The following is a 47,141-nucleotide window of genomic DNA, read 5'->3' as shown; positions in this document are numbered from 1 at the left end:
CTCACAAGAAGATACGCTGTACTGTTTCGGTCACAGTCACTGGAGGTGAAGTCTAAACGGTCTTGCGACGCGACCAATCGGTTGAAGCAATCGTCCGCGAGTACGCACCGCCCGGCGAACCGTGGCCAACGCTCCCAGCCTTTCACTCTGAGTCAGACTGGGAGTTCAGCACCGTCCACCGCCGGACCCAGCCGGGACGCGAGGGCGAGACACAGATCTGTCCGGCGACCGGCGAGGCAATCCCACTCTCGGAACCCCACATCTGCGTTACGGCCCGCCGCGACGAGTGGCCCGACGCACCGAGTTCGACCGCGGAGTTCAAGCAGTTCGTCTTTCGGACGCGAGACGAGCTTAGGCAGTGGTTTGAGGAGGATCAGGAAACATGACTTCCACAGACGAGATCCCGCATCGAGAGGACTGGGAAGAGCACTACCCGACCGAGACGGCCCACGGGAGGACGTACCCCGCTCCCGCAGATTGGGTGTTCAGCGACTTCACGCAGGGCGGACTGTCCCTTTCGTGGAGACGCTACGAAGACATCGGCCACGACCACACCGACTATCACGACGTGGTCGAGGCACACGGGTTCAGCAAAGACGCCGGCACGCCTGACGAGAAAGCCATTCTCATGCCCGCTCTGAAGTACGAGTACGTCGAAACCGACAGCGGAATCGAGCGCCATCCGGTCGCCGATCCACCCGACCGAAAGCTGGCGATCGGCAGTGAGACGGTCTTGGAAGTGTACCAGCCGTTCGAGGAGCACGAACTTCTTGCAGCGGTTGCAGCAATCCTCGCACGGCATTCGAACGACGAGGGCTACGACGAGATCATTCGGACGATGGAGCTGGTCGATCCGGAGAACGACCAGACGCTCGAGAGTGGCTCTGAGTATAGTGTTTAGCAGAAGCCCTCATACTTCCACCAGACAATCTCCCCGCCAGCTGCCAGAAGTACCGTGCAAGATTCAGAGGGTGCATTCAGAGGCACTGAGCAGCTGAGTTTGGATTATTCCCTACATTTAAGCGAGCAGCGAGTCCACATTTCGGGTATCAACGTTTGAAAGGTGACCATGAAATGGTAAACAAGGATATGGCGCTCACTTTTTCTGTCCGGAATAATCCAGGGGTCTACGCTTTACTGGTTGGCTCAGGGGTCTCCCGAGGAGCAGAAATCCCAACTGGTTGGGAAGTCATTCAGGACTTGATACGGAAAGTAGCTGAGGCTGATGGGGGAGATCCAGGACCGGAGCCAGTGGAGTGGTACAGGGAAGAGTATGATGAAGAACCCAGATACGATGACCTTTTAGAGCAGTTGGCACCATCGAAGGAGGATCGGCAATCTCTGCTGAAGTCGTACTTTGAGCCGACGGATGAGGAGCGTGAGAAAGGAATCAAGACGCCGTCACAGGCTCACGAGAGTATTGCATGGCTGGTCAAGCAGGGGTATATCCAGGTTATTGTGACCACGAACTTTGACCGGTTGCTGGAGCAGGCTCTCAAGGAGAAAGGAGTCACGCCTACCGTGATAGCGAAACCGAGTGATGCTGAAGGTGCAGCGCCACTGGCTCACGATGAGGCTGCGATTCTGAAGGTTAACGGCGACTACAAAGCGAGTACACTGAAGAACACCGCTGACGAGTTAGATAGCTACGATCCAGAGATAGAACGGTTGATCAAGCAGGTACTGGATGAATATGGAATGATCGTCTGCGGATGGTCCGGTGGCTGGGACTCTGCGTTGCGTGACCTGATCCTGTCGGTAGTGAATCGCCGGTACTCAATGTACTGGGCAGCCTATAGCGAACTGGGCGAGGCGGCAGAAGAACTGGTTGAGCACCGAGATGGAAACGTTATCTCGATTGACGGAGGTGACAATTTCTTCCATAGTCTCAAGGAAAGGGTTCAGGCCTTGGAAGATGCTGGGCCAGGCGCTCCGTTATCAAAGGAGGTGGCCCGGGAGCGGACGAAGCGCTATTTGGCACGAGAAGAGCGGAAAATCGACTTAGCAGACCTCATTGGAGAAGAAACAGAGCATCTACGAGACCGATTGATTGACCCAGATCGCTTCGACCTACACGTAGAAACCGAAGATGAACCTGTCCAAGAGAGGCTGAATAAGTACGAGAAGGAGGTTGAGACGCTTGCTTCAATCTTCTGTACGTGTGCGTATTGGGGGCCGGAGGTTCCGAACACCGGGAAAGAGAGGATGATGAAGAGTTTACACCGGATAGCTTCCGCTCAGCCAGATGTTAGTCCTCGCTATAAGATTTGGAAGAGGCTGGCGGGATATCCTACTACGTTGTTAATGTATTCTTTGGGTATCGCAGCTGTGGAAGCAGATAACTGGAACTTGCTATATGATATCCTGATCGAGACGGAGGCTAATCCCTATTCCTCAAATCCAAAGATGATGATTATGTTTGCTCACCCGTTCTTCGTGAGTGGCGAATTGAGCTCTAGGGAGAGCACCCAGTTCCTATACAACCGTCTTGAGGATGCACTCCGAAATCCACTGAGAGAACTAATCCCCGATGATCAGGGGTATGAACAGAGCTTCGAGGAGCTTGAGATGCTGTCAGACATGGTTATAGTAGACCTTTTTGAGGAGATCCGCGGTAGAGAGATCGAGTATCCCAGATCCCGCTACTGGAAGCTAAGATTGGGAGAGAAGATTGAAGCACAGGGCCGAGACTGGGGGCCACTCCAGGCAGGGTTCTTCGGAGGTGAACTTGGCAGAGTTGAGACAGTGGTTGAGAGATACCGAGATTGACATCAGTTGATTTTCGCTGCCCCAAATCGATCAAATGTGCCAGCAGTCAATTGTCTACACTAATTCCAAAAGTGCCAGCTGAGAGAATCGGCCGTGCTAAATACGCGCTGTATATCTTGCACGCCGATTTCAACAAATAGCCAATCTGTGACAGTGGAAAGTACGAAGACTTCGGCCAATCCCTATAGCAAGATATTTCGGACAGATCGTTGGAGACGATACCGATGGCGAAGGACCCCTTCTACTACCAGCTCGACCAGGACTACCGTGGTACCCGCGTTCGTGTACATACCGCTGATTTCACCTACGAAGGCTGGTGTCGGATGTTCCACTACGATCAGCACGCGGTCCTGTTGTACGACGTCGAGCGCGTCGACGGCGAAGAAGTCGGCCCGGTCACGGTCAACGAACCCGAGACCATCGAACGCATCGAACCTGGCGGTCCGATCCACGAAATCGATGTCGACGCCATCCAACCATCGCCATACAACGCGCGTGAGTACGACACTCCGGACCACCAGGAGTTCGTGAAAGAGACTCGTGATCGCGGGCACCTACTCACGTTCCCCGCGGTGCGACCGCTGTCGGACGGTGAGTACGAAACTGTTGGTGGCCACAAGCGCATGGAAGCCGCCCGCCGAGCGGGTCTCGACGAGCTTCCCGTCCGCGTATTGGATCTCGATGACTGGGAAGCTGCTCGCCGGTTCGTCGACGAGCATATCCCGGTTCAAGGGGCCAGTGAGCGCAACATGTACGGACAGGAGGGCATCGACCACGCACTCGCCCAGCTCCGGGAGAAGTGGGCCGACAAGCGACTCCGCGACCTCACGCCGCTTAAGCCGTATCTGGAAGAGAAGCTCGCGTCGACGCGCCACGAGGCGGTGCGACAGGGGTATGCCGGCAGTCACGCGCTCCAGTAGGTTCGGCTGTTGTTCTCCATCCAGTACTGATCCGGCTGAGAATCGTGGTTGAGCGATCGATGAATGTGGTGTGGTCGAGGGACCCTTATGTAACAAATTGCCTTTGAACGAACATCATCTGTTACATAAGGTAGTAGCGGGCCAGCGGGAGCGTCAGCTGATTTCTTCCCACCGGAGTAGTGAAATGAGCACAGACATTCCCACTGCCGTCGACGCGACGGCTGCACGCAGCGCCCAGCGTGTCCTCACCCGAACGCCGACCGACGGCGAGGTACTGGCACTGGTCTCTGGCGGCCACGACTCGCTGTCGGCGATGGCGGTCGTCCGCCGGTCGTCGCGAGTCGATCTTTCCGGCATCGTCCACGTCAATACCGGAATCGGCATTCCTCAGACACGCACGTTCGTCAAGGAGCGCGCGAAGACACTCGGTCTCGACTACTACGAGGTTGGTGTCCCGTGTGGTGAGCCCGGCCAAGTACACGAGTACCGCCGGCCGCACGAAGAGTACCCGGCACTCATCCGCAAGTACGGATTGCCGGGCCCTGGGGCGCACAAATACATGTACTGGAACTTGAAAGAGAAACCACTGCGACGATTCCTCAACGAACGCTCCGAGCCGATCACGCTCGTCTCGGGCGTTCGGCGTGGCGAATCCGACCGGCGGATGGAGCACGTCGACGAGGAAGGCATCTCGGAGTATCTTGGCTACACCACGGTCTCGCCGCTCGTGGATTTCACCGGCCTCGACGTGCGGCGGTATCGAAATGCGCTCGATCTCCCGATGAATCCCGTCAAGGAACGGCTGGAAATGTCTGGAGAGTGTCTGTGCGGGGCCTTCGCCACTCGGGGCGAGCTGCGGATGGTCCAACTGTTCTATCCCGCGGTGTATCGTCGAATCCTCTGTCTCGAGGCAATGGTGGGAGCACACACAGCCACGGACGATGGTCCGAAGAAGACCTACGGCGAGTGGGGGCACGATCGGCTGAAAGACCGCGAGCAGGCCGCCCGACAGGACGATCAGCAAATGCTACTGTGCGACGCCTGCGAATCGTCGTGTCGCGGCGACGATAATCAGAACTGTGAGTGAGCGGCGACAGAAAGAGAACACTCGGCTTGGCAAGATCGTTCGATTCAGCCAGTCTTGTACTATCTGAAGTAGCTTTCAGTCTTCGTTCACACTAGAGTCGTTGTGAAAATAGTGTCTGCACAGGAACCGGATCGTTCATTTAGTGGTTCAACTATATCAAGCAATGTAATAATGAAATCCGCAACAGACGACCACGAGAGATCCCGCACACGTTCACGCAGTATCGCCCGTCGCTCCGCTCGCGGGAGCGACGGGTCGAGTTCTTCGTATAGATCGAGCAGCATCTCGACGTGATACGCCTCCTGAGCGTGATCGAGGCGGATACTCAACCCGCCTCCATCATCCCAGAACGCTACGTTCGTCTGCTCTGAGAACGTTACCAGCGTCCACGCCAGAAACACGAGTTGGAGGTAGCGCTCGATGGATTGCTTGCGCTCAACTTGGTACTGCTTGAACCCGAACTTCGCGTCCGATTCCTGGTGGATCGTCTCGATGTTCCAGCGATCCTCCACCAGTTTGAGGATCTCGGCCGCTGACCGGCCGAGATCCGTACTCAAGTAGTATCGAGTGGTGCCGTCGGCCGTCTTGCTCGCCACGATCTTGACCCGGCCAACACCTTCAATTTCAACGATCTCACTCGCCACGCGGTAGGTTTTCTTCTCTCCACGAACCGTGATCGTGGTCGATTCGTACTCCAGCGTCGATGCGAAGGCATCGACGCGTTTGGACCACACCTCGCCTACTGGAGAGACGTGGTTGCACGATTTGTAGCGACAGACGACGTCATGGCCCTGTTTTTGGATTGTTGCGACGCGTTCGCCACCGTAGTACGCAGAATCAAAAACGACAGTGAGAGCCGCTCCAGCCGGCAGCTGGAGCGGCGTCACGATGTCCTCGACGGCGATCTCGGTCTTTTTCTTGAACGGTTCATCGAACTCCGGCGCGAGGTCCTCGGGGATGTACATCTGCGCGTGGTAGGGCACGTACACGTCGCCGACCTGGAGACACGAGGTGACGAACTTATTCCCCTCCTGCAGTTCGCTTTCCGCCGGATTGTACAACTCGGCGACGCCATCGGTGGCGTCGCCAGTTTTCCCACTGAACGTATCATCGATGTGGAGAAGGACCTCGTCACCCGCACCGACGTTGAGTTGCTCGAAGACGTACGCGGCTTGTTGCTGGGCAAGGTCGCTGGCCGCCCAGTTGGCTCTTCCCAGAAAGTAGCGATAGGCGCGAGGGGATTTCGCGTTCCCGTTGGGACGCGAAATCCCTCGTGAGAGGCCGCTAACCGTCCAGTGAGCTGTGTCCATAATCACCGCGCTGGTGAGTGCGGTGAAGGATTCGAAATTGCGACTATCGGTGAAGACTGATTCGAACCGTGTGAACTCTTTCTCAAACCACGGCGGCAGACGAGTGAAACCAAGCACAATACGAGAGCGTCGGAACGGGATCGGGAACCATCATTCGATCTTACTCTATACTGCTCGCTGACCAGTCAGCGAGCGTATCGAAGAGTTGCCAAGCCGAGAGAACATATATCCCTAGTAATAGTTGATAATACAATTTCATTTAGAATGTCATGTGAAAAGAGGGCGTATTTCATACTCATCCCGCCTGCGCCGCGGCCCCTAGGACCGTCGAGGTCGTGGCACGGAACTCGTTTTGCACATCAGGGGCGGAACGCGTCTCTGAGCAGGTGACTCGTTCGCAGTAGTTCGTGAGTTACGCAGGGATCGATTATCCAATTGATGTGATTCGTGGGAGGAGAAGTCTCCCACCGTATGCTATCACTCCAAAGACGAACGCAAGTACGCATAGTCCATACACGACGAACGGCGAGAGCAGACTGAAGAATGGGTTAAACGACGTGGGATAGAACGGTTGGATGTCAGTATACAACATCGAATCAAGACAGATGTGGAGAAAAACACCAGCAACAGCCGCCGTTACGATGGGTCGCCATGCTCTGGATTGTTCGAGTCGGAATAGGGCAAGAATACGATTGAGAAAGGGCTTCGTACTATAGACACTCGCCGAGAGTACGAGCGCCAGTATAATTCCAAAAATGAACGTGTGAAGTGGGCCGTGATAGTTCCCCTCGAAATACCCAAAGAAGATCAGCGTCGCACGAGCGTCAACGATTACGTTTGCTACGAGGAACGTCGGGAAGTCTAGCCATCGAAACAGCACGATACCGAACAGCAACGCGGGGCCAAAATGAAATGGCGTGAACGGCATTCGTTGGTCCCACTTGCTCGGTGTCTGCATAATACTCTGGCGAACACTCACGTGCTGGCCGAGGTCACCGTAACCGACAGAAGCCGTATCCCACTCTGTCAGCAGCCACTTGGTTTCTGACAGGGTGACGCTCCGGCGTGATCGTCGCGGCGAGAAACGCAAATAGCTATTTATAGCCGGAAAATGAACAGAGGTGTTATGAGTGTCACAGAATCTCCCATCCTCTTCGGTCGTAACCAGCACCGTACTCGACAGGTTCTCATCACCGCTGCTGCCATTTTCTTTGTGAGCTTTGTGGTGTACACGAGTTTTCCAGTATATGAAGGTCTCCCACTAACTTTCCTAGTAATTATACCTTCTATTCCGGTAATCGCAGGCGCTGTGGCACTAGTCGGTGCCTACCTCAACGACGGTCTCCTCGTGAGTGCATTGGTCCCAGTGATGGCCGTGCTCGGACTGGAACTCTCACTGGGTATCTGGCTCTATTTTGATCTCGTTCCGAGTTATGACCCAGCCGGGTTTGGTTTCATACCCGGACTCCTTGCACTCGCCTTCGGAATTGGTGTCGGTGTAGCCGCCATTGGAGCTAGCACACGACGTGCTGTAACCTACATCAGTTCGTGAAGTCGAAACGGTACTGAGACGCACCCGATCGACCGCTCTTGTTGACAGGGGTATTCTGTATTAAATGACGCGGGGCTACTGACAGCCTGTTAGAAACCAAGTGGCTGCTTGTAGGGCAGAGATAGATATAAGCTACTGGCACAATCAGCAATAGCATGGTTTCAAAGCCTACCCAACAGACGGCACTGCTTGGATGATGGTCGTCGTCGGAATTTCGACGCTCCTGATAATACTCGCCTCCAGCAGCGACGGAGCCGTCTGGGGTATGCTTGGAGTGGTCGCTGGAACCGGCTGCGCGCTGCTCGGGCTATACGCAGGACAAAATGGGAATGGCGATCTGGCCCATGAGTGTCAGACTTAGAGGACGATTGCGACAGCTATATCTCGATACCGGGGTGCTGCCGCGCCGATCACGCCACCGAGACCCTGTAAACAGGGGAGTGGCTATTGACAGGGGCGGTGAATCTCACGATCCACAGAAACGACGAGTGTCAGGGTTGTTCCCACGTCGGCCATATTCACTTTCGGAACGGTAGGCAAAGGTAGTTATCAAAAAGGCGCGTTAATATCGTCGGAGATACCACAGCCATGAACGTTAGAGCCACGGATTTCGTGTACCAGACTGTCAGCGACATCGAGACGTTGATACCGTTCTATCGCGACACGCTCGGGTTGGCCCTCGAAGAGTCGGGCGGAGGGTTCGCCGAGTTCGCACTGCCACCGACCACGCTCGTGCTCGGAGAAGAATCCCAGATGCCGACAACGCCGGGCGACGACGGCACTGGCATCGCGCTCGCGGTTGAGGATGTCGAATCAGCCATCGAGGAACTCAGTGACGAAGGGGTTCCCATCTACATGGAACCCATGGAGTTTGAGGTGTGTCACATGGCGATGGTTGCCGACCCGGATGGGAACGTACTCACTCTCCACGCACGTAAGGACGGGACCGCTGGACGAGTCAACTCATTCCCGTAATCTGAGAGAGCTATCGTCGTTTATCCAGTAGCGTCTTTTTCACCTCTCCGGAGCGCTCACGTGAATTCGGTCATCCACAGATGCGCTCCGACGTTCGCTACCGCGACCACCCTCCCTCAGTGTAGGCGGGATAAGGATGAAACCGTAGCTCTCTTTCAAGAGTGGATATAGATGAAGAATACACCACCAACTACTGCTAGATACAAGGAATGACATAGGAATCAACGTTCTCAATCGCTCTTGGAGCCGAAATCCCTTCGAAGACGAGTTCTGAAGCCGGTGGTTATAAGTATTCAACTGGACTTCCCCCAGTGATGGCAGATCTGATCGTCAAAGCGGCGGTGAAGGAAGCGCTCGATGACTCGAACGTCGCGGCGGACTTCTACGACGCACTCGATGCGGAGGTCGAAGATCTACTCGAAGACGCGAGCCGCCGAGCTGAGGAGAACGACCGCAAGACCGTTCAGGCCCGCGACCTGTAACATCGCTGTATTTTCGAATATCTATGCCGACAGTGAACCCACCGACTCAATAGCCAGTAGCTTTATTATTCATGCTTCATGATGTATCACCACGTTATGATGGATGACTTGACCGGGTTCCAGCGTGATTTGCTCTACGTAATCGGGAGCTTTGATGAGGAGTCACCGCCCCACGGCCTTGCGATCAAAGACGAAATCGAGAAAGGCTACTCCGGCGAGATCAATCACGGGCGACTCTACCCGAATCTGGATTCCCTCCGTGAGATGGGGTTGATCGAAAAAGGAACGATCGACAAACGCACCAACTCCTATGAGCTCTCCCAGCGCGGTCGTCGTGAACTCGAAACCCGCCGTGAGTGGGAATCGGAGCTTGTCGACCTCAACACCGCCTGAGAATCAAGCGTAGCGCTTCGTGTCTTCAGCCATTCCACCTCTGTAACCTTTCAGCGGCCCCGGATTAGCGTTGGAGCACGAGAGCATGAGAGGATCATTTGTTGTTCAGTTCGTTCTGTAACGAACTCTTCTTCCGGATGTTGAACGATGCAGTGGATTTCCCATTTCTTGGAAATGATTCGAGGCGGATGGTTGGGTTTAATAATACCCTGAAGCGTCTTGGCGGTCGAGATTCCATGATACCGAAACTATTCGACAGAGGAAATCACTCACCGAAACGTGTGGCCATGGTCGGCCTCGTCGTCGTGATGCTCTTGTTCGCGGGCTGCGGCGGCAGTGGCGGCGGTGGCGATAATGGAACCAATGGGACAGTCGCGGGTGATAACGAGACGACTGCCGCAGACGACGCAGAAACAACGACTGCTGGGAGTGGAGAAGAGACAACGACTGAGGGTGGCCTGACCGAAACCGCCACTGCAACCGCAACTCCCACCGCGACTGAAACTACTACTGCAACCCCGACACCGACTGCTACCGCCACCGAGACTGAGACTGTTGTCGGGAATACCAGTACGAACGCAACGACGACCGGGAATGCCAGTCCGAACGAAACCGCTACGGGTGGCATTGACCTGAACGCTACTCCTTCGGGGCCGGACGACGACCAGTTTTTCCTTGACCGACTGGAGTTACTTGTCACCCAGTCAAATCACACTGTGAACTCGATCGGAATGGAAGGGGATACTGCTACTCTCGAATACGTCACCAATGCGACGAATGAATCCGCTGCTCTTCAAGAAATGGGACTGATCTCTGGTGGATATGCAGGACTTATGACCGGAGGATGGAATACTGAGGGGATGAATGTGACGGCAGTTTCGTCTGCTGGCGAACCCGTCAGAACGTTCCACATCGAAAGCTCGTGGGCACAGCAGTATAATAACGAAGAAATCTCTGCGACCGAATATATTCAACTAGTTCGCGGGACGGCTGAAACAGCGTCAGGTGGGAACGAAACTACCGCTACGGCGACCGCTGAAGCATCGGCGTAAGATCCGTATCGATTGCTGACGCCGAAATTCACCTTTTCGTCTGGTAGGATACGTCTCGACCACAACTGCAATCAGCAATTATAGTTCAGCAAGGAGAATACCTGCGGCTTTACCTGCGGCTGAAGCCGCAGGATGAATCCGACATTCGTCCCGCTCTCTTTACTTCCCGCTACACAGTGGGCAACACCCGCCCGGATATTCCACCATTGACGGGGAACAGTACTACCCCAATACCTACATTATACGCATCCATAACCCATTATGGAAGCGTTCTACCGATGCACGTCCATCGCACTTACCGAGCCACCAACCGCAACCACGCGCAAGTGGCCGACGCGCTCGACGGACACGCATGGAGTGCATCGAAACTCTGGAACGTCGCCAACTACCACGCACGACAACACTGGAACGACACCGGCGAAATCCCCGACGACGCCGCCCTCAAACGAGAGTTGAAGGATCATCCCAAGTACGACGGACTGCACAGCCAGTCCAGCCAGCGCGTTCTGGAGGAACTCGCTGAAGCCTTCACCTCGTGGTACGGGTCGGACGACACGCGGGACAACCCACCCGGTTACCGGAAACAGAACTATTACGACGACGCGGGCAACCGCGTCCACGAAGAACACCCGCGTTCGACCGTGACGTGGAAGCAGAAGGGCATTCGCCACGACACCTAGCACGATCGGTTCCGCCTTTCAAAGGGTGCGAACCACAAGGATCACCCGCGTGATCGGGAGTACATTCTCGTCGAGTACGGCACGGGCGGCGATCCCGACATCGAGAACGTCCAACAGGTGCGTGCGGTGTACGACGATGCGACCGAACGATGGGAGTTGCACATCGTCTGTCGGCACGAGGTCGAAACACCGGATGCGCCCGGTGATGAAACCGCCGGGATCGACCTCGGCATCTGCAACTTCGCCGCCGTCGCGTACAGTACCGAAGAGGCCGATCTGTACCCCGGCAATCGGTTGAAGCAGGACGGGTACTACTTCCCCAAGGAGATCGCCGAGTGCGACGACGCGGGTGGTGATCGAGCGACTCGTCTGCACCGCAAGTGGAGCGAGCGCCGCACTCACTTTCTGCACGGCCTCGCCAAGTACATCGTCGAGCGGTGCGTCGAGCGGGGAGTAGGGCGACTCTCAGTCGGCGACCTCGGCGGTATCCGCGAGGACGGGGACGACACGGCGAAAAACTGGGGTCCGCACGGCAACCTCGACCTGCACGGGTGGGCGTTCGACCGCTTCAGGAACATCCTCACGTACAAAGCGAAGGCCGAGGGGATCGCGGTTGAGAAAGTCTCGGAGCGGGGAACGAGCAAGACGTGTAGCGCGTGCGGGAGGGAGGATAACGGCCAGCGCGTCGAGCGTGGGTTGTACGTCTGCGGGAAGTGTGATGCGGCGTTCAACGCGGATGTGAACGGGGCAGAGAACATCCGACGCAAGGAATGTAACTCCGAGTCTTCGGCCACGCAGGGTGGAGATAGGAGTACCGGCTGGTTGGCACAGCCCGGAGTCCACCTTCATGACCTCTCTCGCGGATTCCAACCGCGAGCCGGGGTAGTGGACTGCAAACCCTAATATCCCAACGCTCGGGATTCCACGGCCTTCAGGCCGTGGAGGATGTCAATGAGGTAGCTCGACAACAAGGAATTCGGCCGATACGACTATATTCTCTCCCGAAAATAATCTCACTGAGCGCGAAACCTGTACCATGAGGACGATTTCGCGCTCATCGTGACTTTCTGGACCACTCCACGGAGTGGTTCATGTCTCCGCCTGCCGCTCTAGCTGGTTTGTTCCTCCGAGGGACATGAGGTGTTCAGACAGATGAACGTGCGCCAACTCACAATCGAAGACGCCTACCGGTCGTTGAACAATATCACCGGGGTCGTCGCCGTCACGACCGGTGGTTCAGGCGGTCTCACGGTCGAACACAAGAACGCTCGCGACGAGATCAAGGCGGTCCTTGATCGAAGCACGTGGCGAATTGTCGATACCGTCGAATACGCTGGCCAGTATCCGAAGATCGATATCGCTCCAAGCGACCAGGAATGTCAATGAGCAGCTTTTGAGATTGTAGAGATACTGGGATTTTGCAGCAGGGGCTGAATTTTAACACCCATCCCCCTTTCATGAGCAAATGGATGAGTTCAGACAGTGAACATCAGAATCCAGAGGAACAGTCCGCCTCGGGAACGGTGACCGACGAACCGTCTTCATCCGAGGATGAGGGTGGCCATCAGATGTCGAACCAATTGACCACCTCCACGCCAGGAGAGAGCCAACCCAGTACTAGCGGTGTCGGAGAAACAGCTGGTCGAGCCTTCGATTCTGCTCGCGACCGACTCTCTGGTCAGGCCGCAAAGCAGCAGACGAAATACGTCGTTGGTCTGTTCGCGCTGGTTGGTGCTGGCTTCGGCATCACCGGCTACCTGATCATCGACCTTCTCGCAAGCGCCAACACTCCCGGTGGACAGTTCCTTTCTGCCATTTTCTCGCTGGCTCTCCTCGCGATCGTCCTGCTGATCGGTCCGGTGATTGCGGTCTACAGCAGCGTTCGCGCAGCCGACGGCCTCTACGACGAACCCCGAACAGCCTATCTTACCAGCTTCGTGAGCAACTTCGCCGGCTATCTGGTGATGGTACTGATAGCAGTCTTGTTCATCGGGGCTGCAATGAGTAGTGGTGGCGGAGGAACGGGGACCACCACCCAACAAACCACCCAGATCGCCAGCAACACTGTCAATCTCGACAATCTCCTCCTCCCGATGATCGCTCTCTCGATACCAGTGGGATTGGTCGGGCTCGGATCGACCTACCTGCATCGAAATCAGAGACCGGCTGCCGATTCAGGCGGGTCTGTCCACACCTGATCAACAGCCGTCAATACTATATATGACATGAACCAACACAGAAATACTGGAATCACCATGGCCACTGCTCCAAACAAGGGCCGCTGGAACAGAGAGTCGACCGGACAAAGTAGGCAGGACAGCCATATGAGCGAAAGACACGATCCTGTCGCTTTCTGGTATGCCGAGGCACTCAGCCAGCGATAGATGACTGAAGATATCCCACAAGACCTCAAACCGACACCCGGGCCAGATCTGGAGGCGTTTCGGCAGATTTTGATGGGGGTTCTCTTGGCCGCGACGACTCCCCTGTTTTGGGAAATGGGTGTCGCGATGGACCCACATGTCGTCGAGTTGTGGCAGCAGTGGCTTCCCGTTGCTCCCTTCGGACAGTTCTTCCCATCAGTTCTGCCCCAATTCATGGCATCGACTCTGTATCCACCCCTGGTGAGTGGAGGAGGGGGCAGTGTAGGTGTGCTGATCGCCTTTGTTGCACCGGTAGGATTCGGAATTGGCGTTCTTTTTGTTGTTTTTGGAGCTGTCTGGACCGCGGCTGAATTCCTCCGCTCAGCGTCGAGGTCGTAGGTGGTTCCATATCGATAGCGGGGTGTGTCGCAGACGCCATGCGCTTTCTGAAATGTCGTGGTGGTTAGCGATTACCGAAACCAAGAAAAGATAAAAGGAGCGTACCCGTAGTCAATATATCATGCATCGCTCCGGTCATCTGGGGATTACGCTCATTTTTGCAGCTCCGGTCATCTTGGCCTTGGGGCTTCCTCTCGGAGTTACTGTCGCCGGAACGATGATCATCTTCACTGGCATTCCTGACAAAGATCAGAAACTCGATTTCCTCCCGGGGATCAACCACCGCGGCATCACGCACACGCTCTTGTTTGGGATACTCTGCGGAGCAGTCATGATGTATGGCACTTCGTATGCTACAGATCTATTCTGGACTGATCTCACAGGAATTCTCTCTGCTGATCTTGTGCCTCCGCGAGAGCAATTCACGGTCCTAATCGGTATCGGGGCTACCCTTGGAATCCTCTCACATATCCTTGGAGATGTGATCACCGTTGGAAGTAAACGATACGGAGTGGTAGTTACCCCATACTGGCCGATCAGCAGTCGTATCGTTCGGTTCGGTTGGTGCTACGCAAACAACAAAAAGTGGAATTTCGGATTTCTGACCCTCGGCATCCTGCTGAGCGGAGGGGCGCTGCTGCTTCGGCTACAGCCACAGGCGACTCGAATTTCGCCCGGTATAGCGTTCTGACTGACGATCGCTTTGACATTTTCTCCCTGCAAGACTGGAATCGGAGGATACCGCTAGCCTTCCGCTCCCAGATTCAAGCCTCATTTGGGAAATGAGTCGTCATCATCGAAGTTTATCTCCGGCAGAGGAGTGGCTCGTTCCGGATATCGTCAGCTTCTCTCCCCATCGCTTCGGCTTGTCGGCAGTCCAGAGCGGGCCTCCCGTCTTCCGCCACCGCTGTCGGCCTTCGCTGACCGGCCATGGGGGAGCTTTTCTCTCCCCCTCACGGTCATCATACCGTAGCTCTCCCAGGAGTTCCCGGATGTTGTTTCACTATTGGCGAACATCAGACCATTCACCGGAAACATTACAGCACACCTAATCCTACCCACAACATGTCTACGGGTGTCGAAAATCCCGGAATTGACGCCGCACAAACGTTCGTCGAGTATTTCGTTATCGAAGACGAGGACGGCAGCATCCTCAGAGACGACCTCTACTACGCATATGTCGTTTGGGCAGCTCAGCGTGGCCACGAGACCGTCTCAGAGCAACAATTCTTCGAACTACTCGCCGAACAGGTTTCGTTCAAAACGACTGCCATAACTGCGAATATGGAGTGGGTCCAGCGCTTCGATGGACTTGCGATCTCGCTCGTCGACGCCTTTTGACGCGACAGATTCAGCAGCGGTTCCTGCTGAGGGCTGGGACGCGGGTGGATACAGATACTGTCGATTCGGTTGCCTCAAACTTCACGAATACACTCCGAAGACGGGGTGTTGGGATGCCTCTCGCCTGTTTTCTCTTCCTCTGAGTAGTGAGAGGGCACCACACCAGGAGACAGTTCGCGTCCTCTGGCCGCCCTTGTTCGTGATTTTCATGACACCAGATGAATCCGAGCGAAGTGATCAGCCTGCCCAGAGTGACCAATCCAACGGGTGCGAGCAGCCTACTGCCTCCGAGCGTGATCGGGTTCGTGACCGTGATCGTGAATACAGGGCAGAATCCGAAACGGGTCGCGAACCCGACTACGATACGTGCCCGGAGTGTGGTGGCCGACTCGAACACGACCCCGAACACGGTGAGCGTGCCTGTACTGAATGTGGACTCGTCGTCGACGAAGATGAAATCGATCTTGGTGCCGAGTGGACCGCCCACTCAGCCGAGGAACAACAGGAACGATCCCGTGTCGGATCGCCTGTTACGCCGACCATGCACGACAAGGGTCTCTCGACGGAAATCGACTGGCGTGACCAGGACGCGCGTGGGAACCCGCTCTCGACTCGGCAGCGCCGGAAGATGCAGCGCCTCCGAACGTGGCACAGTCGCTCACAGACCGACGGCACCCAAGAGCGCAACCTCCGGCACGGTCTCGGCGAGATCGACCGCATGGCGAGTGCGCTTGGGCTCCCGGCATCGATCCGCGAGACAGCAAGCGTGATCTACCGGCGGGTTATCGACGAGAATTTGCTTATTGGCCGGTCGGTCGAAAGCGTCTCCGCGGCAGCACTCTACGCTGCAACGCGACAATCCACCTCAGCGCGGTCACTCGACGGCATCGTCACGGTCGCCCGAATGGATAAGCAGTCGATCGGACGCACTTATCGATACATCAGTCGCGAGCTCGGCCTCGAAATCGAGCCGCCCGATCCAACGGACCATCTCCCTCGTCTGTGTTCAGTGCTCGATTTGTCTACCGAAATCGAACAACAGAGTCGTGAGCTGCTTGAGATAGCCATTGCAGCAGAAGCGATCAGCGGGAAGAACCCAGTCGGACTGGCCGCCGCTGCGGTCTACGCTGGGTCGCTCCTCTGTAAGGAGAAAGTCACGCAATCGTCCATCAGCGAGGTCGCCAGTGTCTCCAAAGTTACCATCCGCAATCGGTATCAAGAACTCCTCGATCTCCACGAACAAACCCAGCTGCGCGAGCGCTAATCACTCCCCGTATCACGATATTCCGGACCGTGCTTGTCCCCTTCTGCCAGTGCGTTTTTGTAGTGGTTGAGTCGTAAGACGAATTACAGCAATCCAGATCCGCACGAACACAGTCCCATTATGGTCGAAATCACCCAAACAGAACGCGAATCCGTCGAGTCCGAGACGACCGAGACCGAGCAGGCGACCGAAACATGTCCAGAGTGTGATGGTCGGCTCACCCACGACTCCGAACATGGCGAACGCGCCTGTAGCGAGTGTGGACTCGTCGTCGACGAAGACGAAATCGATCACGGCCCAGAATGGCGAGCTCATACGCAGAAAGAGCGCAACGAGAAGTCCCGTGTCGGTGCGCCCACAACCAATCTGATGCACGACAAGGGCCTCTCGACCAAGATCAGCTGGCAGGACAAAGACGCCTACGGCAACACGCTGAGTTCGCAAAAACGCCAGCAGATGCAGCGCCTCCGAACGTGGGACGAACGCTTTCGGACACGCAATCCCAAAGAACGCAGCCTCAAGCAAGCGCTCAGTGAAATCGAGCGGATGTCGAGTGCACTGGGACTGCCAAAATCCGTGCGTGAGACCGCAGGGGTGATCTACCGCCGTGCGCTCGAAGAGAACTTGCTTCCTGGCCGTTCTGTCGAAGGGGTCTCGACTGCCGCTCTGCATATTGCATCCCGGCAGGCCAATATCCCCCGATCACTCGACACCCTCACCGAAGTGTCACGGATTGGAAAACTCCCGATCACACGAACATACCAATATGTTGCTCGCGAGCTCGAGATCAACCTGCCGCCAGCAGACCCACTGGAGTATCTTCCGCGATTCGTGTCTGCTCTCGATCGATCCGACGAGGTCGAACGCCGAAGTCGCGAGCTGCTCGAAACAGTCAGCGAGGATGAGCCGAGCTATCTGAGCGGGAAAAATCCAGTCGGGCTGGCCGCCGCTGCGGTCTACGCTGGGTCGCTCCTCTGTAATGAGAAGGTCACACAGAAGGCCGTCGGCGAGGTCGCTGATATCTCTGAGGTCACGATCCGGAATCGATACAAGGAACTCCTCGAATTCCAGGATGACGTGCCAACACCATAGTTCGCCTGCCGAACAGCCCGGGCAGAGCTCAGCTGCTCACTGACAGGTAACTTGGTAGTAGTCAGTGAACTTTACATAATCTCCGTTCGAGAGCACGCTCTCAGGACATACAGACTCCTTAGCTGAGGTATCTTCGATCAGTTTCGGGAACTGTGCTTTGAATCCCTCATTCAGCTCGTCGTAATGGAAAATAGCCGCGTCGTCTGGGACGCTTTCCGTCTTTTCGACGTGGACTGTGCTCTTCATGGCTCCACCCACAGTGTTATTTTATATCATGGTAAATTTTAGCATTGGCGTAGTCTTTGCCACCCCACTCTCTCAAACTATTCGAAACTCCGCGTATACGATAGTTAGAAATATGACTGGTTCAGAGCAACGTTCAAATGGGATGGCGAAATACCTGTAAATGGAGTTTGACCCATGAGCGAAAATAACGAAAACTCCGAGCGCGAACATCCCGACCCAGGAGAGCTGAGAGACGAGATCACGGCCGAAGACTTCCCCTCCACCCCCGAAGAGATAGGTCTCGAACTGGATGGCATTCCTCCAGAGTTCAAGGAAGAGGAGGAACAGCCAGTCCGTGACGAGCCAGATGCAATCCTCGAAGAGAACCACGATCGCTGTCAGCCGGACCTGACCGACGTCATGAGTGGAGAATCGAGTCGGCTCCAGGATGGCAGTGGTCTGGACTGGCACGAACCACGCTCGCTCTACTGAGCAATTTTCCCTCCAACAGCCGATTTCAGCGCCCGGTCACGCACCCCCGTTCCCGTCTTTGAGTTGCGGATCCGAACGACACCCAGAGTGAGATGGATACACGAAATCGATATCGATGAGTGACGCAGAAGCTGGCACAGAAACCACGGACAGTCCTGCCAACAAAGAAGAGGCTCATGCTGGGCTCAGCAAGGGTTCGCCAAATCAAACAGGGTACTCGTCCAACGGCCCCGCGACAGACTGGCGGACGTACTTTCCCTACGAACAGCCCCGCAGTGCCCAGGTCGATGGCATCGAGAACGTCATCGAAACCGCCTCAGATCGAGGATACACCCTCCTCGAAGGGGCCTGTGGGACCGGCAAAACACTCGTCGCCCTGTGTGGTGGAATCCAGCTCGTTCGTGATCCGGACTCCCCCTACGAACGGTTGTTCTGTGTTACTCCAGTCAAGCAGCAGCTCCAAGCATTCGAGGACGACCTCCGGGCAATCAACCGTGCGCTCGACGATCGCGAGAACGATAGCGGCAACGGTAGCGACAACGACAGCGATATCGAGCCGGTGAGCGGGCTCACGCTGGTCGGCAAGGCTGATATCTGCTCGTACACCAACACGGACCGTATCGACGATCGAGTAATCTACGGTAAGTGCGAGGACCTCCGCGAACCCGTCCGCCGGGCTGCTCGATATGCTGACGACGGCCAGCGTGCGGTTCGCGAACTCGCCAACGACGCACGTCTCGATTCGCACAACACGAATACCAATACTACTACTCAGCAGCCCGTCGCAACCAACGACTGGACATCGCCCTACGCTCGACAGTTTCCCGAAACCGACCAAAGCGATACTTCGTACTGTCCATTCTACGCGAAATATCGCGCCGAGACGTTCGACGAGGATGACGGTGGCTACACACCAGAAGGGATGCTCACGCCCGACGACCTCGTTGCACAGGCCAGCAACGCAGGTCTCTGTCCCCATGCCGTGATGAGCGACAGCCTCCAGAACGCCGAGGTCCTCATCGGCAACTACTACCATCTCTTCGATCCGACGACGCTCGCCGCCATGACCGGCGAGCTGATCGACGACCAGACGCTGGTCGTCTGCGACGAGGCGCATATGCTCATTCCACGGGTGCGCGACCTGCTTTCAGATACTCTTACCCGTTCGACACTCTCCAATGCTATCTCCGAGATCGAAAATCGCGTCCTCGAACAGGATCAGCCGGGTGTCGACCGCATCCTCCGGCAAACACTCGCTGAGGAAGGCGTCCGTGAGGATGACCTCCGATCGTTCATCGAATTTCTCCACGAGGCGAAGTTCTTCCTCGAAGAGCAGGCCGTTGACGCGCTCGATGGCGAAGACTCCAACTGGGAACGGACAGACATGGCGGAGCTGCCCGACGAGATTCAGCATCCGTTGCGGAGTCCCACGACACCGCAACCAGACCGCTTCTCGAAGTGGGTCGCCGACAACGGCTACACGAACATCCTACGGGATGCAAGCCACATCGGCACCGCAGTCACGACAGCGCTCCGCGAAGCCTCGAATCGACATTCAGGGTTCGAGTGTGCGAAAACGTTCTCCGACACCGTCGGACAGGTATTCGGGCGGTGGGTCGAGTGCGGTCACGAGCAGTATTTCCGGTCGGTCGAGCTTCAGCAGCGCGACAATCGCGATCCGTCGGCAGACCTCGCGTGGAACAAGGAGTACACCGCGCAGTTCCAGATCCACAACTGCCTGCCAGCCACCGAGATTGCCGGCCGTCTCGACCAGTTCGGCGGCGGCCTCTTGATGTCAGCAACGCTGGAGCCGCTTGATGTATACCAGCGCTCGGTGGGACTCGACCAGCTCGAAGCGAAGGGGCGGCCGGTCCAGAAGCTGACCTACGGACTGCCGTTCCCGAACGAAAATCGGGCCTCGTTCGCCGTCGATCTCGAGAAATTTACCTACAAGAATCGTGGTGGGACGGACGGTCGGTGGCGCGATCCCAGTCAGGACGCACTCCGCGAGCACTACGCCGAGGTCGTCCAGAGCGTGGCGCAGACGACGCCAGGGAACGTTCTCGTCGCGATGCCGTCATACGCAGAAGGCGAGTGGATTGCGAACGTCCTCCGGCGGACGGGGGGTGTCCGGAAAGATATCCTCGTCGACGAGAGTTCGGCTAATGAGGTGACTGATGAGCTGAAAGACGAGTTCTTCGCTGGCGGCGACAAGCTGCTGGTCACTTCGCTCCGGGGGACGCTCACCGAGGGTGTCGACTACGACGGCGATCGACTCGCGGCGTGTGTCGTCTGCGGTGTTCCGATTACGAACATCAACGGGCCAGTACCGAAGGCGGTCAAGACCGCCTACGAACGCGAATTCGGCCAACACAACGGGTTCGACTACGCCTTCACCGTCCCAGCAGTCCGGAAAGCACGGCAGGCGCTGGGTCGAGTGATCCGGGGCCACGGCGAGGTTGGCGTGCGCGTTGCTGCCGACCGACGATACGCATCCCGCCACCAGTGGGACGACGTTCGCGAGTATCTTCCCCAGTACGAGCGGGAGGATTACACGCCGGTGGAGCGCACCGATCTCGGTGGGCAATTGGAAGCGTTCTGGCAGCGGTAGTGCGGTGGGTTTTTAACGCAATTCGAAGCATTTCAGATATGCCAGTGTCTGTCGAGCTTGGTGTGCTCGTCCTCGCAATCATCGGACTGATATTCCTGAAACGGATCATCGGATCGCTACGGGCACTCGCTGCGAACGCAGTGGGTGGGATTGCGACACTCCTGATCGCCAACTGGTTCGGTTTCGGCATTCCACTCACACCCCTGACAATTGGGGTAGCTGTCCTTGCTGGTATCCCCGGTGCCTTGCTCGTGGTGTTACTCTCGATCGGTGGTGTCGCGTTCGTTTCCCCAGGTGCCGAGGAGATCAGTCAGATGCTCGCCGACTTTCTCGGGGGTCTGATCGATCAAGTTCTCGATTCCGTCGTGGACTCCGCGACCAACAACAGTACACAGGGCTGAATCCATCATGAACGGTCACACACGCAGACAAAAGAACAGTCGTTCGTGGTGGAAGCTCGGTTGCATCAGTGTCGTCGCTCTGTGTCTTCTCGGCAGTAGCGTTGTAGCGGGTGTCGCCGCTCCAGCAGCGGCTTCTGTTCCATCCGGTCAAAGCCAAGTTGACCAGCCGCTCCCGAATACCCTCACGATTCGCAGTACTGGCGACGAGCGCGTCTCCTACAACGTCTCGGTGAGCGAGCGTATCAGTCCGGGATCAGGAGCGGATCTCGCAAACGCAACCCAGCCGGATACGATCTCCCAGACCACGGCTTCTGGCTCGACTGCTCAAGGCGGTGTCGACAACTTCACGTTCAGCGGTCGGATCACCGCGCTGAATCTCTCTGGCGACTCCGCGGAGGTGTCCGTCAACGGTGAGCGAGTCGATCCATCAACGTTCCCCCAGTCCACACCGACACCCGCCAATACTACTACGGCAACTGCTACACCCCCATCGACGCCAGGAGGCACGCCACCAGCACCGCCAACGGTCAATGCGACACCAACGCCAACACCGACACCAAGCCCGACCACGACAACGACATCCACGTCCACCCTTGCGCAGAGTCCTACATCTACGCGAGTAGTGGGATCGATACCGACATCAACTCCAACATCCACCTCACCATCCACCGCTACCCCTTCACCGACTCAGCAACCGACAACAGCCGCTGAAACGCCAATGGAAGCCTCTCCTACGCCCGCAGAGACGAACACGAGCGAGACTCAACCGCCATCCGGGAACGAATCGGGCGTCCTTGGATTCTTGGATTCGTTCACTCTGTTCACGCTCGGCGGCGGGGCACTGATTATCGTCTTCGGAATCTTGGCAGTGATTGCTCGTTACAACCGTTGATTCCCGTTCATGCCGTGGAACAGGTTCGTTACCGATCACTTTGGTATTGAAGTTGGACCGTCAACAGTATAAGACATGGCACTACACGTCTAGGTATGGGTATTTCCACCCCAACCGTCGAAGAGAGTGCTGCGGACGCTTTTGCGACGGTTTTCGCTGACGCAGCCGGCGAGAGTATCCTCGCGGTTGGATTCGGTGAAGAAACCACTACCACCCTTATCGAACAGCTCGACGACGTCGAGGAGCCACCACAGGTACGGCTCCTCGCCTCGGATGATATCCTCAAGTGGGTTCGAGAGGACTTCCTCGTCGCGAGCGCTGCCGCAGAATTGATCGGGGCTGACACACTTGCCCTGCGAAGCCTGTCTGCTCCAGCGCCCAGTCAGCTACTCATCACTGACAGTCAGGTATTCAGTATCGTCCACGCTGGCTCCCTGACCGCTTGCACTGCCACTGACGACGCTGAATTCGTTTCGAACGCCCGCACGAAGTACACCGATGCTTGGGAAGAGGCACAGGAGTTCGTCCTCCGGACGCCAGCACGTTCGCGTGTTTCCGAAACGCTCTCAGAGGAATTCGATCCCGAGGTCGAAACAGACTTCACAGCGATTCTCGACGGACTCGGCTCGACTCGGAGCGGTGATTTCGACGCGGTGGCGGCGGCTCTGCTCGCTGGGGCAAAACACGGTGTGCAACTCTTCGAGATCAGTCACTGGGGTGAGGATGTGGGTCTCGCCAGCAAAGCGACGTTTTCTCGCAAAAAGAATCGGCTTGAGGAGGTTGGTCTCATCGATACCGAGAAAATCCCGATCGATGTCGGTCGCCCACGGCTGCGCTTGCTGCTTGATGCAGAACGGTTCTCCGAACCCGATACATCTCCTGACACCATCGTCTCTGTTGGCCAGCAGCGACTTCAGCTGGAGCCTGCTGAAGCCTAACTCCCGGGCCGAACGGGTCAAGCACGTCCTCGCACAATCGTTTATTACGCATGGAGGAGTAGTGATGCTCAGCCAGTCACTACCGCCCATGCATTCCCTGTCCAGTCTCTCGTTCACGTCGATTCTCGGCGGGGTTCGCACTACAGCCAGACGTACTACCGTGCAGTTGGTGACGCATTTTCTCGCGAACTCCACCAACAGCTCGATCTATCCCCTATCCAGTCACCGGTGAGTGAGTAATATGACCAACGACACCAGTATGGACGGCACCAGTACAGACGACAGCAACGAGGCCAGCAATTCCCAGACAGCGATGGACACAGCAGACGTTCGGGAGTACCATACCCAACTCGCGGACACGCTTGCCCCACTCTGTTCGCTTGATGGTAATCCGACACTACTGGTCAACGATAAGAGAGGCTGGTACGTCACACGGGACAATCAAGCACAGGACGAGGACCACGACGGCGAGGAGTTTCCAAAGGAACGTCGAGCACGGAACTACTGCGAGGACTACAACAGGGTGGCTGCTACCCGAGTCGAACGCACACTCTACGGGCTTACGTCCTACAAATTCCCCGAGACGTTCGAGCAGTGGCAACCCGCCCGATTCGACCAGGAGAGAGGCGACAACGGCGAATACGTCTACGCAGACCGCAAGCCTGCGCCACTTGCCGAAGACATCGCCGCTGTCGCTGTCTGGGGTGATATCGATCTCGAAGACGACCTCAAACTCCAGCGTCCCGACCTCGACGAGGAAACCTACGACATCGCCGAAGAAGCCTACGAAGCATACATCCAAGCGTTCGCTGACCTCTACGGTGGTCGTGACGCGGTGTACATGCTCGACAGCGTTGGTGGAGCGTATATCTTCGGCGCACCGGAGGCAACGCTACCGATCGTTCGGTACTACGCGGACGATGACGACGCGCGAGCACGCGTTCTCTCCGAACTCATCGACCGCTCCAACGACTATCTCGGTGAAGCCCAACAGCGCATCAACGCCGAGATTGGAGGCGCGAGCGAGGTCATCGATCCTGATTGGGCGAACAACATCAACCGCCAGTACAAGCTGCCGCTCACGCTCCACGGTGACCACGACGCGGTCGTCACGCCCGTCGATGTCGGGGACGTGCGCTACCGCGAGCCGACGCCAGTCGATGCCGTTGACGAGGACCTCCGCGAAGCAGTCCAGGAGTGGTGTGAGGAGTTCACCGCGGTCGAACACGAAAAGCGTGTCAAGAACCTCGTCGAGACACTCTGGGCTGAGGAGTACGACGAGCGGGAAGGATGGGCAAGTGCGCTCGATGAGTGGGTTGAAGCCGAACGTGAGCGCGAGCGACGAGAAGAGCAGCGCCGGCAGGCCGCCGCCGAGCGCCGCGAGCAGCGTCTCGACGAGCTCGCAGACGAGCAGGGTATCGAAGGCCAGCCGATCACGCCGTTCCTCCAGGATGTCTACGACGCACTCGATGGGATCGATACCGCAGAGGTGGTCCGCCACTACGCAAGCGACGAGTGGGATTCGGGTGCTGACATGGCCAACAAGACCGAGTTCAATCCCTCGTGGCGATCAAGCAAGAGCGGCCGATCGTGTTACGTGAATCACGAGACGAATCGCTTCGGCGATCCGGGTCAGAGTGGTGGGGGATACGCGGTCAAGGCGATGGCACTCGGTGAGAAGCTTCTCACCGATGCTTCGCAGAATCTGACCGGCGAACAGTGGGGCGAAGCCGTCGATGCACTCCGTGACGCCGGGTATGAAGTCCCGATCTGGACGCCCGAGAAGGGTTCGCACCGCCGCGACGGCAGCACCTACGATCAAATGCCGTTCTGGGCGATGCGGAAAGCCGCTGTCGCCCTCGGAGTGCTTCCAGAAGCCGGATTCACCCTGAAAACCAACGACGATGGCGACGAGTATCTCGGCTTCCCCGGCATGGAGACGTACAACACCACGCTCGATGAGATCGAAGACATCGGGTTAGAGCACGGTCGCGAGCGCGCCTCCGCGACGGGTCCACCAGGAGGTGGATACGGTGGGTCGGACGTTCCAGCCGACCTCAGCACGGTTGAGCCAGCCCATACTGTGCGCCTCAGTGACGACGAATTGGTGGAAAAAGCCCACAACGCAACGAACGGCGAGAAGTTCGAACGGCTCTGGACCGGCGACACGAGCGATTACGATAGCCGGTCGAAGGCAGATCTCGCTCTCTGTTGCCAGCTCGTGTTCTGGACAGCCGGTGATCCCGACTGGATCGATCGCCTCTTCCGGGAATCGGCTCTCATGCGTGAGGAGTGGGACGAGCAAGCACAGGAGGGTGGAGAGACGGACGGCCAGACCTACGGTGAGCAGACGATCGCGAACGCGCTCAGTCAGACAAGCAACTACTACGGGACCGAGCGGTCTGACCAAGACGTGTCATCTCTATCTGAATCAGCATCCACGTCGCCAGCACCATTGTCGTCATCACCGTCATCGACTCCGGAGGAGACAGTAGCGTCAGAACCAGCCTCGGGGGCTGGATCGGCGAGCGATTCAGGTCCGTCATCCGAATCGGGCGGAGTTGCCTCTCCCGACGACACGACAGTGGCCTCTGCCCCTGCCGATGCGGCTAACCACGAGCAGACAGTGAGCCAGTCCAGAAACGCGAACAAGAACGAGTCTGATAGTGAGACAGCGCAGGATCCGTTCCACCAGCGCCTGATGAACACTCAAGAGCAGGTGTATGAACTCGAAGCCCGGATAGACGAACAGCAAGCACTCATCGAAGACATGCAGGAGCAGCTCAGGGTGGTTACTCAGCGTCTCGATAACCAGCCATCCACGACAGAAGCAGCGAGAACCCATCAGTCCGAACACGATTCCGTCGATCATGAAAATGAGCGTGACGATGAATCACCACCTCAAACGAGGACGGCAGCCGATTCTGACGAGGAAGAGCCAGAAACAGACTCAATATCGGTCCTCTCACGTGCTCGGGACCTCGTCGGTGGGAATAACGATTAGCCACAGTTCGCTGAGTCAAACGATCTTGCCAAGCCGAGGTGATGAGTCTACTTTCACCACGCTTCGATGAGATATAAGTACGCATCGGTGGAAGGAAAGTGCATGGCCGATCTCATCGTCCACTCGACAGTCAAAGAACAGCTCGCAGATCAGAACGTCTCGTCGGACTTCTACGGCGCGCTCGACGACGAGGTATCGGAGCTTCTCGCCGACGCCGCCCAGCGAGCCGACGAGAACGACCGCAAGACCGTCCAGGCACGCGACCTCTGATGCGGACATTCCCCCGGCGTGGTCGTTTTCGCCGGGGAACGGAGTAATCCACAAGATGCGGGTCGAGTTCGACGGGGGACGCTCCTGCTTCGAGAGGCCAGCGAAGACGTTCCGTACGCGGAGTGGGATGACCGGGTTGAGGAGTACCGCGCGCCAGCGTATCGCTACCGCCCCTTGCTCGAATGGGCCGACGCATGGAGTGGCGATGATTCCAGCTCTGACGCGCAGGAGTCAGCCCACCAAGAGACCATCCAATCGGCTACTGTTCCAATCAAGGATACGGCTCGGGCCTATCCTGCCTTCGCGCTTGATCCGGCGCTCCAGATCGAACCACGCGAGTACCAGCAGGCGGCGCTCGATGCGTGGCGAACCCATGACCGTCGCGGTAGCGTCGTGCTCCCGACCGGGAGCGGCAAGACGTTTCTCGGTATCCAGGCGATCGCCGACGCTGGTGTCGCCACGCTCGTGGTTGCGCCGACCATCGACCTGATGAACCAATGGCATGCGACGCTCACCAACGCCTTCGGCGACCAACTGCCCCGTCAGAGCGGAGATGAGCCCGAACAGACGGTCGGCGTACTCGGTGGCGGGACTCACGAGATCAGACCGGTTACGGTGACGACCTACGACAGCGCGTATCGCTACATCGACGAGTATGGCGACCAGTTCGGCCTCCTGATCGCGGATGAAATTCATCACCTGCCAGCCCCGACCTACAGGCAGATCCCGGAGATGACCATCGCGCCGTACCGTCTCGGGCTCACCGCCACCTACGAGCGCGCCGACGATGCTCACGAACTCCTCGAAGACACTGGGCTCATCGGCCCGGTCGTCTATGAAGAAGAGGTCGACGAGCTCGCCGGCGAGTATCTCAGCGAGTACGAAACCATCCACATGCAGGTCGAGTTGACCGACGACGAGCGCTCACAGTACGACGAGGAGTACGGCATCTACCGTGAGTACGTCGACACGCACGACTTCGACCTCTGGAAAGCCGAGGGCTACCAGGAGTTCCTCGCACACACCTCCTACGATACCGACGGGCGTCGAGCGCTGATCGCCAAGCAACGCGCCGAGGCACTCGCGCGCACTGCGGCGAAGAAACTCGACACGCTGGACACCCTACTCAAACGTCATCACGACGACCGGACGATCATCTTCACCGCGAACAACGACTTCGCCTACGAGATTTCCCAGGAGTTCATCGTCCCCTGTATCACCCATCAGACCAAGACCGACGAACGCACGGAGATCCTCGAACGGTTCCGCACCGGCGAATACTCGATCTTAGCGACCTCGCAGGTGCTGGACGAGGGGATCGACGTCCCGGCCGCAAACGTCGGGATCATCCTCTCTGGGAGTGCGTCGAAACGCCAGTACGCCCAGCGCCTCGGTCGGATTCTGCGCCCCACCGACGAGCGCCAACCCGCCCGGCTCTACGAGATCATCGCCACGGATACGATGGAGAACTACGTCTCCCAGCGCCGCCGCGAAGGCGTCGAGGCAGAAGCGTGACCGCGACCAGTAGAGTGAGAGAGAAGCCATGCTGACGGCTGATCTCGCGCGTTCACGGACATCCGACGGCGAGGTGACGCCACTGTTCATCGACTCCGATGATGCACGCTATCGGGAGACGGCGAGCGAGTTGATAGAGCTGTTCGAGACGCACGTTGGTGAGCCGAAAGCCGACCTCGATACGGCGATCGACCAGCTGACAGTGGCGGATACCGACTACAAGATCATCCAAGGGCTGGCGAAACTGTTGCGTGACGAGTGCGACTTCGAGACGGTAGCGGCAGCCGAGCCGCGTGAGATCCGCCAACGGCTGTTCGAGCGGGCCAACGACTCGTATCCAGTGATCCGGCAGCCAACGCTCGATGCTGACACTCGTAAGCTCGACGTCTACACGGCGGTCGCCGACGACCTCGGCATCTCGCTCGCGGAGTGCCACCAGGGGATGTATGCGGATCTCGACACGAACAACCGCCTCGTGCGCTTCGGTGATCAGGCCGCCGAGTCGGTGGAACTGGACACCGATGGAACGACCAGCGCGACCCAATTGACTGGCCAAAGCGAGGAGGCGTACGAAGGCAAGCCACTCACCGTCGAGTGGCTGTTGCATCGGTACAACCTCGCGCTCGCGCAGGCGGTACTGTACGACGCAACCGAGTTGCGGATCCAGGTCTGGGACCATTTTGCGACGGTGTTTAGCTACGTGAAGCTGTTCGGGCTGATGCACCGGATCCATCCGATCGACGAGCACGGCGAGCGCGTATCGAGCACGGACCTCGCAGACGGATACGAAGCGATCCTGGACGGCCCAGCCTCGTTGTTCCGGCAGTCGCGCAAGTACGGCATCCGGATGGCGAATTTCCTGCCCGCGCTGCCCCACTGCGCGCGGTGGGAGCTCACGGCGGAGATTCTCACCGACGAGTCAACCAACGAAACACGAGAATTGACGCTCGATCAGACAACGGGACTCCAGACGCACTATAGCGGTGGCAGCCAGTTCGATAGCGACCTCGAACGAACGCTCGCCGACAAGTGGGAGCGGGCGAACACGGAGTGGGAACTGGTCCGCGAGGATGACGTGATTGATCTGGGGGCGGAGGTACTGCTGCCGGACTTCGCGCTCGAACACCCCGACGGCCGCCGGGCGATCCTCGAGATAATGGGCTTCTGGACGCCGGAGTATCTCGAGGAGAAACTCGCCAAGATCCGGCAGGCCGATGTAGAGAATCTGGTGCTCGCGGTGTCCGAGGAGTTGGACTGTACGAGCGAGGACATCGATCTCGGGGCTGACCGAGTGCTCTGGTTCAAAACCGGCATCCACGTCTACGATGTGGTCGACCTCGCAGAGGAGTATGCAGTTCAGGCACCCCCTGTTGGTCTCTGAGTAGGAACTGCCTCGCTGCAACTAACATCCGCTTCAAGCATCTCGAAGAACTCGATGTCGACCTCGTCGAGCGGAAAGACGGGACTCAGATCCGATTGGCCGAGTTCGACTTGACTCGGATATGCACTGGTAGGAGGCGTTCTCATAGGGTCGGCTGGAAGTCCTTCCGGGATCGACCGCACGACAGTGTACGGTCGTACCGGTAACCGGTTCCAACCGACCCTATCAGAGTACGCTGGTCGACACGAAGAACACTGTACAGAGTTCGCTCACGGAGTCCTTGAGCGTGCAGAACGTGACGATCTTCTCGACCAAGCAGGACTGGCCAAGCCGGAGTTCATCGAGTATCCGGAGACAGGACTTGTCGAACGGAATTGCAGAAAACTGTTCTAATCAGTCGCGAAGCTCTGCGACCGATTGGCCAACCTCCCGGACGTGTTCACTCCGCTCAAGATCAAGTTCCTCGGCGAGGTAATCAACCGTCTCTTCGAGGCTCATAGTGACACGAAGTCTGTCGAGCGGTATGAACCTAGTGTAGAGCTTCCACGATACACGGAATAGCTCGGTCAGGATCGACCAGTGTGGGCTTATCCATCCTCGTCTTCGAGGCCCAGCGCGCGCTCGACGAACTCGCTGGTCCAGATGTGTGGGACGAGGCTCTGTTTCTCGAACGCTTGGTCGTTGCTGACGACGGTACCGTCGACGGCCAGCACGCCGGCGGCATAGAACGTATCGTCGGGATCGTATGCGCGCATCTCTCGGGCAGCTTCGTGAAGATGAGGAACCATTTCTCCGCGAGGGATGACTTCGATGTGTCGAAAGAGCTCCTCGATCAGTGCGTCGAACGCTTCTTGAGAAAGGCCGCTCTTGTCCCGAATCTCGTCCCGGTGGGCGTCGATTTCTGCATGGACGTACCACGGCGTGAGTACGTCGTCTGCGGAGATTCTGATGGCCGTTCGAACGGCTCCATCCTTTGCGAGCGCGGAGACGACGACGTTCGCATCAACGACGAGCCGCATTCAGGTTGCGTCGACATCTGTGAGATTCCGACGCTGTGATTCCTCTTCGTCTTCTGTCCCGTCGTGAGACGTTTCCGCGTCGGACTCGCCTGTCTCGAGGTCTTCTTGGGCCCGCTCGGCGGCAGCGGCGTTAATCATGGTAGCGAGTTCGTCGACACTCTCTTCGTCCAACTGGCTCTCCGAAGCGAGCTGGTTCATCCGCTCGACATCATCGAGCATCGACCGGACGTGTTCGCGGACGACGTGGCTCCAATTGATTTCCGGATGGCCCTTCATGCGTTCCTTGAGGTCTTCGTCCATCCGAACGGTGAAGTTCTCTGCCTTGCTCATATCGAGATGTAAGTGCATGCACTTACAAAAGTCTGTCCACCTTTCGGAGAATGCGGTGGGTCCACTTCCACAGCACCACCGACCAGAACCTCACGCGCCAGCGCCGGCACACCAACGAGTACGCAACCGAGGCTCTCGGGATCGCCCCTCCGGCATCGAAGTGTATACCGACAAGCAGACCGGCACCGATCACGATGGTCCCGGCGGTCTCATGTGCGCCACCAAACCCGGCGATGCCGAACGTGTTCGGGGTTTCCAGTCGAGATACTGCTCACCACCGAAGAGCATGCAACCCTTCACGAGTATCTCGTAGTTGAGGAAGAGTCATGACCGGGAAGATCATCTTCAGCGATCCGAGGACGCGCCAGCAACTCCAAGACGAAGGCGAGGTCGTCACGTTCCGTGTGGACCAGCGCACGACCGGCCCGACATGGTGGAGCGAGTCACGCCTCGGCGAAAAAGAAGGTGACGTGCTCGTTGAGGAGATTGATGCGGTTTCACCGACGCGCGATGCACTGGAACCGTACCGCGACCGGAGCGGCTTCGAGACGGTCGATGATTGGATCGACACCATTGAGCGACTCAACGACAACGTCCCAGAAGAAGGGTATCTCTATCGGGCAACAGCTGAACGCGATGACGGAGGGGCATGACCAACGGCACGAACGAACCACTCCCGGCGCGTGTGAGCGAGTACGTCATCGAGAACCGCGACGCCCGGTGGTACTCCGCGAATGTGACCTCAACGAATCCCGCCGCTTCCAAGTGTTATGTAGATGATCGGTTATTCTATACCGGTTTCGCCGTCGATCGCGTTGGTAGCGCATGGCTACTCGCAGTGGAGCTCAAACAGGATTGAGTGGCCCCAAGTGACCCCGAGTCGCCACTCAACGATGATGTTGAGCGACTCCAGTCGGAACTTTGCCATCTAGTTGACGAATACCCCAATCTCCCTTTCTGACGGTCACTCCACGCTGTGGGTCGGTTCAGGCTGTCGGTTCTCCCTGGAGACGGAACGGGAATCATTCGAAGACCGTCTCGAATCCAGCGGGCCACCGATGGAGAAGCCACGTAGACTGAGGATTTCGCGTGCTTCTCGGAGATCGTCAGGGGACCGAGGTGTGATTTCGAGTTCACCATTGCCTCGACCGAGCCACCGGTGCAAGTTTCCCTTCCGCTCGAAGTTGACCGTCAACTCGCCGTCGCTCGCATCCAGGCTCACGTCATGGATGTTGGATAGTGATATTGTTCGGACATGGATGAAGAGCATCCATATCATCCCGAGATAGAGCGCCGACAGAAACACCACCAGTCCCGTTTCGATGTTGATTCCGGGCCCCTGCTGGGATACCTGAAGTAGATACTGGAAATACCGCCCGAACACCGAAACGAGGCCGAACGCCTGAAACCCGAGCTTCGCCCGTTGCCACGAACTTCCCTCTCGCCACCGGGCATACTGACCAGTGAGGAAGAGCCGCGGTGTTGATCGGACGGTAAGTACGCCGGTACGGATCGACACGATGCCGTTGTTCGTCCGAAAGCTCCACGAGCCCTCGCCCATCGGCCACATCTACTCCTTGATCTGCTAAAAATCCCGGTGACGGAACGACTAATTGGCTCCACTGCCGAACTGAGAACATGGTAGCAACGGATGAAGATGCCTCCGTCCCTCCAGAGGCAGCTGCGGTTGCTACCCGCTACAAACGGCTCGAACGCCCGATTAGTGGTGTACTCGCGCTTCTCATCGGTGCAGCGGTGGTCCTCGCGGTCACAAACCTCCAGCTCGTTGTTGGTCTCGGTGTCGCTGTTGGACTCTTAGTCGCGTTTCGTCTGCCGATTTTCAAGAGCAAAGGAACCGCCGTCCTCGAAACGGATGGAGACGTTGAATCCGTCCAGCGTGAGTTCACGAGCGCGACTCCACCAGTGTTGCCCTTCCAGTGGGGTATCGCCGACAGCGTCGACTGGAACGGAGACGATGTCATGTACGATATTTCGTATCTGTTCGGGTTGCGATCTGCCAGTATGGCCGTAGACATCGCTTCAGGCGAGAAGTCTGACGACAAGGGGGTTTCTCCGATCGAACTCCGGATCCAAGCCGAGGGGAAACCCTGGGCAACGTACAAGGTGTCGATCCATGAGCAGGATGGGATGACCAGAGTGGCTATCGAGTGGACGTCGGATCGCCGATTCGGTCTTCGGCGACTCCCTCAGCGCTTGATCGCCGAGCGATACCACGCGGATGCGCTTTCTGCCCAGGGCTACACCACGATCGAGAGAACCCGCTACTCCAGTATCTGGTGACTCCCGGAATTGATGGTAGAAGGATCTGCGGTCTGTTTCGTCTACTCTCGGGAACCGGTCTATGACATCCTTAACTACTGGAAATGGTGGTGGGTTGCTGGGCTAAACCGACCCCTTCTCGATCACTGTAACGGGTTCTCTGAGCACCGCCGTTCATCACGCCGATAGCGTCGAGACGGTCATCAATAGCGAATAGCCGAGAAGAACAATTAACTGTCTTCACAGTAATGGTCCCGCTGTCACATTCGTCGAATGAATGAGACACGGAGGAGAATGAACAGGCGATGACCGCCACCGAATCGAACTCGCGGCGGCAGCGCGTTCAGGACGCGCTTGCAGCCCTGTTGAGTGCCGACGAACACGACAACAGCTATCGATATTTCCGGGCAGCGGACATCGTGGATATCGATTCAGAGCTCTCGGCCGCAATGGTGGGTTCGTACCTCCCGCGAATCGAGGCAGAGTCGCCGCTGTCGAGCGGGCTCATCGTCGAACGGTACACCGAGCGACGATGCGGGGCGTCGTTGTGGATCGTCACAAGAGAGAACGCGTGACCGGGGGCTCGTAGTGTTTCGGGTTCATTACGGCTGATAGTGCCCTCTTATCGACTGACACGGGAAAAGAATCTGGGGTTACCTATATGCGCTGCGTGAGAATGAGGGTGCTCAGGATAGCAACGACGGCAATGAGAACGCCGAAGCCGGGTCCGCTTCCTCCGGTTCTTTCACTGGTCGCTGAGTCCGTGGAAACGCCAGTATCTGCCTGTGTCTGAACCGCTGCCGATCCATTCGATCCATCCGCTCCTCCTGCAGCCACAGCCGTTCCACGGGGTGTCGGACCGAGACCCTGGGCTTCTCGTACGTCTTCGCCGATTGCGATGACTGCGTTATCGATAATGGGTCCTTTCTGGATCACCCTGTCTCCACTCATCAGATATGGAACATAGTATGGTGTATCCGTGGATCGATTCGAGGTGAGAAAGTCAAATTGATTATTGTTGTTCGTGTCGCGGTGAAGTTCCGCACTTGCAACGTCTTGGCTCTCGGTCAGCTGGGAGCGATCGAACTCTTTTCCGGACGCGTTGAACAAGTCAACAGTCACATTTCGATGGGTGCCGGGATCGAGGTACTCTGAGACACCAATGATACTCGCGACATCGACCGGTTGGGGAGTGAGTTGCTCTGGCGTTTGGGGACTGCCGACGGTAGTCGTGGGCGAGCGGCGTTCGATCATCGTCTCTGAAGTCGGAGGCGAGGGATTGGGGCTAGAACTGGAAGGTGTCGCTGTGTTCGATATCGCTTCATGAATAACGATGAACCCACCTTCGGGGAGTGTCGCTGACATTACGATGACAGTCGTTCCATCGGACTGCTGATCACCGAATTGGATCGAGCTTCCGTTCTGTTGTATCGTTTGATTCGCTGCGGAGGTGTTCGTGATCGCGTTGTTCTCCGCTGCGGTGCTGATCTGGGTGGCTGGGATTGCACCCACGGTAAGTATAAGGAGAATTAGGAAGAACCACGCGCTGAGAGATGAGGTGGACGACATGTATCTTCTCGTCACTGCGAATATGATAAATGCTTTCTGGAGGTAGGTCACTGAATTCCGGTTCCGACGTGACCGCACGAGGTTTCGCGTCGCGATCTCGCCGAACTCCTCTCGACCGCGAATGTCACCGTTGAGCCTCGCGTCTTCACTGGTGTCGAGATCGACGGCTGATCGAGGGGGAGCGGCCTCATACGTATCCTACCTGCGCCGTGGCGGGGACAGCGTGTGTCGGAGCGCGTCGAGTAGACAAATGAAAATCAGCCATCTAGCTGCCGTCTGTGGACCAAATGCACGTTTAGCCTTACGAGCATTTTTTGCAGTAGTGCAACAAACGAACACGCATGAACCGTCGGCGGTTCCTCATCGCCCTCGCTGCTGGATCGGCCATCGCTGGCTGCCTCTCAGACGCTTCAACTGAGGGAAACGGGACGTCAGATAACAATTCAGCGACGACAGCGGCGACCTCCGAACCCACCGACAGGGTGACCACACCAGTCGAGAGGTCGACCAGAATCTCGGATCGCTCGGCAACCTCTCCATCGGAGACGAAAACCCATACACCGAATGGTCCCTCAAGTCAAACGACAACTTCTGAACCGGAATCCACAACGCACGGGCTGCTCTCCGGACCGGACGAGCGTGAAACCCGGACACCGCCCGGATCGCCAGCACTTGACCCTAATGGTGTGTGGCCGACCTTTCGGTTCGATGCGGCGAACTCGGGCTACAACCCCGAAGGAACGGGGCTCAAGCAGGGAGAGCAGTATTGGCGACTCGCTCCCACCGGCGCGGCCACTCTCACCGACGAGACGCTCTTCGCCGTCACCAACGGCGAGGACTATCGGACGCTCACACGGCGCGATCCGGCGACCGCCGAGGTTCGCTCCCGAACTCGACTCGTCGACTATGGGGTGAATCCACCACCGACCGTCGCCGGCGACCGTGTTTTCGTCACGACGTTCATTGAGGCGTTCTGCCTCGCCACGGACCGCAACACCGTCGTGTGGCGTGGCCCCGAAATGGACGGTATCCAGGCCCCACCGGCAGTGTCCGACGGGACCGTGTTCGTCAACAGCGGCGGATTCGAGGCAACCGCGCCGCAGTTGCGAGCGTTCGATGCTGCGACAGGTAACGAGCAGTGGCGGTACGACACGGGGAACAGGTCGTACACGACACCAGCCGTCGAAACCGGTCGCGTGTTCATCGCCAGCAGCGCGGGCCTCCATGCTGTCGATGCCACCAGCGGTGAACAGCTGTACTTCGTTGCGGATGTCGGAGGAGAACGAACGGTACCCGCGGTTGCAAACGGGAGCATCTATATCGTCACCCACGGGCGCAGCGAGGACGACCAACTGGTCGCCGTCGACGCGGCCGATGGCTCCGTGCAATGGCGCGAGAGCTTTCCGGACCTAGGTTATGGGTCGCCCGTTATCGCGGACGACATCGTCTACGCAGAAGGGGAAAACGGCGTGGTAGCTCTCGATGCGGCCAGCGGCCAGCGATCGAGAATGATCGGCGGAAGCGGCTCGCCCGTCGCCCGCGTCGGTGAGGTTCTCTACACAACCGATGGAGGCACGCTCGTCGCGCTGGATGTGTCCGGCGGCCAACTCTGGTCACATACGACCGAAGAGGTACAGATTCAGGACACCATCGGTCAGGACATCCATCATGTCACGCCAGTCGCTGGAGCCGTCTATGTAAGCGCTCATGACGGGTTTCACGGCTTCGGGCCTGCTTGACCATTTGGTGTGGCAGCCACAGCCGATGATAGTGTGGACCGATTGTCGGATCGGAACCAGCCCTTTCTCAACCCCCCCCCCTGTCAATAACCACATGGCTACTGACAGACTGTCAGTAACCCCGGTTCTTTATATGCAATCCACCCTGTCAGAAAGACGTCCCCAGAATGGCCCGCTACGCCACCTATATCCGAGCCTCGACCGATGATCAGGAAACCTCTCACCAGCGCGACGCGATCAACGAGTGGCTATCGCAGCATGAGGTTGATCCGTCAGAGATCGATCGGTACATCGACCTCGCCCAGTCGGGGGCCGACCCCGGTCGCGAACAATTCACCGAGCTTGTCGACGCGATCCAATCCGAGAGCTATGAGTATGTGGTCGTATGGGAAATCTCTCGCCTCGCACGACTCGGTAGCATCTCCCAGCGCTTCTTCGAGCACTGCGAGGACGCCGGCACTACTGTCGCGATCACGGATGGGTGGGTCGAGGAGGTCCGCCCCGATGGGACGGGAAAGCTCATCGCCGACATCTCCGCAGCGGTCGCCGAAGAGGAACGACGTCGTCTCACCAAACGGATCGAGTCGGGAGTTTCCCGCGCGCAGCGCGAGGGCAAGTGGCTCGGGCGAGTCCCGAAGGGCTTTCGCCGTGATAGCGAGGGCTACCTCCAGTTGATTCACGAGGCCGACCGGGATGCTGGCGAGATCAGCTACCTCGAGATGCGCAGCGCGATTGAGCGTGTCGACGCCGGCGAATCGTACCGATCGGTCGCAGCGGATACGCCGAACATCGGACGATCAACCATCATGAGCATCGACAAAAACGAGGACCGCCGCGCGTGGTATCTCGACGCAGAGGCTGAAGACAGGCGAGTTGAACAAGTACTCGCGAACGCCACACATTGACGCTGAAACAGCTCATCATGAACAAGACCGATGCCCCCGGTTCGAAGGGCCGATTTTACTGTCCCTGCTCGTCTAAGACAGGCACGAGCCGTTGAAGATCGACCACTATATCTAGTGCTCACAATTTGAGTTCCTCGTCAGTGACCGCATCATCGGCCCTGCCAACGTCGCGCTCAATGTCAGTGGTTGCCGAGTTCCGATGCCACCATCGACCCCCCGTCCCAGATGCAGTCAACTGACGATCTTTGTGAGATACTGAGTCTGTCTCGTCAGTCCCCCGGTCGCTTTTATTCCCCCGCATCCGGAACCTTTCGGTTGACGACCGGATTCATGATCGACCTCCGCGCGCTCGCCGCTCAGCGACGACGGTTCTCCAGACTGACCCGTTCGAACGCCTCGGTTTCGCCCACCTTGCGCTCCAGCAGCGAGGCGAGATTGTCGTTCGCGGTGGCGAACATGATTTGTCGGTCGCCTCGGACCGCGAGTTCGATCACGAGATTAAAGAACGACAGCGTATTGAGATCATCTAGGTGCGCGAACGGCTCGTCTAGCAGCATCAGCGGCGGCGCGGAGTCGTGTGCGAGGTTGTTCGTAACGAAGATCGCCAGCACGAGCGCCGTCCGCTGGCCGGAACTCATCTTATCGATCCCTACCACCTCCCCGTTTTGCCGCCGGACGACCTGGAGTTCCTCGTTTTCGTCGGTGAGTTCGACGCGCTTGAAATCATATGGTCGTTGGAACACTTTGAACAGTGTCGTGACTATCTCCGTGTACTCCCCGAGCACCTCGCCGAGACTCTCCTCGACACCCGTGAACGTCTCCTTGAGGTAATCGCGCGCCTCTTCCAGTCGTTCAATATCATCTTTCAGGCGGTCGATCTCGTCCGCCTTTGCCTCGATTTCGTCCGACAACTCCGGGGCTGGCTTCGGCACGGCTGCGTCCGTCGCCTCTTCGACTGCGAACTCGAGCATTCGATGGTCGGATTCGACCGCGAGGCTGGTGTCGAGAAGTTCCTCCGGCCACTGATCTTCGAGCACATCGAGTCCCCGCTGAACGGCCGACAGTCGATCTTCGTAGTCGTCGATCTGTCGCCGTATCTCTGTGTTTTGTTCGAAGTCGCGTATCTCCGAAGTTTGCTCTTCGATATCGGCCTCGATCTTCTCTTCTATAGCTGACAACACTTCATCGGCCGAACGGTTGTAGACAGTCTGATTCTGTACTAGTCTGGCGACGACCTCCACCGTCTCGGGAGTTGCCTTTTGGGACAGAACCCCATCCCTGCCGTCCGTGACGAGACCGAACAGTCGCGGAACATCGTCGAGTCCACACAGGTGGTCGCCGTGCCGACGGATGTCATCGTCGATAGTCGCCAGCTCGACACTTTCTACGACCTCCAGCGCTTGCTCGACATTCCGCAGCGACTTATTGAGACTTTCCGGAACACCCCCCGCATCGTGTGTGTGTTCGGACTCTTCACGTGTCCGGATCTCCTCGGCAGACTGTTCGACGTAACAGGCTGGGCAGTGTTGAACGTCTTTATCGTCTGTGATCTCAAGGTACTCCACAGTGTCGTCACGGATCTTTTCACGGAGTTCTTGCCGGCGTTCCGCCAGATCACCGAGTTCCGCTAGCCGGTTGCGGGTCTCCTCCAAGTCCTCTTGCCGTTCGCGCAGTGCCGTCTCGACGGTCGCGTACCACGGCTCGGAGGACTGTATCGACTGAATCTCGTCGACTTTAAGATCTGTTTCCTCGATTCCCCGGACAAGTCGACGTGCCTCCTCGCGGCCGGTGTTATTGGCGACGAAGAGGAGTCCAGTGAAGAACGTCGAGAACGGTAGTTCTGTATTCGTCTCGAACTCGACGTGATTCGCAACCTCAACGACTCGCCGACGCTCGTCTTTCAGTTCCCGAACATCCTTGAGGTCCTTCTTTCTCTTCTTGATAAGGTCCACCTCGTCGTCAAGTCCCAACCGCAGGTCGCGGGCGGTCTCCCAAGTCAGGTCTGACGTCGTGGCATCGAGCGCCTCCTCAACCCGCTCGAACCGTCCCATCCAGTCTCGCCATCGTGAAATCTGTTCACTTGGCGGCTCCTCGTCTTTCCGTTCTCCCCCCCTTCCCGAATCGTTGTCTTCGACGAGTGCAGACGCTGCTGGCGAAAGATCACGTCTGGCGCTCCCAAGCGTCGAGAGCGCCTCTTTCACCTCGTCTCGCCGGTCTTGGAGTTTCTCTCGTTCCGATTCTCTCTCCTTTATTTCTTCTCCCGTATCGTCGATTTCCCCGTCGAGCAGGTCCAGAAGTCTATCTTTCTCTTTAGTAGCGTACGCAAGGTCTTCGCCGTAGAGGAAGTTCCTGAACACTCGCTCGATCTCCAAGTCGGTCGACGGTTCGAGCAGTCGCGTCGTCTCGCCAGCCTCATGATAGTTGACGCGGTAGAACTCGACATGCCGTCTTGCCCGTCCCTGTGGCCGGAACCCGAACCAGTCGGCAACTCGGTCGTTCACTGATTCCGAGTCCGTCGGTAGCGGTTCGTTGTCCCCTTTCAACGTGACACTCAGCTCGCCGTAGGTGTCAACACGGTCGTCGTCATGGCGTGTCTGGCCGACGAGTCCCATCGTGATCCCGTCGAGCAGACTCGTTTTTCCAGTTCCGTTACGGCCGTAGAGCAGAGTGAACTGCGACGCGTTGAGTCGGTCTCTGGACGCATTCTCTCGGAAGTCTCCCAGTTCGACAGTGTCGATGGACGGCGGGCGGTCGCCGGTCGTCGGCGACGACGGGGCGTGAGCGGCACCGACATCATCCATGTCAGTCTCCAGCAGTTGCTCGAACTTCTGGTCGAGGTTAGTGCTCTGATCGAGCAGGAATCCCAGACCGTTGCCGGTCACCCGCTGGACGAGCGCGTGGCGTCCGAATTCGTCGTTCACCTTGGACAATGCCCTGCGGCTGTGCTCCAGCGGGCGGAGGAACTCCTCCAGTGATTCGCGGGGGACACACCGCCGGATGGCGAACTTCGTTTCTCTCTCAAATTCGCGCCGAAACTCGTTGTCAAGCTCACTGTCGTCCTCGTAAACCCAGAAAAGCTGGATGTTCCACTGGTTCGGCGTATCGTCATCGTAGAACTCCAGTTCGAGCTGTCGTGTGTCCGTCTCCAGTAGCGTCTCCCAGTCGTGGTCGCCACCCGTCAGCAGTCGGACGAACAGTACCTGGTTATCGAATCCCTGTTCTCGCCCCCGTTCGATCCGGTACAGCGAGTCAGCGCTCTCTACCGGGTTGACCTCGGTCACCTCACCGATCTCATCTAGTAGCGCGGGAGTGTCGGTCATCGATCTACCTCGACGAGTCCGACCGGCGAACCGCTTGCAGTGACGTCTTCAGGCTGGAATTTGCCTTTCGTCACGTCCTCAAATCCGTCGATTCGTTTCAGTTCCGTGTCGTCGGGCGATACCATCAAGACGAGCGGTCTGAAATTCCTGTCCTCTTGGCAGTGCCACAACCTAGCGATGTCGGTGAGACGTTTCCGCCGTGTTCCCGGTGTCGGATCGTCGAGCCGCGAGAGCGAAATGTCGACGCCGTCTTCATCGTCGTCTGTCGCGTTGATTGGAATGTCCAGCGGTCCACATCGGTCGGCGAGGTCGATGGAACGACCGTACCTCCCGCTGGCGGCCTCGAACGTCTGGAGGAGCCGTTTCGTGTTCCTTGCCACGCCGCTGCCGCGGCGGTGTCCGTGGGCCGCGAACGAGTGCCCAAGTTCTTCCTGCCCGTTCGCTCGGAGGTTCTCAAATGCCGCCAACGGCACGTCCCACCTCTCCTCGAAACTGTCCACCTCGTCTATCTTGAGTCGCCAGAGTGTGACCGCCGTGACGAGTTCTGCGTCGCGTGGCAGGTCGGGCAGTCGTCTCTGCCGTTCCGCCCGTTTGCAGTCCGAACACGTCCGACAGTCGCAGTCGTCACATATCTCACACCCACACTCGTCTATTACCTCCGGCTGTTCGTCATACGATGAGCCGTCCCAGGCCCGTGTACACAGGATCTGGGGCTCCGGTCGGAGTCCCTGTGCCGGGGCGGGGCCGTTCCCCTCGCGTCGCACACGCAGTCTACTCACCCCGTCGTCAACCAGTGTCCAGACGTACTCGGCGCGGTCGGACGGGTTCACACCCTGGAGACCCCCATTGTTGTACGTTCTGTCGTAGTTGTCGAGTGACGACCACTCTCGTGCCTTCGTGTATATGCCTGAGTACCCACACTTTACCTCATTCCCGTTCACGCGTTGGACGGTCCCCCAGTTGGCACAAATGTACGTCACGTCGTTTCTATTATTGAAGATACGTGAGCGGAAGTCAGTCCACTCCGAGTGGAACGGCTTCGGATTACACTGTGGGTGGACGAGGATGTTCCCTCTTTGGGCGTAGGTAGCGACTTGATCCCGAAGGTCATCGTCTAGCAGGTCCGAACAGGTCCAGACGACGACCCCCGCTCCGCTCGGCGGCCCGAAGTAGTAGATCCGGTTACCCGTCGCGAGGTTGTCGGCCTCGTTCGGGTTGGCTCCCTCGCTCATCGGGGAGTTCTTGTACTGGATCACGACCGTCGGCTTGTCGACATCGCCGAGCGCGTCGGCTCGCAGTGGGACGATTGTAGGCGTGACGAACTCCTTACCGGGGTCGTCCGGCACATCCTCCCCAATCACGTAGAAGTTTTCGTGTAGGTTTTCGACTGTCTCCTGCATCTCCTCGATCCCCATTGGGCGACAACCAAGGACGAACAACGGACTTTCGTCGGCAAACAGTTCGTCGTGCTCGTACACCCACTCTATATTGTAACTCCACTCGGGGGCAACCGCGAGGTCAGAGTCGTCCGCCAGACTCAGGAACGACTCTGCCCTCTGTTTCACCTCACTCGGTCTGGGCAGCGACCGAATGTTTTCGACGACTGTCCCGGGCTGCCACAGCACGATGTCTTTCTCGCGGCTGTCCTCAAAAATAGAATATGTACTCCTCTGGAATCCTCCAGCGATACTGTCGACCGACTGAATATCCTCATCGTCCGGCATTTGAAGAAGGATTTGGAATCGGCGTATTTAAACTGTCCGTACAACGGTTGCCCGATCGCCGGGGCACTGTCTCAGGCAGCAGCAGGTTCGTCGGCGTGATCGCCATCCGACGAGTCGAGTGAGATAGCGAAATCGAAGACGATCTCGTCGTAGGCGACGATCGGCCGTTTTGCGTTCCCCTCTTCGGCGAACTCGACGATACCGTGGGCAGCGAGCTTTCGGAGCTGGTCATGGACGTTTTTCTTATCCCGGTCGACCAGCCGCGCTGCTTCGCGAATGCTCGCCGGCTCATGGACATTCAGCGCGCGCAAGAGCGCGAGCGTCGAGTCGGTGAACACCGCTGTCGCGGTGTCCACATCCGGAAACGAAAGCGTCGGATGGTCGGTCCCACTCTCGTCGCTCTGCTCGTCGGATTCGACGGTGACACGCAGCGTCCGCGCCCACTCCTCAGGCACGGAGTCGGGATACGTCCCAGCATGCTCCTTGCTCTCCTGTTCGCGTCCGTTCTCGGTGTCGTTCTCAGTCATATGTCGTAATCCTCCGGTGATGGTCCGAATGGCTCGACTCCTGTTTCCTGAAAGAAGCGGTCGTAGACCGCTGCGACTGACCCTGGAAACTCGTACTCGGAGTTGAGATCGCCACCGACATGGCGGTGATGGGTTCCGTCGCCGTGGTCGTTGTCGTAGCGCAGCATCGTCCCCTGTTCCAGGCCGATCGGCCACTCGACATCGTCGGGTGGATCGGTCGGATCAGCGACTCCGAAGTGGAGCGCGTAACACGCGCCAGGCGGGTACCGGTCGCCAGCAGCGGGATAGATGAACTTGTAGCGGACGAGTACGCCCGCTTGCACCACCTTCCGTTTCTCATAGACCACCTCGGGACTCTCATCATCGGCCATCCTCTATCGTTGGTGCGGACGCCAACGTGATAAGTTCGTAGGTATGGGCACCAACGAATCCGGCCAATATTGAAATGGGTAGTGCGATCGAACGTGTCAACGAAAGAGCGTCGCAGCGATCGATCGCAGCAGATTCATCGAATATTGGTCGATTGACGCGCCTCGACGACGTCGCCATAATCCCAGAGGCCACCATTAGGGCGTAGCGACGACGAGGACGTATGGCTCGGCGCGAGCCTCCTGGCCCACTCGTTGGACCGATGTGACGGTGAAGCCGGCCTGAGAGATGCGGTCGGGCCAGTATTCCTCAGGAGCTGCGGTCGTGTCCTCGGGAATGATCGGGAGTTCGAGCACGCCGAGCGTTCCCTGAGGTGTACAGACACGATGGGCCTCGCGGAGTGCTGGTCCGACCTCCGTCGCGGGAAGGTCGTGGAGCACCCGACACGCAGTCACCACGTCCTGGGAGTCGGTCGCTACGGGAAGCCGAGATGCGTCCCCAACGAGGGGCGCGATGTCGACGCCCGCCGCGCGGCCGTTGCGCCGCGCGAGTGCTGGACCATTCCCGAGGATGATGCGGTCGTCGAACACGTCGAGGCCCAGCAACGTACACGAGTCGGGAACGCTGGGAGCGAGACCGACGAGCGACCGCCCGGTGCCGCACCCGATGTCGAGCGCACGGTCGGCTCGTGCGAACGGTAGCGCGGACGCAAGCGCGTCGTACGGTTCCCGGTCGAGGGCCCACGGAGGTGGGGACAGCAGCCGTCGCACCGCCGTCGCTCCATGCACTGTCCCACCGACCATCGCCACCGTGGCGACCAGACGGACCCATCTCGATTCACTCGTTCGCCGACATGCTCCGGCGGGAAGGATCACAGCGAGTGCGATCAGGATGGCCCGGAGTCGTCGCCGCCAGTGATAGAGCCCGAAGTTGTACATCGGTTCTCCGTGCCGTGCGACTCGCCGGGAGACCCCTTCAGTACGCCGATCATCGCTGGGCAGGGTTCTGTCATCTGGCCGCTGGTCATTCAAGTGATTCTGGCGACAAGGTAAAGATACGAGAAACGTTCGCGCCCGGGTTCTGTTCACTGCTGATTGCGTCTGACTTGGAAGAATAGCCCGTAGGTCACTATTCGAGAGTGGCGAGAACGCGGATATCGGAGTCGGCGTGGCGCTCGCGCTGCGTGTGTGCGCCGTGATCGCGGAGGAACGCTTCGACGCGGTCGGCGAGATCGGCTGCCTGCTCTCGATCGATATGAACGACCAGAGTCGAGCGTTCCCGGTCGCTGTTGTCGATGACGAGCGAGTGTTCGTTGAACTCGTTCGGGTGGCGATAGGCCTCGAACTCGTCAGCGAGATCGTTGAGAGTGCGATCAGACGGGGAGCGATTCACGATTCACCCGGACATTGGCCTCGGTGCGGTATTACAGCTGTCGGCTGACGTGCGGGTGAGGGTGGCTGAGTGGACGACGTTCTGGTCTCCCTGTTCAGCGTATCAAGTCCGAGGGTTCTGGGCCGCGGGTCAGGAAGGAGTACCTTCTGACACAGTGATTTAGGCGATTGGTGGTTTTAAGACAGCGGGAATTCATGTCCTCAGATAGGATGAGCCTACAAGAGGAAGAAGAGGTGCCCGCACTCTTCGAGGCATGCCAGCCTCGTTCCGACGTTATCGACGGAACGTTAGAAGAGGAGCAATTCGCTGCGAATCTTGCCACTGTCGCCCATGAACCGGAAGAGGCAGCTCCTGTGTACCGGAACGCTGCTGAATTTTTCGACACGACGTATCCAACTGAGGGGTTGACAACCCTTCTAAGCAATCTCGGTGGACGGTTTCAAGCCGCTGCTGATCGAGAGACTCACGGTTACAAAAGTAGTATTCTATGTCTGGACACAACCTTCGGGGGCGGGAAAACACACGACCTCATTGCCTCTTACCACCTTGCTACCAATCCAACTGAGATCGAGAACCTCTCCAAGTTCGTCGACGAAGACGAACTCGCAGGTGATTACTTAGATTCAGTCTCCGAAGGGCTCGCCGCAAATTCAGCAGTATTCGTTGGTGGCCACGTCGACGCTCGTAGTGCCCGAAGCAGTCGTACTGATCCTAGCGCTCCGGATACGAACACGATGTGGGGCGAGATAGCGTATCAGCTGTTCGGTCTCGATGGTTATCGAGAAATCGAAGACTACGATCGAGATCGCCAGGCTCCCGGGCAGAATACACTGAAAGATCTCCTCGAACAGAGTGATCACCCTTCAGTGGTCCTCATCGACGAGATTGCGGAATATCTTGAGGATGCCTCGACGCTCGAAGTCGGGGGAGCAACGCTCGCCAGCCAGACTGTCTCCTTCATGAAGTCGTTGTTGGAGACAGCGGCTCAGGTAGATGCGCTCACCGTCATTTACAGCATTGCGGACTCGGCGTTCAAAGAGGAGGCCGAGGAGGTTCGGGGACTGGTTGATGAACTGGACGCCGTCGTCCAACGTCAGCAGAAAGTGGTCACGCCGACAGGTGAAACCGAAGTCGGGGCTGTCCTCCAACATCGTCTGTTCGATGAGATCGACATCAATGTTGCATCGACGGTGGCAGAACAGTACTTCCACTTCTATGACGAAGCCCCGCGGCAGTTCCCTCAAGAGGTCAGTGACGACAGCTATCGCTCGAAGCTCGAACGGGAGTATCCCTTCCACCCGACCGTCATCGAAACGCTAACTGAGAAGATCGACACGATTCCAGACTTCCAGCGGACTCGCGGAGCGCTGAAACTGCTAGGACGAGCAATCCACTACCTCTGGAATCATCAGCCCGGCGAGTACGACCGTCACTTCCTCCGACTCTACGATCTCACGCCGGCAGACGACGCTCCAGACGGGAGTATTCGAGCAACACTCAACGAATCTCTGTTCGAGTTCGTCGACCTGAGTGCTGCGGTGACCGCAGACATCTACACGCGGGACGGGACCGCGCACGCCCAACTCGAAAATCAAAAATGGACCGAGAAGGGGATTGCGGCGCTTGGCACACACATTACGACCACGGTTCTCTGGAACAGTCTCGCATTTGGTGAGCAGGCGTCTGGGATCGCTCGCCGTGGCCTCAACGAAGCGATCGGCCATCCCGACATCTCGTTTGACCACTACGATAACGCGCTGAAGAACCTCGGCGGCGACGACATGAACGTCGCCTGCTACTACCTCTATGACGAGGACCAGATCCGATTCAAGGCCGAACCGAACCTAATTCGGATCATCGACCAGCGGATTCAGAACACCTCCGAGGAGCAAGCCCGGAGTCGGTTCGAAGCACGGTTGGACCGTGAGGTCGGAAGCGGGGGATTCAATATCGAGATGTTCCCTGAAGAACCAGCGGACGTAGCGGATGACGGCTCTACACCCACGCTCTCGATCATGCACATGCTCACGGCACCTCTGCAAACGGAGGGGAGACAAGAAACCGAAGTCCCCGACAAGATCCAGGAACTGTACGAGAAGACAGCGGCGAAACACGGAGGGACGATCCAGAGTCGGTCCTACAAAAACTATGTCCTGTTCCTCGCACCCGACTCGGAACTTCTCGAGAACGCCATCGACCAGGCGACGCGGCTCGAAGCCATCGAGGACCTGCGGGATGACTCCCAGCAGACGGCTGATCTCTCCGACGAACAACTGCAGGAACTCCATGACAGAGAGGACGAAGCACGCGGCCTCCTTGGCGAGAGCGTTCGGAACGTCTATCGGCACCTGTTCTACGTCGAGGATGACGGGCTAACGCACGTGACCATCACGTCCGTCGACGCTGGCGGCGGGACGAAGCTCGTCGACGCGGTCCGAACCACCCTCGAGGACATGAACCGGATCATCCGGGACGACGACCAGCCCAAGGGAAAGGTCTGGTTCGAGCAGAAGCTGTGGCAGAGCCAGAAGCGCCGGATGACGGCAGCGGACCTGGAAG

Annotated in this window: 42 protein-coding genes and 3 pseudogenes (1 of these 45 cut by a window edge); 34 read left to right on the top strand and 11 right to left on the bottom strand. The window is 57.9% G+C overall.

Going from position 1 to position 47,141, the window contains the following annotated elements; translation table 11 throughout:
• Positions 1-62: 62 nt before the first annotated feature.
• From PHA81_RS11865 to PHA81_RS11845, 5 genes are all read left to right on the top strand, one after another.
• Positions 63-386 (top strand): hypothetical protein, encoded by a 324-nt coding sequence (locus tag PHA81_RS11865; protein ID WP_273836947.1) that lies wholly within the window; start codon positions 63-65, stop codon positions 384-386.
• Complete coding sequence (locus tag PHA81_RS11860; protein ID WP_273836946.1) at positions 383-901, top strand: hypothetical protein; 519 nt, start codon at positions 383-385, stop codon at positions 899-901. The genes PHA81_RS11865 and PHA81_RS11860 overlap by 4 nt, the downstream gene beginning before the upstream one ends.
• Before the next feature lie 173 nt (positions 902-1,074).
• Positions 1,075-2,769, top strand: a complete 1,695-nt coding sequence (locus tag PHA81_RS11855; RefSeq protein WP_273836945.1) for an SIR2 family protein — start codon at positions 1,075-1,077, stop codon at positions 2,767-2,769.
• Between the two features lie 224 nt (positions 2,770-2,993).
• Entirely contained in the window at positions 2,994-3,689 is a 696-nt protein-coding gene (locus tag PHA81_RS11850) for a ParB/RepB/Spo0J family partition protein (protein WP_273836944.1), read from the top strand.
• A gap of 184 nt (positions 3,690-3,873) precedes the next feature.
• On the top strand, positions 3,874-4,776 hold the full coding sequence (locus tag PHA81_RS11845; protein WP_273836943.1) for a phosphoadenosine phosphosulfate reductase family protein: 903 nt from the start codon (positions 3,874-3,876) through the stop codon (positions 4,774-4,776).
• 86 nt (positions 4,777-4,862) lie between these two features.
• Here PHA81_RS11845 and PHA81_RS11840 read toward each other — a convergent pair whose 3' ends face one another.
• The gene (locus PHA81_RS11840; RefSeq protein WP_273836942.1) at positions 4,863-6,203 is read right to left on the bottom strand and encodes a transposase; all 1,341 of its coding nucleotides are present in this window, start codon (positions 6,201-6,203) and stop codon (positions 4,863-4,865) included.
• Between the two features lie 1,009 nt (positions 6,204-7,212).
• Between PHA81_RS11840 and PHA81_RS11835 the strand changes: the two genes are divergently transcribed.
• The 13 genes and pseudogenes from PHA81_RS11835 (at position 7,213) to PHA81_RS11775 (ending at position 17,679) form a co-directional block, all read left to right on the top strand.
• On the top strand, positions 7,213-7,638 hold the full coding sequence (locus tag PHA81_RS11835; protein WP_273836941.1) for a hypothetical protein: 426 nt from the start codon (positions 7,213-7,215) through the stop codon (positions 7,636-7,638).
• Between the two features lie 588 nt (positions 7,639-8,226).
• Positions 8,227-8,613, top strand: a complete 387-nt coding sequence (locus PHA81_RS11830) for a VOC family protein (protein WP_273836940.1) — start codon at positions 8,227-8,229, stop codon at positions 8,611-8,613.
• 314 nt (positions 8,614-8,927) lie between these two features.
• The gene (locus PHA81_RS11825; RefSeq protein WP_005041063.1) at positions 8,928-9,095 is read left to right on the top strand and encodes a hypothetical protein; all 168 of its coding nucleotides are present in this window, start codon (positions 8,928-8,930) and stop codon (positions 9,093-9,095) included.
• 99 nt (positions 9,096-9,194) lie between these two features.
• On the top strand, positions 9,195-9,488 hold the full coding sequence (locus PHA81_RS11820; protein WP_005041061.1) for a PadR family transcriptional regulator: 294 nt from the start codon (positions 9,195-9,197) through the stop codon (positions 9,486-9,488).
• 140 nt (positions 9,489-9,628) lie between these two features.
• Positions 9,629-10,540, top strand: coding sequence for a hypothetical protein (locus PHA81_RS11815; protein WP_273836938.1), 912 nt, complete (start codon positions 9,629-9,631; stop codon positions 10,538-10,540).
• Between the two features lie 278 nt (positions 10,541-10,818).
• Positions 10,819-12,123 (top strand): annotated as a pseudogene (locus PHA81_RS11810) (transposase).
• 249 nt (positions 12,124-12,372) lie between these two features.
• Complete coding sequence (locus PHA81_RS11805; RefSeq protein ID WP_273836937.1) at positions 12,373-12,606, top strand: hypothetical protein; 234 nt, start codon at positions 12,373-12,375, stop codon at positions 12,604-12,606.
• A 32-nt stretch (positions 12,607-12,638) separates the two neighbouring features.
• Positions 12,639-13,418: a hypothetical protein gene (locus PHA81_RS11800; protein WP_273836936.1), complete on the top strand. Its 780-nt coding sequence runs from the start codon at positions 12,639-12,641 to the stop codon at positions 13,416-13,418.
• Between the two features lie 186 nt (positions 13,419-13,604).
• Positions 13,605-13,982 carry a hypothetical protein gene (locus PHA81_RS11795; RefSeq protein ID WP_273836935.1) on the top strand — a complete coding sequence of 126 codons (378 nt, stop codon included), beginning with the start codon at positions 13,605-13,607 and terminating at the stop codon, positions 13,980-13,982.
• A 121-nt stretch (positions 13,983-14,103) separates the two neighbouring features.
• The gene (locus tag PHA81_RS11790) at positions 14,104-14,673 is read left to right on the top strand and encodes a metal-dependent hydrolase (RefSeq protein ID WP_005041818.1); all 570 of its coding nucleotides are present in this window, start codon (positions 14,104-14,106) and stop codon (positions 14,671-14,673) included.
• Positions 14,674-15,047: 374 nt separating this feature from the next.
• Positions 15,048-15,323, top strand: a complete 276-nt coding sequence (locus tag PHA81_RS11785) for a hypothetical protein (RefSeq protein ID WP_005041821.1) — start codon at positions 15,048-15,050, stop codon at positions 15,321-15,323.
• Between the two features lie 367 nt (positions 15,324-15,690).
• Positions 15,691-16,587: pseudogene (locus tag PHA81_RS11780) on the top strand (TFIIB-type zinc ribbon-containing protein); the annotation flags it as partial.
• A gap of 120 nt (positions 16,588-16,707) precedes the next feature.
• Entirely contained in the window at positions 16,708-17,679 is a 972-nt protein-coding gene (locus tag PHA81_RS11775) for a TFIIB-type zinc ribbon-containing protein (protein ID WP_005041824.1), read from the top strand.
• Positions 17,680-17,715: 36 nt separating this feature from the next.
• Here PHA81_RS11775 and PHA81_RS11770 read toward each other — a convergent pair whose 3' ends face one another.
• The gene (locus PHA81_RS11770) at positions 17,716-17,925 is read right to left on the bottom strand and encodes a hypothetical protein (RefSeq protein ID WP_005041826.1); all 210 of its coding nucleotides are present in this window, start codon (positions 17,923-17,925) and stop codon (positions 17,716-17,718) included.
• 174 nt (positions 17,926-18,099) lie between these two features.
• Between PHA81_RS11770 and PHA81_RS11765 the strand changes: the two genes are divergently transcribed.
• From PHA81_RS11765 to PHA81_RS11730, 8 genes and pseudogenes are all read left to right on the top strand, one after another.
• Positions 18,100-18,396 (top strand): hypothetical protein, encoded by a 297-nt coding sequence (locus PHA81_RS11765; RefSeq protein ID WP_005041828.1) that lies wholly within the window; start codon positions 18,100-18,102, stop codon positions 18,394-18,396.
• Between the two features lie 115 nt (positions 18,397-18,511).
• Positions 18,512-21,007: an ATP-dependent DNA helicase gene (locus PHA81_RS11760; protein ID WP_273836931.1), complete on the top strand. Its 2,496-nt coding sequence runs from the start codon at positions 18,512-18,514 to the stop codon at positions 21,005-21,007.
• A 38-nt stretch (positions 21,008-21,045) separates the two neighbouring features.
• On the top strand, positions 21,046-21,408 hold the full coding sequence (locus PHA81_RS11755) for a pro-sigmaK processing inhibitor BofA family protein (protein WP_273836930.1): 363 nt from the start codon (positions 21,046-21,048) through the stop codon (positions 21,406-21,408).
• Between the two features lie 987 nt (positions 21,409-22,395).
• The gene (locus tag PHA81_RS11750) at positions 22,396-23,238 is read left to right on the top strand and encodes a DUF5821 family protein (RefSeq protein ID WP_273836929.1); all 843 of its coding nucleotides are present in this window, start codon (positions 22,396-22,398) and stop codon (positions 23,236-23,238) included.
• A gap of 241 nt (positions 23,239-23,479) precedes the next feature.
• Positions 23,480-26,242 carry a hypothetical protein gene (locus PHA81_RS11745; protein ID WP_273836928.1) on the top strand — a complete coding sequence of 921 codons (2,763 nt, stop codon included), beginning with the start codon at positions 23,480-23,482 and terminating at the stop codon, positions 26,240-26,242.
• A 102-nt stretch (positions 26,243-26,344) separates the two neighbouring features.
• Positions 26,345-26,512, top strand: coding sequence for a DUF1931 domain-containing protein (locus tag PHA81_RS11740; protein ID WP_273836927.1), 168 nt, complete (start codon positions 26,345-26,347; stop codon positions 26,510-26,512).
• A 55-nt stretch (positions 26,513-26,567) separates the two neighbouring features.
• A pseudogene (locus tag PHA81_RS11735) lies at positions 26,568-28,027 on the top strand (DEAD/DEAH box helicase family protein).
• Between the two features lie 28 nt (positions 28,028-28,055).
• Positions 28,056-29,408, top strand: a complete 1,353-nt coding sequence (locus tag PHA81_RS11730; RefSeq protein WP_273836926.1) for a DUF790 family protein — start codon at positions 28,056-28,058, stop codon at positions 29,406-29,408.
• A gap of 587 nt (positions 29,409-29,995) precedes the next feature.
• On the opposite strand, the gene PHA81_RS11725 is transcribed toward PHA81_RS11730, so the two are convergent.
• Both PHA81_RS11725 and PHA81_RS11720 read right to left on the bottom strand, forming a co-directional pair.
• Complete coding sequence (locus PHA81_RS11725) at positions 29,996-30,427, bottom strand: PIN domain-containing protein (RefSeq protein WP_273836924.1); 432 nt, start codon at positions 30,425-30,427, stop codon at positions 29,996-29,998.
• The gene (locus PHA81_RS11720; RefSeq protein WP_273836923.1) at positions 30,428-30,757 is read right to left on the bottom strand and encodes a hypothetical protein; all 330 of its coding nucleotides are present in this window, start codon (positions 30,755-30,757) and stop codon (positions 30,428-30,430) included.
• A 326-nt stretch (positions 30,758-31,083) separates the two neighbouring features.
• On the opposite strand from PHA81_RS11720, the gene PHA81_RS11715 reads away from it, so the two are divergent.
• The 4 genes from PHA81_RS11715 (at position 31,084) to PHA81_RS11700 (ending at position 33,612) form a co-directional block, all read left to right on the top strand.
• Entirely contained in the window at positions 31,084-31,410 is a 327-nt protein-coding gene (locus PHA81_RS11715; RefSeq protein ID WP_273836922.1) for a hypothetical protein, read from the top strand.
• Positions 31,407-31,616: a hypothetical protein gene (locus PHA81_RS11710; protein WP_273836921.1), complete on the top strand. Its 210-nt coding sequence runs from the start codon at positions 31,407-31,409 to the stop codon at positions 31,614-31,616. The genes PHA81_RS11715 and PHA81_RS11710 overlap by 4 nt, the downstream gene beginning before the upstream one ends.
• 779 nt (positions 31,617-32,395) lie before the next feature.
• Entirely contained in the window at positions 32,396-33,058 is a 663-nt protein-coding gene (locus tag PHA81_RS11705) for a hypothetical protein (protein WP_273836920.1), read from the top strand.
• A 284-nt stretch (positions 33,059-33,342) separates the two neighbouring features.
• On the top strand, positions 33,343-33,612 hold the full coding sequence (locus PHA81_RS11700; RefSeq protein ID WP_273836918.1) for a hypothetical protein: 270 nt from the start codon (positions 33,343-33,345) through the stop codon (positions 33,610-33,612).
• Between the two features lie 82 nt (positions 33,613-33,694).
• On the opposite strand, the gene PHA81_RS11695 is transcribed toward PHA81_RS11700, so the two are convergent.
• Complete coding sequence (locus PHA81_RS11695) at positions 33,695-34,657, bottom strand: PGF-CTERM sorting domain-containing protein (protein ID WP_273836917.1); 963 nt, start codon at positions 34,655-34,657, stop codon at positions 33,695-33,697.
• A 635-nt stretch (positions 34,658-35,292) separates the two neighbouring features.
• On the opposite strand from PHA81_RS11695, the gene PHA81_RS11690 reads away from it, so the two are divergent.
• Together PHA81_RS11690 and PHA81_RS11685 are read left to right on the top strand one after the other, a co-directional pair.
• Positions 35,293-36,345 carry a PQQ-binding-like beta-propeller repeat protein gene (locus PHA81_RS11690; RefSeq protein WP_005040949.1) on the top strand — a complete coding sequence of 351 codons (1,053 nt, stop codon included), beginning with the start codon at positions 35,293-35,295 and terminating at the stop codon, positions 36,343-36,345.
• A 167-nt stretch (positions 36,346-36,512) separates the two neighbouring features.
• Complete coding sequence (locus PHA81_RS11685) at positions 36,513-37,250, top strand: recombinase family protein (protein WP_273836915.1); 738 nt, start codon at positions 36,513-36,515, stop codon at positions 37,248-37,250.
• 356 nt (positions 37,251-37,606) lie between these two features.
• Here the strand turns inward: PHA81_RS11685 and PHA81_RS11680 are convergent, their stop codons facing one another.
• Positions 37,607-39,862 (bottom strand): chromosome segregation protein SMC, encoded by a 2,256-nt coding sequence (locus PHA81_RS11680; RefSeq protein ID WP_273836914.1) that lies wholly within the window; start codon positions 39,860-39,862, stop codon positions 37,607-37,609.
• Positions 39,863-40,027: 165 nt separating this feature from the next.
• On the opposite strand from PHA81_RS11680, the gene PHA81_RS11675 reads away from it, so the two are divergent.
• Positions 40,028-40,225, top strand: a complete 198-nt coding sequence (locus tag PHA81_RS11675; RefSeq protein WP_273836913.1) for a hypothetical protein — start codon at positions 40,028-40,030, stop codon at positions 40,223-40,225.
• A 341-nt stretch (positions 40,226-40,566) separates the two neighbouring features.
• On the opposite strand, the gene PHA81_RS11670 is transcribed toward PHA81_RS11675, so the two are convergent.
• The 5 genes from PHA81_RS11670 to PHA81_RS11650 form a co-directional block, all read right to left on the bottom strand.
• The gene (locus PHA81_RS11670) at positions 40,567-42,294 is read right to left on the bottom strand and encodes a hypothetical protein (protein ID WP_273836912.1); all 1,728 of its coding nucleotides are present in this window, start codon (positions 42,292-42,294) and stop codon (positions 40,567-40,569) included.
• A gap of 71 nt (positions 42,295-42,365) precedes the next feature.
• The gene (locus PHA81_RS11665; protein ID WP_273836911.1) at positions 42,366-42,821 is read right to left on the bottom strand and encodes a helix-turn-helix domain-containing protein; all 456 of its coding nucleotides are present in this window, start codon (positions 42,819-42,821) and stop codon (positions 42,366-42,368) included.
• Positions 42,818-43,192 carry a DUF6516 family protein gene (locus PHA81_RS11660; protein ID WP_273836910.1) on the bottom strand — a complete coding sequence of 125 codons (375 nt, stop codon included), beginning with the start codon at positions 43,190-43,192 and terminating at the stop codon, positions 42,818-42,820. Before PHA81_RS11660 ends, PHA81_RS11665 begins: the two co-directional genes overlap by 4 nt.
• 195 nt (positions 43,193-43,387) lie before the next feature.
• The gene (locus PHA81_RS11655) at positions 43,388-44,128 is read right to left on the bottom strand and encodes a class I SAM-dependent methyltransferase (protein WP_273836908.1); all 741 of its coding nucleotides are present in this window, start codon (positions 44,126-44,128) and stop codon (positions 43,388-43,390) included.
• 190 nt (positions 44,129-44,318) lie between these two features.
• Positions 44,319-44,582, bottom strand: coding sequence for a hypothetical protein (locus PHA81_RS11650; RefSeq protein WP_273836907.1), 264 nt, complete (start codon positions 44,580-44,582; stop codon positions 44,319-44,321).
• Between the two features lie 194 nt (positions 44,583-44,776).
• On the opposite strand from PHA81_RS11650, the gene PHA81_RS11645 reads away from it, so the two are divergent.
• Positions 44,777-47,141, top strand: the 5' portion of a protein-coding gene (locus PHA81_RS11645) for a DUF499 domain-containing protein (RefSeq protein ID WP_337958932.1). Its footprint extends 977 nt past the window's final position; 2,365 of the gene's 3,342 nt are visible here — the first part of the coding sequence; the start codon lies at positions 44,777-44,779; the stop codon falls past the right edge of the window.

The organism is Halococcus sp. PRR34, from assembly GCF_028617175.1.
Lineage (GTDB): Archaea > Halobacteriota > Halobacteria > Halobacteriales > Halococcaceae > Halococcus > Halococcus salifodinae.
The sequence above is the reverse complement of the archived record's forward strand: the minus strand, read 5'-3'. Positions and strand labels throughout refer to the sequence as shown.

Excerpts from the sequence above, each read along its gene's own strand:
- PHA81_RS11860 (WP_273836946.1), top strand. The coding sequence starts at position 383 with ATGACTTCCACAGACGAGATCCCGCATCGAGAGGACTGGGAAGAGCAC.
- PHA81_RS11855 (WP_273836945.1), top strand. The coding sequence starts at position 1,075 with ATGGTAAACAAGGATATGGCGCTCACTTTTTCTGTCCGGAATAATCCA.
- PHA81_RS11850 (WP_273836944.1), top strand. The coding sequence starts at position 2,994 with ATGGCGAAGGACCCCTTCTACTACCAGCTCGACCAGGACTACCGTGGT.
- PHA81_RS11845 (WP_273836943.1), top strand. The coding sequence starts at position 3,874 with ATGAGCACAGACATTCCCACTGCCGTCGACGCGACGGCTGCACGCAGC.
- PHA81_RS11835 (WP_273836941.1), top strand. The coding sequence starts at position 7,213 with ATGAGTGTCACAGAATCTCCCATCCTCTTCGGTCGTAACCAGCACCGT.
- PHA81_RS11830 (WP_273836940.1), top strand. The coding sequence starts at position 8,227 with ATGAACGTTAGAGCCACGGATTTCGTGTACCAGACTGTCAGCGACATC.
- PHA81_RS11825 (WP_005041063.1), top strand. The coding sequence starts at position 8,928 with ATGGCAGATCTGATCGTCAAAGCGGCGGTGAAGGAAGCGCTCGATGAC.
- PHA81_RS11820 (WP_005041061.1), top strand. The coding sequence starts at position 9,195 with ATGGATGACTTGACCGGGTTCCAGCGTGATTTGCTCTACGTAATCGGG.
- PHA81_RS11805 (WP_273836937.1), top strand. The coding sequence starts at position 12,373 with ATGAACGTGCGCCAACTCACAATCGAAGACGCCTACCGGTCGTTGAAC.
- PHA81_RS11795 (WP_273836935.1), top strand. The coding sequence starts at position 13,605 with ATGACTGAAGATATCCCACAAGACCTCAAACCGACACCCGGGCCAGAT.
- PHA81_RS11790 (WP_005041818.1), top strand. The coding sequence starts at position 14,104 with ATGCATCGCTCCGGTCATCTGGGGATTACGCTCATTTTTGCAGCTCCG.
- PHA81_RS11785 (WP_005041821.1), top strand. The coding sequence starts at position 15,048 with ATGTCTACGGGTGTCGAAAATCCCGGAATTGACGCCGCACAAACGTTC.
- PHA81_RS11775 (WP_005041824.1), top strand. The coding sequence starts at position 16,708 with ATGGTCGAAATCACCCAAACAGAACGCGAATCCGTCGAGTCCGAGACG.
- PHA81_RS11770 (WP_005041826.1), bottom strand. The coding sequence starts at position 17,925 with ATGAAGAGCACAGTCCACGTCGAAAAGACGGAAAGCGTCCCAGACGAC.
- PHA81_RS11765 (WP_005041828.1), top strand. The coding sequence starts at position 18,100 with ATGAGCGAAAATAACGAAAACTCCGAGCGCGAACATCCCGACCCAGGA.
- PHA81_RS11760 (WP_273836931.1), top strand. The coding sequence starts at position 18,512 with ATGAGTGACGCAGAAGCTGGCACAGAAACCACGGACAGTCCTGCCAAC.
- PHA81_RS11755 (WP_273836930.1), top strand. The coding sequence starts at position 21,046 with ATGCCAGTGTCTGTCGAGCTTGGTGTGCTCGTCCTCGCAATCATCGGA.
- PHA81_RS11750 (WP_273836929.1), top strand. The coding sequence starts at position 22,396 with ATGGGTATTTCCACCCCAACCGTCGAAGAGAGTGCTGCGGACGCTTTT.
- PHA81_RS11745 (WP_273836928.1), top strand. The coding sequence starts at position 23,480 with ATGACCAACGACACCAGTATGGACGGCACCAGTACAGACGACAGCAAC.
- PHA81_RS11740 (WP_273836927.1), top strand. The coding sequence starts at position 26,345 with ATGGCCGATCTCATCGTCCACTCGACAGTCAAAGAACAGCTCGCAGAT.
- PHA81_RS11730 (WP_273836926.1), top strand. The coding sequence starts at position 28,056 with ATGCTGACGGCTGATCTCGCGCGTTCACGGACATCCGACGGCGAGGTG.
- PHA81_RS11725 (WP_273836924.1), bottom strand. The coding sequence starts at position 30,427 with ATGCGGCTCGTCGTTGATGCGAACGTCGTCGTCTCCGCGCTCGCAAAG.
- PHA81_RS11720 (WP_273836923.1), bottom strand. The coding sequence starts at position 30,757 with ATGAGCAAGGCAGAGAACTTCACCGTTCGGATGGACGAAGACCTCAAG.
- PHA81_RS11715 (WP_273836922.1), top strand. The coding sequence starts at position 31,084 with ATGACCGGGAAGATCATCTTCAGCGATCCGAGGACGCGCCAGCAACTC.
- PHA81_RS11710 (WP_273836921.1), top strand. The coding sequence starts at position 31,407 with ATGACCAACGGCACGAACGAACCACTCCCGGCGCGTGTGAGCGAGTAC.
- PHA81_RS11705 (WP_273836920.1), top strand. The coding sequence starts at position 32,396 with ATGGTAGCAACGGATGAAGATGCCTCCGTCCCTCCAGAGGCAGCTGCG.
- PHA81_RS11700 (WP_273836918.1), top strand. The coding sequence starts at position 33,343 with ATGACCGCCACCGAATCGAACTCGCGGCGGCAGCGCGTTCAGGACGCG.
- PHA81_RS11685 (WP_273836915.1), top strand. The coding sequence starts at position 36,513 with ATGGCCCGCTACGCCACCTATATCCGAGCCTCGACCGATGATCAGGAA.
- PHA81_RS11680 (WP_273836914.1), bottom strand. The coding sequence starts at position 39,862 with ATGGGACTCGTCGGCCAGACACGCCATGACGACGACCGTGTTGACACC.
- PHA81_RS11670 (WP_273836912.1), bottom strand. The coding sequence starts at position 42,294 with ATGCCGGACGATGAGGATATTCAGTCGGTCGACAGTATCGCTGGAGGA.
- PHA81_RS11665 (WP_273836911.1), bottom strand. The coding sequence starts at position 42,821 with ATGACTGAGAACGACACCGAGAACGGACGCGAACAGGAGAGCAAGGAG.
- PHA81_RS11660 (WP_273836910.1), bottom strand. The coding sequence starts at position 43,192 with ATGGCCGATGATGAGAGTCCCGAGGTGGTCTATGAGAAACGGAAGGTG.
- PHA81_RS11655 (WP_273836908.1), bottom strand. The coding sequence starts at position 44,128 with ATGTACAACTTCGGGCTCTATCACTGGCGGCGACGACTCCGGGCCATC.